The organism is Ruegeria faecimaris (genome assembly GCF_900182615.1).
GTDB classification, from domain to species: domain Bacteria; phylum Pseudomonadota; class Alphaproteobacteria; order Rhodobacterales; family Rhodobacteraceae; genus Ruegeria; species Ruegeria faecimaris.
The window spans coordinates 1-56,398 of sequence record NZ_FXTE01000016.1; the positions used below are offsets into that span (position 1 = coordinate 1).

Genomic DNA, 56,398 nt, shown 5'->3' on the forward strand with positions numbered 1-56,398 from the left:
TTTGGCAGGCTCAAGGATTGGCGCCGTGTGGCAACCCGTTACGACAGGTGCCCGAAGGTCTTCCTCTCAGCAATCGCCATCGCAGCTCTCGTCATCTATTGGCTATGAGTCCTGACCCTAGAACCGCGCCTCTAATTGTCGAAGCTAATGCTCAGTTTATCTGAGGTAGCGATACTCTGGCAGGTTAATATATCTCCTCGGGTGACATCGCTGTCTTCAAGGGCCATTCGAGCATGCATATGGACCTGACCTTTTGTTAGACGCGCTTTGCAGGCGCCGCATACTCCGGACTGGCAACTGAAAGGTGGTGTTAAGCCCGCCGACAATATTGCATTCAGTAGCGTTTGATCTGCGGCAACAGGAACCTCGTGTGTCGCCCCGCCCAGTTCAACTTGTGCATTGGCGGCGATACCCGTCACACTGGAGGCTGTGACTGTAGCCCCGCCGAAGCTTTCCATATGAATTCGGCTCGCAGGTACGTCCAGTGCCATCAGCGCGTTGCTCACGTCCGCATTCATAGCTCCGGGTCCGCAAATCCAGTAGTGGACATCTTGCGCCACAGGTGGGGTTTCCTTCACGGCGGCTTTTGTGGCATCTGCATCCACGCGACCTTTTCGCCACGAGCTGGACCAACTCCACAGCGAGGGTGCAGACAGGACATGGCGCAATGTGAACCGGACGACGTGATCAGTTTTCAATATGTCCAATTCTTCGCCAAAGATGATGCTTTCGCAATCGGCGTTGCCATAAATCAGATGAGCAACTGAATGAGGTTCTTTTTCGAGGACAGCGTTGATCATTGCAAAGAGCGGCGTGATGCCACTGCCTGCGCCAAAGAAATAGTGGGTGCGGCGCTTCAACGGGTCCGGCGTCAGAGAAAATTGACCGAACGGCGGCATGACATCGACCGTATCGCCGGGCTTTAGATGGTCTCCGATATGATTGGACACCAGCCCACCGGCCACCCGTTTTACCGTGATGCGCAAAAGGGCACCCGGCGGGTTGGAAATGGTGTAGCTGCGGCGTTGCTCTTTCTCGTTGAGGTGGAATCGAAGAGTGACATGCTGACCGGCTTGCCAGCAAAAGGTTTCTGCCAGACTGGTCGGTAGATCAAAGGTCACGCTTGTGGCTTTGCCGTTGATCTCAGGCCGGATTTCAGAAATTTTCAGGGAAAAGAAATCTGGGTTCATGGTTTCCTCAACGATAATCAAACGTGGTGTCGAGAGCTCGGATTGCCAGCTGACCAGCTTGCGGGGCGATGAAAAACCTATCCGTCTGGTTCATCGTTCCAGTTGTGTCGTCCCAGATGTAATCAACACGGGTCTTGGCGGTGACACGCGTGCCGCCGTCGGTGAATTCCGAGGAAAACGTGGGCGCACCGCGCCTTGTTTCCCTGTATCCCTGCATCGCGTCGGCCAATGTGGTATCCTGATGCCAATCAGGAAGTGTTTCCCAATCGGCCACCGGATAGGAAAACGTCTCATCTGGCTGCCCAAGCCCGAATTTGATTGTGACAGTATGTACTGCCTTCGGGTGCCAGTCTTTCCACGTTGCGGCGATCGCTGCCTCATCTGTTGCATTGAGATAGCGCGCCGTCAGGTCCTTGGGTTCGTCTGACGGGTTGGCCAAGACCAGTCCGGTTGCCAGGATCGTACCGATCAAGGTTGCAAGAATGCGTTTCATTTACTTTCCAAATTTGGCGGAGTGGATGGAAGTGTACGACCGGGCAATTGAAGGAGTGATCCGATATTGACCCAAGGCATCTGGCTAAGTTTCGGCTTCTTGTGTCTCAAGGAAGTCCAGGATTTCTTGTTGGTGCCTGACCACGGGGCTTTCCCCGTTGGCGGCAGGGCCGACCTCAAAAAACGGGCTGGTCAGTGATTTCTGCTGTTGCTCACAGGCGTAAATATCTTCGGCTGTGAAATCACCCGACGCCATTGGATCATCTTCGCCGATTGCGTCGCTGTCAGGATATTTTGGGCCGCCGAAATCCTTCCAGAAACTCCAACTGCTCCATTCCTGTTTCTGAAATTCCCACCCTGAGGCATTCGCCAGTTTGGTGCGGTTTTCCACGCGCGTCAGATCAGGACCCAAGGGCGTGATAATGAAAATGTTCCAGCTATCCTCGCCCGCGCCAAGCCCGATACCGGGAAACAGCATTGGCACCCAGGCCCCAATATGGGGTTCTGGTATTGCCCGTGGTGTAGGCAGGTTTTTCTCCAAATCCTTGGCATAATCTGGCGCTGGCGGTTCCCAGAAGTGATAGTGCGGACCTTTCCAGCCGTATTCCGCCCGCGCATGATCATACATGTGCAGCGTATTCGAATGAAGATGGCTCAGGTGATAGACGTCGATATAGTTTTCAACCACGATCTTCCAGTTGGCCTTGATCTCATAGCTTTGCCGCGCATCGGAATATTCCATCAGGTCTTCCGGCGTGTGTGGCCCCAACAGCGGATCAACCGCACCAAACCATTCAGCAAGGCTTGGCGGATTCGGATCAGGATGCACAAAGAGCATACCGCGCCAGATATCCACACTGGCGGGTTTGAGGCTGAGGCAGGATTTGTCGACACCATTAGGGTATTCCTTTGCCTCATCCGGAACAGAAATCAAGTTGCCCTCCAGGTCGTATGTCCAGTCATGATAGGGGCACGTCAGCGCCTTTTGTGTTTTCCCAACGGCCCGGATCAATTGCGTGCCACGGTGACGGCAGATGTTATGAAACGCCCGCAAACGGTGATCGCGCCCCATCACGATAAAGATGTTGTTAAGCCCCGCCTGAACCGACACAAAATGACCGGGCCCTGGCACGTCTTCGGCCAACCCGGCATAGCGCCAAGTGCGCGAGAAGATCTGCCTTTGCTCGCGGTCGAACCAGTCTTGCGACGTATAGGCGTCAACGGGAAGGCGGTGGTACATTTGGGTCATGGCAACCTCTTAAACAAGCCAGATGGCGTAGGTCGGAAATAGGCTGGCCGCGATCATCATCAGGCCGAACACAGCCCAAAGGATCGCAACTGCCCAGAAAAGGATCGGATCGTGTTCGCGCGAGATATCAAAGACAAGTGCGGTCTGACCCGTCATAATCGATGGCACCAACCACCACAGAAACAGCAGGCCCCAAACCCAGTAGAGCCCCAGCACAGCCGCAACCAAAAGAACTGGTAATGCCATATGATTGACAAGGCGTCGGGTGCTCATACGTTCGGCTCCAAACTGGCGGCAAGGATCGTTGCAGCCTGTTTCAGCTCTTCGCGCCAGACCTCGGGCGGATTTAGCGGGGTCAGCGAATCCAGGTTCACATATGTTGCGGAAATCCCCTGCGAAACGGCACGGATCTGGGCAGGAGGGGCGTTCGGAAAGGCGCGTTTCAACACGGCTTCGATCACCTCAAAGAACTGCTCCAAGCTGTCGACAAGGGGTTGTCGCATTGACGGATGATTGGCGACGGATGTGACAAGCGACTGGTAGGCCAGCATTACGCGCGGATCATTAGGGACAGATTTATCAAACAGCAGATCGATCAGATCAGCTGTTGTGCCCGTTGGTTCCAACGCGTCCCGAAGGGCGGTTGTCGCCTGCGCAAACCTGTCTACGACATGGCTTATAAGGGCCCCGGTCATCTCGTCCTTGTTGCCCAAATAATGACGCAGGATGGGTCGTTTGACACCAGCCTCAGTCGCGACGCGCTCTTGGGTGGCCCCCTCCAATCCGAAACGGGACACACATGTGAGATATGCATCAAGAATCTGTTCTGATCGCTGGTCTTTAAGACTGGGACGGGGCATCGCTTATCTCGTTTATTGTCACATCTGACAAATAACTATTCAAAGTATATTGTCAATAATGACAATTAATAAATCTCTGCAAGAGCCGGTGCGCCCAAAGCCCCGAGAGGTCATTTCAATGTATTAAGGTTTCAGTGTTTGTTGCCGCCACAGGTAGCTTTCGCCGCATTGAATCCGTGTCGACCTCAAGTTTGCCAAAAAGTTTGTCGACCCAATGGACGGCCCCGGATGTCAAAAGAAAAACCTCCGGCACCACAATCCACTCGCCAATCCACACACCGCCGGAACGCTCATGCTGGTGTAAAGTCAATTCGCCAATCTGCTCGGCGCGTTGACGTCCCAGTCTTCCGACAGCCTCGCCAAACTCTGATGCCCGTTGGTTCTGCTTATGCGCCATCGCAGATGAGGCGCCCCGACCCGTTTCGTGAGTTTCCGCGATTTCGGCAATGTCGGTTGAGGACAACAAATTCACGTTATGTGAGATTTTGCAGATGGTTGCACACAGCGCACCAAGCGCTGTCACGATGTCCGCTATTCCATCCCTTGCATTTTGCCAGTGTGGGTCTACGACCCTCAGCCCCAACGCCTGTGCAACAGCCCGTTTGATCTGTAACCCATCATCATTATCATAGGCTCTCAGATCCCCAACTGGTCCTCCGATTTGAACATTCAACCCTCGCAGCGCGGCGTCATCAATTGCGTTCTGTCGACGCACCAGCTCAGATTTCCAGACCTGCAGTTTGGTGGCGAAGCACATCGGAACGGCGTGCTGGCCGTTGGTGCGGCCCATCATCATCGTGCCCCCATGATGATCGATCTGCTGATCCAGCAATGTAAGGAGCCGCTGCACGTCCAGACCGATCTCTGTGAGTCCAGCCTTCATTTGCATTGCAAGAGCTGTGTCCATGATGTCTTGCGTCGTTGCACGGAAATGAAAGTACTTCGCATGATCGCCAAGCGCTTCGCGCATCTGCTGAATAAGCCCAACAATAGGTCGACCCACAATCAACAAGTCCGCCTGCATTTGGTCCTTGTCGAGCATCTGAGGCGACAAAGCCTCAATCGCACGGGCTGCATCATTAGGAATAAGCCCCGCCTCGGCCTGACATCGAGCCAGGGTTTGCTCAACCTTCAACCAGGCTGAGATCGTGCTGTGTTCTGACCAAATGACGCGCATGTCGAGGGTCGAGAAACAGTCGCGGTAAAGGCCAAAATCAAGCATCACCCAGCCCTCCCTGCGTCAGCTTTCGGTCTTTCAGGATACCCCGGATGCGGAATGCTATCGCGCCTGCACCGATGATTATGAAAGCCAGCGCGATTGGGCGCTCGACAAAAATCAGTGCGCCCCCATCCGACATCAAAAGCGATTGGCGAAAGGTCTCTTCGGCGCCTTTTGCCAGTACAAATGAGATGACAAAGGCGGCGATGTTAAAGTCGTGCTTTCGCATCAGCCAACCAACAAACCCTGCCACGGTCATCACGGTCACGTCGAACATCGACCCGCGTGCCGAATAGGCGGCGACAAAGGCGGTCATGAAGATCATCGGATAGAGGACGTTGGTCGGGATCTTCAGGATCAACCGGGCCACTTGCGTCGCCCCGAAATAGCCGATCACGCCATACGCAATGACCCCCAGCATACCGCACGCGAACAGCTTATAGACCAATTCCTTGTCGGTCAGGAAAAGTGTTGGTCCAACCTGAATGCCATGGATCAGGAAGACACCCAGAAGAATGGCGCCAATGGTCGACCCCGGTATTCCCAACGTCAACAGGGGAGCCATAGATGGGCCGGAAACCGCATTGTTTGCTGCTTCGGGTGCTGCGACACCTTCCAATGCGCCCTTGCCCCATCGCTCGGGGTTCTTCGCCCGGCGCTTCCCTTCACCGTAGGATATGAAAGCGGCAATCGCTGAGCCCAGCCCCGGCAGGACGCCGATACCTGCCCCGATAAAGCCACCACGCAAGGCGTGCGGCAGGCAGGGTTTGTATTCCTCCCAGGTCAGATCATTGCCGTCTTGCGTGCTGTCGTTCTCTTTAGTCTCACCATGGGTTTTCCGACGCTCTTCCAATTGGGCAATTACTTCGCCTAGAACAAAGACACCGATCATCAGGGGAACCAGTCCAATGCCATTGGACAAGTCGAAGGAGCCAAAGGTGTAGCGTTCCTCGCTCGAAATCGGATCAAGCCCAACCATGGCGACCAGAATTCCCATCAGGGCCGACGCCAGTCCTTTGACTACGGATTTGCCGATTACCGATCCAATCACAACAAAAGCGGCAAAATAGATTGCAAAGGTTTCCGGCGGTCCCAGTTTCAATGCGATGGACGCGATGAACCCTACACCGATGACCAACATGATATCCCCCATCAGATCGCCAATGACTGACGAGATGGTGGCAACCTTCATCGCCTTTCCTGCCTTTCCCGCGCGCGCCAGCGGATAGCCGTCGATCTGGGTGGCAGCACTGGCAGCTGTGCCCGGCGTATTGAACAGAATGGCCGCGATTGATCCACCATAGCGTCCGGATTTGCCAATCACGTAAAGAAACGCCAAGGCGAAAAGGGGCGACATATAGAAAGTGATCGGCAACAGCATTGCGATGGCGGCTGATGCGGTCAGTCCGGGGGTCGCACCCACGATCATGCCAACAAACGCCGCCAATACGATGGCGAAAAGCAGCATCGGATCTGTAATCACCGAAAGAAGAGCGGGAAAGATTTCCATATTTTGTTACCCCTGAATCCAGTTCAGCAGATCAAAGACCTCGCCATAGGGTGGGAATACGCCGAGCAGCACAAAGAAAATGATGTGAAAGACCAGCGGGCACAGAATGACTGATAGCGCCAATCCGGTCCGACTACGGACGCCAAAAATGTAGAGAACCAGTGGAGCAACAATCGCAGTCGGAACAAGGTATCCGAACCATCGGAAAGATTGCTGATAGATCAGCGCAATGATGAAAAGGCCGATGATCTCAAGCGTGGCCCCATTGTCGGGTTCGCCTTGTGCTCCACCTGCGTTCTGACGTGTGACCCCGATGATCAGGAATCCGGACAGAGCAAGCAGCGCAACAGCTGCAGCAAAAGGCACAATGCCAGCCCATGTATCACCGGGCGAGGCCGCTGGCACTTGCCAGGCACTCCAGATGGCAACACATGAAATGGCTGCCAGAACAAGCCCTTCGGCATAAGCACGCATAATTCCCTCCGTCACACATTGGTCGTTGAGAGAGATCGGGTGGCGATATCGCCACCTGATCCTGTCAGTCTCAGTTCGTCAGGCTATCCACCAAAGGCGCGGCGTCTTCTTTCATCGCCGAAAGTGTTGCCTTGGCATCTGCGCCGTTTTGATAGACCGGTCCGGTTCCGCGTGAGGCCAGGAGTTCGGCAAACTCAGGTTTCGCTGCGATCTGTTCCAGTGCGTCTTCCATGGCCGCAACCACCTCGGGCGGCGTGTCTTTTGGTGCGAATACAATCACCGGGGACGATACGGCAGCGAAGGGTATCCCTAGTTCACCAAATGATGGCACATCCGACATAATCCCGTCGCGGTCCTGACTGTTGACCGCCAGCGCGCAGCTGATCCTCAAAACCGGCCAATTGCTGCACGCCAAGGAAACCGAAATCAGCTTGTTCGCCAATTAGTGCTGCACGGGTCGGACCACCACCTTTGAATGGTACATCCTGTGCCTCGATGCCGTTGTTGGCCAGAAAGCCCAGGCCGCCAACATGGTGAAACCCGCCGCGTCCCGAATGCGCCCAACGAAGCGATCCTGGATCAGCCTTTGCCGCGTCGATCACGTCTTGCACGCTTTGGAATGGGCTGTCCTTTGGCACCATCAGCGATGTCTGCAACTGACCGACCTGAGCGACAAAATTGAAACTTTCCAATGCGTCAATGTCGGTGTCCCGCGCCATGGTCGACAAAAGGAACGACCCACCCGACGTCATCATCATCGTGTATCCATCCGGACGCGCACCGACGACCGAGTTGGCGCCGTTCAGACCGCCCGAACCGGGCTTGTTCACGACTACAACTGGTACCTCCAATATGCCCTCGGCTGCCGCCGAGATGGCACGTGCATAAGCATCTGTACCACCACCGGCCTTGTACGGCACGATGAGGTTGATGGGGCGCTTGGGCCAGTCGGCAGCAAAGCTGGCTGTGGCTGTTGTCGCTACGGCAACGGCGGCAATGGCCGCGTTAAGTAGTGTTCTGCGTTTCATCGGGTCCTCCCATAAGCTCGACCCTAAACTATCTAAGTTTGGGTGTTGATAAAAATGCAAAGATAACATCTACTCTTGCAAAAAACGAAAGACTGGGTGAATGAACATCAAAGCTTTGCGCGCATTCAGTATCACGTTGTCCGAAGGCTCTCTGATTGCCGCCTCGGAAATATTGCACCTGAGCCAACCCGCTGTCAGCCGATTGATATCGGGATTGGAAGCAGAACTAAGGCTTACATTATTTGATCGAAGCGGCCGCAACCTTACACCTACTCCAGAAGGGTTCGCATTCTACCGCGAGGCAGGTCGAATTCTGGAAAATCTGGATGAAGTGCCCAGGATCGCGGCGGAAATTCGTGCTGGGCGAACGGAATCACTGCGCATTGTCACTATGCCCCGAATTGCGCAAACCCTATCGGCCCGCGCAGTGGCAAGGTTTTTCAAAGAACACCCTGACATCAACATCAGCCTGGATGTCCGAGCACGGCGCGAAGCCGGAAAGTGGTTAGCAGGGCGCGAATACGACATCGGTATTGGAGCATTGCCCGTTGAACATCCGGGAATTCGCACACAACCGTTATTGAGAGTTCGGGCACAGGCGATCCTGCCTGCAGATCACAAACTTGCCAAACGACAGGAACTCTCAGCGACTGAGCTTGTGAATGAACCTATCATCCGTTTGATGCAGGGGTTGCTACTGCGAGATCAACTGGATGACATCTTTCATTCTGCTGGCGTTTCTCCTGGCCAGTCTTGCGAAGTTGCGTCTTCCCAACTGGCGTGTTCACTTGTTGCAGAAGGGGCAGGTATAACTATCGCAGATGAATTGGTCTCAGCTCAGATTGGTCTCGAAAACTTGATTCTGGTGCCGGTTGTTCCCGAAAAATGGATGACATTCGGGCTGTTGTACCCCGTCTCGCAGGACAGAACTGAAGCTCTTTGCCGCTTTGAAACAGTTTTGCGCGATGTGGTTAGGGAACTGGCGGGTCAAAGCCCAACGTTGGAAGTGGCCATGGATTAGGACCATTCGATGATCAGATGCTCGGGGTTCAATCGCCCTTGAATGCGTCAGGCTCTACGTTGACGCAGTTGCAGAAATGATCCACATCGCAGTGTCGAGAAGGGCGACCAAGGTTTGTTCGTTTGATTGACAATGGGAGCTTAGTGAACTTATCCCCCATTTGTGGCGCGCGCAGCATTGGTAGGTGTGGGCTCTTTCAAGACCTTGGGTGCAGCGCAGCATTTCGGTTCAAGAACCACTCGCCATCAATTTGAACGGCCCATAGCCGACATCCATCAGCCCTTTGAAATACTGCGTTAGCAGCCCGCATTTCAGACATTCGCTGCGATTGCGAAAGCTAGTCTAGGTGAATTCTCACTCCGCGTTCGACAGTGGAATCGCTACCTCAGACTTGTCTCATTCATTGCTAGATTTCTATGGCTACAACAAACTCCAGCCAGCTATCGATGCCGGGGGTCAAGATCTGGGGCCAGGCACGAAAACAAATCTGAGGGCACATGCGAATTTGATTCTCTAAAACTTTTTACAATTGAATCGCGCCAATCAAACGACGTTCGTAACATCACAACCTTGTCTCGGGTTCGCCAACAAAGAATTTTAGAACCGATAAGTCGCGCCTAGCACAGGCCCCGACTGATCAAATGTAAAATCGTTGCCGTTGATTTCATGATCGAATGAGATATAGCGATAGCCACCGCGGATCAGCCACCTGTCGTTGATTGCGTAATCTGCCGTCAGCAGAATCTGCCAGGTTTCACTGTCACTGCGGAAGCCTCCGTAGTCGACAAAACCGGAGCCCGACCACTTATCCGAGAACTGTACCCGTGCTCTGGCGCCGATGACAGGGTCGGTCCAGCTATCATCTGCCGTTGTTGTGCGCCCCGGTGCCGCGCCGGGTAGAAGGGTAAATTCCGTTTCAGTGCTGAACCACCGGAAACCCCCGGCGACGTCAACGGTGATAGTTGGCGCTTCATACACTCTGTAGCCAACATAGCCACTTAGGTATTGTGTGGTAAATGATGTCTCCAGACCCGAGCCGACAGGTCCAGGAGCGCTGTTACTGAAAGATAAGTCTGTGTAGTTGTAATCTGCAAGTATCAGCCAACGTCCGTTGGTGGCCGAGAACGCACTCATAAAGGCAAAATCGAGGTTTTCCAACGCATCCGAAAAGCTGAGAGTACCGTCCAGAGTGCCCAAAGGTGTGTCCAATGTAGTCTCTGTTTCCGGCATGAACAGGTAGATTGTGGCCTCATATGACCAATCGGATTGTTGAGCCGAAGCCACTGTGGCCACAGATGCAAAAAAAGCTACTCCGCAAGCGCAGCTTTTCACCCAAATTGACGAAGTCATTCTGTCCCTCCCGTCAAACAATCAAGTTTGAATAAATGGTCTTTGGTTTGTAGTTGTTTAGCCATGGGCCTCATTCTACAGCTCCTTCGGTTGCCATGGAACCGCTGCCGACACGATTAATATCTGTGTTCGGGAAGAACTCGGACCAGACATGCCAGAATGCGCCTGCGCGCAGGGTTTCGACACGTTTTAGCTGACCCTGATCTGAATGGCCCCAAAAATCGCAATGGCTCACAGGTTGACCAAAGTCGTTGTACCAAACGCCTAGGCTTTCATACTTTGGATCCAAGCTGACCACGACATCTCGTCCGCCGACATTGGAATTCACGATCCACTCGTTCTCGACGATGAAATCATCAGTCCAGCAAACCGCATCCTTACCGATCGTAATTCCCCAAACGTAGGTTTTATTTGGTAACCGATCGTCCGAACGATCCATGTTGTCCATCACGGGCGCGTCTTCCTGATGCTGGCGTCCGATGCCCCAGCCAAACGTGATCTCGGTCATCATATCCAGCAGGCGCAAAAATGGGTTCGGGGATGGCTTGTTCAGAAATACCTCACCGTCAGGATAGGCCTTCTGAAACCCGCGGAACGTCATTCGAAAGGTTGGCCAGGGCTCCATTTGCGCTTCGGGTCGAAGGGGGCAGGCAGGACCGTCGGAGTTAGGGTCGCGGTCCGCCTCGCGGAAACCATAGATGTGCTGGATCGGCTCGCCCGTGTCGTTATCGCGCAGGATTAGGTTATTGCCATGCTGGGCCAAAACCTCGAGATTCAACCGTCGTCCTTCTATTCGCGGAATGTAACCCTGACCCAGATTGGCCATAGCGCAATAGGTCATGACCACGTCTTCACCACCCAAGCCATCTACATTCCCGGCCAGATGAGGGCGCATAATCTGCGCATCCGGGTGCGCGCGGGCTTGGCCGTTGTTTTCGATGACTATGACGGGCGCAGTTGGTCCGACATATTTGCGGGCTTCTTCAATTGGAAAGTACTGTGCGTCATTGAGCTGGTTCCTTAGACCCAAATGCACCCAAACGTAGGGAAACCCATAAAGAAGAAGAGTAAGCACAGCCGCTATGAGCCAAAGCCAGAAAGGGCCACCGCCCAAAAGGAAATGCGCAAGTGTTGCCGCTGCAAACCCGCCAAGTCCGATACCGATCAGGCGATATTCATTGCGGATAAAGCGCACCATATTCTCGCGCTTTACTTTCAGCAGCATTTGAGAGACGTCGCCCAGATCGCGAAAATAGACAAACCCGATGCCGAGAGACACAATCAATCCCAGTGCGAATATTATGCTACCAAACATGCTGTGACCCTCGACCTTGATTAACACAGTCCTTCACAGGTTTATTGCGAAGGATTAGGCTTACTTCTGTGGTGACGCGCGCTTGATCATGAAAGCCTCAACTGCCTGTTGGGTTTCGGGGCGGATGTTCTCGATCCCTTCATAGGGCACGCCATAGGCGGGCGCGGTATCGGGGAATTTTTCTTTGCGGGCCATGTGGCGGCCCAAAATCCGTGCGAATTCCTGCCCTCCCCAGGCGCCAACCTCGGTCGAGACCGAGTATTCTTCGCGCGTGTCCCGATAGAGATCAAAGAACTTTGCAAGAATGGCGCTTTCGCCTGGTCCCGGCAGTTTCAGCTTTAGCTGGTCTTTCACGACCGCCTCGGGCTTGTTCACCGAATAGACGATGACGTGATCGCGGCGAGATTTGGATTCATCGGTGAACAACAAGGCGGCCGACTGGTCCACCCCATCCACAAGGCGATCCCGCGGAATATACTGATCTGCTCCGGCAAAGCGCGACAAAGTGGTATAGAGGTCCGAGACATGGATGATGCTGTTAAGCAACCCGTCAGCCTCGATCATACCGGGCCAGCGGATGAAGGCGTCAACTCGTATACCGCCTTCAGTCGTGTCACCTTTGCCGCCAGCATAGATCAGCGGGGTGAACCCGGATTGCGGCGCGTATTTGGTGAAATGGCCATTGTCACCCATGACCACAACCACAGTGTTTTCCGTCAAGCCCAACTCTTCCAGCCGCGCGAACAAGTCGCCCAACCACTGATCGAGCAACTGCATTTTGTCCACATACAGGCCACCATTAACGCTCTCTGGCCCCGACCGCCCGGCACGGGTGTTGTCCAGCGGGATCATCGGCCAGTATTGTAAGAAAAACGGGTCTTCACCACTTGCTAGGCGATCCAATTCTTCCATCGTCTTGTCCTGAAACCCCTGGTTCATCTCATCGTACTTCGCAGCGTTCCAGCGTTCGCCGGTTTCCATGCGAATTTCGCGGATGGGCCCGCCGGTTTCCCCTTCGATGACTGTCATCATCGCGGCAGAGTCCGGCCGGAACCAGCCGTCCAGCGTATATTTGTCGTCATAGTCACGGATCGCGACCGAGACCTGTTCTTTGATCGCATCATCATTGAAGATCGTCAGCTGGCCCTGTTGGTGGATGGCGTGCTGGGCATAGTCAAAACCCTGATTCATCGCCCAGCTTTCGGCGATATCGCCCATGTGCCATTTGCCGACATGGCTGGTCGCATAACCCGCCTGTTTCAGAATTTCGGCCAAGGTGACCTCGTTTTCCGGTAAGCCAAACCCGGCAATGTCCACCGTTGTGTCGCCCATACCCATGCGTACGGGCAACCGCCCGGTCATTTGTGCCACGCGGGTCGGCGTGCACGAAGGTTCAGTATACATGCGCACCATTCGCATCGCCTGATCGGAAAAGTCGTTGATATTCGGCGTTTCATAACCTCGCACAGCGTTTAGCTCGGGGATGCCCATGTCGCCGAAGCCCATATCGTCGATCAGAACGCTGACTATGTTTGGGGGCTGCCCATTGTTACCGTCACGAAAAGCGGCCAGAGCATCATCAACAGCGGTATCATCCTGTGCCCATTGTTCTGCATGTTGTGCCTGCAGAATATAGAATTCGGCATCGTGTTGAATTGGGTCTTCCTGCGCTTGCAAAGGTGGTGCCGTAACGCCTGCACAAAAAACCAGAAGCCATTGTAGTTTCATTCCGTCTCCCCCAGGTTTGAAGCCGAGCTTCGGTGTTTGATCTTTGATGCGTTAACCAATTGTAACATCGTTATATTCAGATATTTACTTAAATTTGCGACGTCACTGCCAGCTCATGAATACATCACGGGTCAGTTCAGTTTCCGGACGCAGGTTTTCGATGCCCTCATAGGGGGTACCTTTGCCGATCTCTGAATGTGGATATTTGGCGATCATCTTCTGGTGGCGCTTTATCATATCCTGAAAAGATGCACCGGCCCAAAGCGAGTAGCCAACCAACGGGTGTTCCTCACGAGGGTCCCGATAGATGTTATAGGTTGGAGCAGCCGCGCCGGGTTGACCAGGGGCAGGAAGGTGCATCTTGAATTCTTGTTTAACGACCGAGCGCAAGACAGGGCCTTCGTAGACATAGACATAGTCGCGCCGACCGTTCCCCTCGCCGTTCAACAGTAACGCCGTCTGGTCAATGCCGTCTATCACACGGTCCCTTGGGATAAAGGCGGTGGCTCCGGCAATTCGCGCCATTGTGGTGAAGATATCTGAAACATGAACGATGTCGCCAGCTGCAGTGTTGGGTTCGATCACACCGGGCCAGCGAATGAACGCATCGGTTCTTACTCCGCCTTCAAGATGCTGAGTTTTGCCTCCGCGATAGATTAGTTGGTTCAGGCCGGATGAGCCTTCATAGTGATACATCAGACCATTATCTGCCATCAGAACAACAATTGTGTTGTCTGCCGTGCCGGTTTCTTCAAGCTTGGCCAAGAGATCTCCAATCCATCCATCAAGCAGTTGCAGCTTGTCGGCATGAAACCCGCCATTTCGTGAAATTGCCTGATCCGGGTAGACGAAGTTCAACGGGTACAGCGGCCAGTATTGCAAGAAGAACGGCGCATCCTCGGAGGCTACACGTTCGAGTTGCTCCAGCGCCTGCCGTTGATATCGTTCGTTCATCTCTTCATATTTGGCCTGCGTCCAAACCTCACCGGCTGACATGTCTACTTCCAGGGCGGGCCCACCGGCTTCGGCCTCGACACCGGTGACAAGACCATATGGCTTGAAGCGCTCATCCAGCAGGAACTGATTGTTCTGCCCCTCGGGCACGTAGCCGAGCATGGCGTTGGACCTCATTGCCTCGGGGATCATGAGGCTCAGCTGCACTTGCTGGTGTAGTGGAAATGCGGCCCAGTCGAATCCCTGATTGTGTGGGTATGATTGCTCAATGTCACCTTGGTGCCATTTGCCGATATGCGCCGTATTGTAGCCGACTTGTTTCAGTATCTCCGGCAGTGTCACCTCGCTGGTCGGAAGACCTTCTCCGACCAAAGCCACTTTCACCTCTTCGACACCGGCGCGTATTGGGTGGCGCCCTGTCAGCATGGCGGTACGTGTGGGAGTACAAGAGGGTTCGGTATACATGCGCATCAGCGACATGCCTTCGGTAGCCAACTGATTGATGCTGGGTGTCTCGATCCCCATGACGTAATTCATCTTGCGGTCACCCATCTGACCAAAGCTTACATCATCGATCAAGATGTAGAGGAAATTAGGAGGCTTGCCGCCATTGGCCGCACGAATTTCGGTCAGCTTGGCGTCGACTTCAACGTCTTGCGCATCCCATGCCTCACCAAACTGCGCGCGAAGGAATTCGAACTCGCCGTCATGAACAATCGGGGTTTCCTGAGCAAGCGCGGAGCCGGCACCAATCAACAACGCAGGCAAAATGTATCTAAGTCTCATGTCAAACCTCCAAATCTTTGTTCCGTACCGATTCCGAATCAAGGCCATGCGCCTGCAACCGTCCGTCAATACTGCTGCGCAGGTCCGAAAGGCTTTCTGCCAGATCGGCGAGATAGCGCATCTGAAGAACAGACTGCGACCTTGGCGGCACCGCCAGTTCGGCGAAGACCTCTTTGTAGTCGCGGCAAATTCGATCAAACTCTTGGTCTTTTGCCCGCAGGTCCTGCAGCAGGCGACCCGCTTCGGGAAATTGGGATTCAAAGAACTCATCATCCGTCATTGGCAGCGCCCTTCAGGCATTCGTTTGCCAAGCATGCATCCAACAGAATATGTATTGAACGTATAAAGCCGCATGCTACCGTAGCACCATGGCGACAAACCCTTATTGCGAAAGGATAGTTCTTTGACCGTCAGCATGGACGATCAGGAACAGAATGACACTCAACAGTTCTCGGCCGAGCAGGTGCGCGATGCGTTGGATAGGGTTCAGAAGTCAGATGAATTCAAAGGGTCCGCCCGCATGCGATCTTTTCTGTCTTATGTTGTGATGGAATCGCTCGAGGGTCGTTCCAACGAGATACGCGCCAAAACCATTGCGATGGATGTTTATGGATACGACGCGGATGAGCTATTGAAACGCGAAGGCGTCGTACGCGTGGATGCGGGACGTGTTCGGCGAAAACTCCAAGCTTATTATGAAAGTAATGGGATCGCTGACGAATTGGTAATCTCATTGCCTGTCGGAAGTTACGCACCCGAGTTTTTGCCGGGCTCCAATCGAAGCAGACAACCATTACGCGGAAGGCGACAGGCTTACGCAGCCGTTATCTCGCTTTCACTTCTAGTAGCCGGTATTCTAGTCGGTGTTCTGATCGGCCGCGGTTCGCAATCTGTTGCTCCAATAACTGGCAAAACTGCGATCTACGACGTGTCGCCAGCCCGCGTCGAAGCAATGAACCTAAGCAACGCTGGCCGGGATCTGATTTTTCCGGTTACAGATTTGGCACGCCTTCAACCTGCGTTGTTGATATTCCAAACAGCAATTGAACGAGATCCGTTTTATTACGGGGGGTATGCTGGCGCTTCTCAGGTCGAAACCATGTTCGCCATCATGAAATCTGGCGATCCCGGTTCTGATGAGTTTTTGCACGCGGCCGACAAGAATAGTGCTTATGCTTTGGAATTGGCTCCGGATGCAGCATGGCCGCTTTCAGCGCGAGCCTGGTTTGAATTTGGGGTGGGCAATTACGATAGCGCAGTTCGATTATCCCAACGGGCCGTAGGTTTGGCACCCGATGATTCACATGTTGCTGAATTCGATGCCTTGATTTCCCTTTATACATCTGATTTTGAACGAGTTTTGTCTCAATCAGCGCGATATAGAGTCCTGGCCTCACAAGGAGGGGGACTTGTATTTGACAATGCATTGGGTGCGGCTCAGTTCCATACGGGAGACTATGCTGCCGCAATCAGGACGTTTGATGAAACAATATCGCGTGGTGGGCCGTTCGGACCAATTTCCGCAGCTTACCTTATGGCAGCCCACTGGAGGAACGGAGAACAAGCAGAGGCACAGCGGCTTGCAAAAGTATTTTCGGACACTTGGCCAAGCTTCCCTCTCGAAGCACTGAAGGCTCGAGTGTTTGTAGACCCGCAGCCAGTTCAAGAGCTGATCAGTGCAATGAAGGCTGCGGGTTGGTCAGGAACCGTCAGGCCCTGATTCTACGCAGTAGGATGTGTCACAATCAATTTGCTTAGATTGGAATGACATAAAGACCAGCGTAAAAATGCCAGCGCCATGCCGCGAAGTAGAGTTTGTTTGCGCCGCCCTCGGACAGCGCAGGTGTATCGGTAATAGTCATCTAGTGGCCTCCAAGCACAATCGCGCCGCATCCAGCGGGATACGGGCATCTTTGATTTCAATAGAAGGTAATGAAATCAGGCGTGAGGCAGGTCGCGGGTCAAACGCGCGGGATCGAGATCATTGCGCTCGGCAACGCGCTTGGCGATAAATTCGAAAGTTTGCGTTGCTGTGGTCTGTACGAAGCGTGGACAACTGTCTTGAATCAGAACGGACGTGTTGCTGATGCGGCAAGCTTCGCAATCAACGGTCACTGGTGCGCTGTCGCCATCTATATTTCCGCAGATGCCGCTCAACTGCCCGCCTGCCGCAATATAGGCGGTGAGTTCCGGGGTCGTAGACATGGGAGCTGTCCGATGCGCAAAGCTCAGCATTCGTGACTTTGGGCTCAGAGCCGACCTCAGATGCGGCGCGGCATCTGCCAGTTTCGCAGAACCAGCATCGTGGCAGAACGGCCCATAAGAGACATTCTACAACCGAGCGGATTACTGAAATACAGCGTTGCAAACCGGCGTTTGCTGCCAGTGCATACCCATTCGCAGCAATATCTACACTATCCGGGAAAGACCGGAATTGGTCACGACAGCGGTCGTTCTAACATTTTGGCTGCAGACAAGCTGTCAGGCGGTACAAAAATCTCGCAGTATCGAATTAAAGAGCCCCGGCTTCTCTAAATGCGTCGCGTGAGCACATCCAGGTATCACGGCGAGGTTGGCGTCGGGAATTGATTGCCACAATTGTTCGGTTTGGCTCCATGGATAGGTCCGATCCCGGTCACCCCAAATCACCAACGTACGGGTCATGATATCCGCCAAATGTTTGGCGCCGCTCCAACTTTCCATTGCGTCGAGCCCAATTAGCATGGTTTGCAGGCTGCATTGTTCTGCAATCATAGCACAGTCCTCATAGGCCGCAGCTTTTCCCCGATCAAGAAACCAGGTTGCCGCAATACGTCTGGCCGTGGCTCTTGGTCCTTCTGTATTGGCCCGATGCTTTGAGGTGTCGATTGTCTCAAACCGGCCGGGTAAAATGCCGATTGTTCCGGTTCCGTACAGCACCAACTGGTCGATGCGGTCGGGTGCACGGGCAACCATTTCCTGAACGATCATCCCGCCCATTGAATGGCCGATCAGGATAAACCGCTCAATCCCACGCGCGCTTAATTCTCTCAGCGCCCACTCGGCAAAGCCCGCAATACTGGCGGGGGCCTCGAGATGTGCGTTTTCACCAAATCCTGGTAGATCCAGGGCCACGACATTGAAACCGGCCAGAGCATCGACTTGCCCCAACCAATGCTGACTGCCGCCCAAAAATCCATGGACGAATACGACAGGTGTCATTTGCGCCCACCCTGTACAATGCGATCAAGGATCATGGCGCAGAAAAGGATCGCAAACCCGGCGAGGATGCCTTGGCCCACATTGGCATATTGCAACGCTTCCAGCACGTCCTCACCCAGCCCCTTGGCGCCAATCAGCGAGGCCACGACGACCATCGCCAGCGACAACATAATCGTCTGGTTGATCCCCGCGCGGATCGATGGGCTTGCTAATGGAAGATCTACTTTAGTGAGCAAGTACCACTTATTGGCACCGAAACTAATAGCTGCTTCGCGCACGCTTTCTGGTACACCACGCAGACCAAGAACGGTCAATCGTACCACCGGTGTGCCGCCAAAAATCATCGTGACCACAACCGCCGCTGGCTTTCCAACGCCGAAGAACGCAATCACAGGCACCATGAACACGAAGGCTGGCATGGTTTGCATGAAATCCATGATCGGCTGGATAAACGCATAGAACCGTGGGCGACGGGCAGCAAACATGCCGAGCGGAATTCCGATAACAATCGACAGACACGCCGCTGTCCCCAACAAGGCCAGCGTCGTCATGGCACCTTCCCAGAAACCCAGCAGACCCATATAGGCCAGAAATGCGCCCGAATAGATCGCCGTGCTGATGCCCGCTGTCAGCCAGGTCAGCAGAATAATCAAGCTCGCAATCACGATCCATGGCGTCTGAACCAGTATGACTTCTAGCGCATCCAACAGAGTGCGGATGCCGAATGTCAGCCCATCAAAGAAGGTCTCGCTGTTGCGTACGCACCAGGCGATGAAATCTTCTACCCAAGTGATACTGGTCAGGCGGATGTTTGGGTCTGTCGGAAAATGGCTAAGCAGTGAAAAGCGCCCTGGGAAGCTGTAATGCAACATTGCCGCGGCGACGATTAACGCCATGAAGATTGCGCTGAACACGATCTGCGACACCGGCATGGCCGAACGGATCGAACGATCCGATAGCCACTCCGAGAAACGCGCCTCAAGCGCCCAGTTCGCCACCTGTGACTGTATGAATTTGATGATGATCAGTATGATCAGGCCGGTTAGAATGATGTAAGGACCTTCAGCTGCCATCGCCTCGGCCTCGGCACGGATACCCCCTATGTTTTCTTCAAGCGAGTCCACCGTTCGCTGATAGACATCGATCTTGTCCGAATTGTTTTCGATAGCCGCCGCCAATTGCTGACGGCGCAGTTCAAGCGTCCCTTCAATCGATGCAATACGCTCCATTGCCTCGGCTGCCAGATCGCCGAACAACCCTCGCGCAATCTGCACAAAGGCTATTGTTTCGAGGATCAGAAATGGTAACGCCCATGACCACAGACCTCGCGCACCGAACCAGACCGGACCAAACAATCCGGCCATCAGATTGAAAGTTGGTGTAAAGCGGGACGATGCACCAATCTTGTCGAAATTACGGATGTAGTAGTCAGGGCTGGTGCGCACAAATGTGCGAATGTTTTCACGCCGCTCTTCGGCATAGGCAAGGGCCGCTTCGCTTTCGGTATCTTCCAGCGGGTTCACATCAGAAATGCTCATGACACTTCGGTCCCTTCGATCACGGTGCGCAACAGATCGGCACGGGTTATGACGCCAACATCCACGCCGCCGTCCTCCACAAGGATTGCGCTACTGTTGTCGATCGCCAGATTGATCAGCGTGCTCAGATTTTCGTCTTCATTCACGCGCGGGGCATCCGACGGTAGCGGTCCATGGGCCGCAATATGTTCTGGAATTGGCCGCATGACCGCATGGGCGCGCACAACTTTGAGGCGTGAAATACCCGCAACGAAATCAGCCACATAGTCATCAGCGGGGTTCATCACGATGTCTTCGGCTGTCCCGATCTGCACCACCTTGCCGTCCCGCATGATGGCGATCCGATTGCCGATGCGGACGGCTTCATCAAGGTCATGGGTAATGAAGATCGTAGTCTTCTTGAGAATCTTGCTCAGCCGGATGAATTCATCCTGTAATTGTCGCCGGATCAGCGGATCAAGGGCCGAAAACGGTTCATCCATCAAAAGCACGTCGGGGTTGGCGGCCAAGGCGCGGGCCAGACCCACACGTTGTTGCATGCCACCGGACAGCTCGTGTGCGAACTTTGACCCCCAGGCGCCCAGTTCGACAATATCGAGAATAGCAGCAGCCTGACGCATGCGTTCATTCTTGCTGACCTGTCGGATTTCCAGTGGCATTGCCACGTTATCCAACACCGACCGATGCGGCATCAGCGCAAAGTTCTGAAACACCATACCGATTTTGTTGTTGCGAAACTGCTGAAGCTCTTTTGGCCCCAAGGCCATGACATCAGTGCCTTCGATTTCGATCTTACCAGCTGTCGGCTCCAGCAGTCGGTTGAAATGGCGAACCAGGGTGGATTTACCGCTGCCTGACAGACCCATGATGCAAAAAATCTCACCCCGGTTTACCGACAGGCTGACATCAGCGACGCCGACAACACAGTTGTATTCGGCCAGCACTTGGGACTTGTCCAACCCGCGGTCGCGGATCGCCTGCAGCGCCACCTCGGGTCTGCCTCCGAAAATTTTCCAGACATTCGAAATTTCGATAACGGTGTCGTCGCTCATAGGTCCTCCAGAGATCTGCTTTTGGGTGGCGCCAACAGATGCCGCCACCCTGTTTCTGGAAGTGGGATCAGAGACCCAGCCAAGCGTCGACGCGATCCGGGTTCGCTTCGACCCATTCGCGGGCAACCTCTGCCGGATCGCGACCTTTGCCGCTGATCTCATAGGCGAAACCGCTGACATCATCCGCAGTCAATGCGAAATTCGCGAAGAAATCAGCAATCGCAGGTGAGCGGTCTGGCAACGTATTAGACCATGCGATCTGGACGTTCTTCAGGGCGTCTTTGGTGGCTACACTGGATTTGCTATACCAATCCGGATCGTCCGATGGCTGCACCATCACGTATTTTGCCGGGTCGAACGTCGGCTCGCTCAGCATTTGAACGTCGAACATGTACCAGACCGCGTGTGGCTTGTAGCAATAGAAGGCATAGCCCTCGCCTTTGGCGATGCTGTCTTTGATACGCGCGGTCTTCACACTTTCTTCTGCACGCACGGGCTCGATGAAATCAAGCAGACCGTAGTCGCGCGTTTTCACCTCGTTCACATTGGCCGAAGCCCAGCCGGGGGCGCCAATCCACATCTCACCCTTGCCGTTGCCATCGCTGTCCATCAGGGCGGCGACATCAGGGCGGCCCAGATCAGCTATGTCGGTGATATTGTTGGCCTCACCAAAGTCCTTGCTGACGCAAAAACCCTGATTGCCTTCGTAGGGGTTCGAGGACAATGTTACCGTACCGGCCTCGTCGACATACTTCTTGGTAAAGCTCTCCTGATTGGGCAGCCACACATCTGGATGCACGTCGATGTCACCTTTGCCCTGATCCATGGCTTGAAAGATGGTTGCATTGTTACCGGGCACATATTCAACCGTCCCGCCGATGCGCGTTTCAACAACGGCACCCAGAAGATGAGCGATTGCCTGCGCCCCGGTCCAAGACGGCACACCGATTTTAACCTCTTCCGCCGCGAATGCGGGCATCGCATAGATACCTACCGCCGCTGCCATACCAAATGCCTTTAGCTTGTTTCTCATGATAGTCTCCTCTGTTGAATTGCGCCGTATTTTGGCGTCGTTTTTTTAGTCAATCTCATTCCCATCGCTCGGCGGTGTCGTACAAAGTCGTCTCGGGCTGCGACTTCGGACGGAAGGGGAAAAGGGGGACAAACCGCCAGGCCCTAGCTTAAAGTCTAGAGCATGAGGTTTTCTGAGGGCCAATTCGAACATTTCATCAAACTATTCCCGCAATGCATAGTTTTGAGTATGCTCGACCAATGCTTCCTTGGAAATGCAGGTACACACATTGGATTTGAACTGGCTGCGCGACTTTGAATGCCTCGCCCGGACACTGAACTTCACCCGAGCCTCCGATGAACGCAACATCACACAATCCGCATTCAGTCGTAGAATCAAAGCGTTGGAGAGCTGGGTCGGGCTGCCTCTGGTCAATCGCGCCACCTATCCTGTTCAATTGACAGAAGCAGGTCAACAATTCTTGCCGGTCGCTTTAGCGGCGATCTCACAACTGTCAGAATCCCGTCAATCGCTGCGGGATGCCGATCGTGGGGATAGCCGTTTCATCCGGTTTTCGGTCCTCCACACGATCGCGGTTAATTTTTTGGCAAGTCGCATCGAAGAGTTGCAGATGCAAATTCCCGATCTGCGCACTCGAGTATTGTCCGATTCCCTAAGCACCTGCTGTGACCTGTTGGTCGAGGGCGCAGTGGACATTCTCTTGTGTTACAATCACCACTCGGTTTCACCGATGATTGATGAAACCGCATTTGAGCGAAAAGACCTGTTAAAGGATCGTCTGGTGCCAGTGGCTACAGCTGATTCAGCGCGTGCCATGGGTTGGAGTCTCGCAGAGCAGGATGGCCCACCCATCCCCTATCTGGCATATGATCGTTCTTCGTTTTTAGGCATGGTTGTAGAAAATACCATAGACCGCAAACCCCTGAACGCCGAGACGATTTATGTTGATAGTCTGGTTGAGACAATCAAGAGACGCCTGATTACCGGAAGCGGCTTTGCCTGGATGCCCGAAACTGCGATTTCGCCAGAGCTGGACGCGGGATTGCTGGTGCCAATCGGCGATGACGCGTGGTGTGCCACCTTGACGATTTCCGCATTTGCCAATCCGGCGACCTTTGATCAGACAGCGCAACAGCTTTGGGACCAATTATGAACAAAGGTATCTGTTGACTTACAGATTGCCTCCGAACGCTGTGGCGCACTTATTCAATCGCCTAAACTTGCCCTGCGTGGGAAAATTCGACAATCGCCTGGACAAGCAGGTCAATCGTATCAATGGCATTGACCTCGGCCGCAACACTATCAGCGATGAGCGAGAATTCTGAGCAAGCCACAAGCTGCAGGTCTGCTCCTGCGGCAACAAGTTCTTTCGAGGCAACTCTTAGTGTTTCACGCCCTTCATTGCACGGGCCGTCCGTCTTAATTTTTCGGATCGCTGCAAGCATTTTTTCATCGTCTGCCGGCCAAACAACCGAAAGCCCACGCGTTTGCAGCGTTGTCTCGAATAGATAAGTACGTTGTACGGCTGGCGAGGCAAGCATTCCGATACATCCCCCTGACCCAAGCGTCCGAGCTGCATATTCAGCTGCCAGTTCGATCAAGTTCAGCAAGGGGATGTCCACGGAATCCGTAATCGCCTTGGCATAGTGATGGGCGGTGTTGCACGGCATCGCCAGCGCTAAGGCTCCAGCATCTTCTAGCCGACGCGCCATAGCGGCAAGCGTCGGCCCCGGATCCTCGCCGACGCCGTCGAGCAGATGACGAACCCGCGACGGCACCTGCGGGTTCATGTCGATCAACAAAGGTATGTGGTCTTGGTCATCAGTTGCGGGTACTGCCGCCACCAGCTTGCGCTGGAGGAGGATCGTCGCTTCGGGCCCCATACCGCCAAGAATTCCAACCGGGCGCAGTGTCATGGCTCAGACAGTCACCCAGCGGTTTTGATGATCAAAGGCAAAATCATACCCCCCAAGGGCTGCGGCACCCCCGGTGTGCAGGAACACAATCCGTTCGCCATTGAACTCACCCTTGCGCGCAAGATCAATCAGACCGGCTGCGCCCTTGGCCGAATAGCACGGGTCGAGAAGGATACCTTCGAGCTCTGCAAACATCCGGATCGCCTCAATGCCGCTTTTGGTCGGCAGGCCATAGCCCTCGCCGACATAGTCAGTATTGGCCTTCACGTCTTCGCGCTTGACTACACCAGCACAGCCCAGTTTCTCGGCTGTTTTACAGGCCAGGTCATATACCATCTGTTCCTGCTTGGGCTGCGGTGCCCTTGTGCCGATGCCCAGCACGGGCACCTGCGCATTCATGGCACACATGCCCGTCACCAATCCGGCTTGCGTTCCCGAAGAGCCGGTTGCATGCACCAATCTGTCAATTTGCAAACCACTGTTATTTGCTTGTGACAACAGCTCAAAGGCCGCGTTCACATAGCCGAGTGCGCCGATCGGGTTCGATCCACCGCCGGGAATGACATAGACATTGTGCCCTTCCGCGCGCTTCTTTTCGGCTGCTTTTTCCATCTCACCCGGCATGTCGTGGCCGCCGGGAAATTTCTCAGTCGTGGCCCCATGCAAATGGTCCAGCAGGACGTTGCCGTTGGTGTTGTAGTTTCCATCCTGGTAACCGGTGCGATCCTCCAAAAGGATGTGACAGGCAAGCCCCAGCTTGGCGGCAAATGCAGCCGTCTGCCGACCGTGGTTGGTTTGCGTGGCCCCTTGGGTCATCACCATGTCGGCACCCTGCGCCTCGGCCTCAGCCATTAGAAATTCAAGCTTGCGGGTCTTGTTGCCGCCGGTCGACATACCGGTGCAATCATCGCGTTTGATCCATATTTCGACCCCCAGCTCTTTTGACAATCGCGTCATGGGTTCAAGCGGTGTTGGAAGATGGGCAAGATGCAGACGGGGAAAACGGGCAAGGTGCATGTCATGGTTCCTAATATTTGCTTTTGTCAACTTACTACGCGCTGAGGCGCATTCCTAATTCGAACTTCGGTACATAAATTGCAGGAATTGCATGTTGTCACGAACTGCACTATCGATCCGCCATGCGTCTTGAGTGGATCGATGATATATTGGCCGTGCTTGATAGCGGCTCTCTCGCCCGCGCCGCTGAAAAGCGATTGCTGACGCAATCTGCGTTTACTCGACGGGTGCGGCTTATCGAAGACAACATCGGCGCAACGCTGTTTGATCGCCGCCGCAAGCCAGTCTCTTTGATGCCAGGCGTGCGGGAACTGGAATTTGAATTACGTGAACTCAGCACCCGGCTGCATGGGCTTCGGCACAGCCTAAAAACCGCGAGTGATCAGGCCGGCAAGTCGCTGTCTTTCGTTTGCCAACACGCCCTCACAACGACGGTTTCCCCCGAAATTGTGCGTGTTTTGACTGAAGATGGCGAAACCTCGGTTCGCGTGCGGTCAGGAAATCAAGACGAGTGCCTACTGCATCTGATTTCGAAGGAGGTCGATTTTGCCATCATGTACGCGGTGCCTGATGACAAGATGCAAGAACCCGTCAACGTATTTGAAACCAAAACGCTGGGGATGGATACGTTAATTCCCGTCTGCGCGCCTGCTGTGCGTCCGCAAGTGACGGAAGCCGCAATTCCAACAATCAGCTACCCGCCCGAGGTTTTTCTCGGGCAGGTCTATTCCCGGATGATCGCCCCGCGTTTGCCTGAAGGTAAAACCGCAATACCCAAGGCCGAAACCGCGCTTACATTGGCCATTCTAGAATACGCCCTGAATGAAATCGGAATTGCCTGGCTGCCCCACTCGCTGGTCGCGACCCACCTTTCTGACGGCAGGCTTATGTGCATCGAAGATGTGCTGCCCACTCAAATTCTGGCAATCAGGATGGTCCGCTTGGCAAAAGCGCAGCCAGATCATGCGGAGCAAATATGGAAACAACTTGAAGACATTTTAAGTTTCTAGTTTTCCCGCTGCACTCTCTATCCCAAATGGCAAGCCGCCCCTAAACAGAAGGGCTTGATTTTCCCTTACACACCCTTCGCCAGACCGAAAAAAAACGAAGCCCACACGCAAAACGCTTCGTTATCGCAAAAACTGCTACATCCTAAGCACCTGATCTTGGCAGCAGTCGTCTCTCGAACATGCCCAGCTGCCAAAGAAACGATACAAGCGAGTGGCCACTTTGACCGTTGTGGTTTTTGAAATTCGAATACGCGGCGAACTTCCGCATTCCGCCCATTTTTTCGAAAAACAACGTGTTCTGGCGCAAAGAGTTACGGCGCAGCCCACACCGTCGCACTTGTTTTGGGGCCAGCCGGATTTGGACTAGCCAAACGCCCCTGGCCATCAGGGGAAAGACGCTGCCTTCCCGCTCGGGCAACCCTATTAGACAAAACCGTGTCCTCGACCGTGCCTGCGGGCCGCGCCACCTCCGTCGAATAGCATTGCCTCGCACCCTCCCGCGTTCGCCACGTGGCAGATTAGCAGGAACAGGCAGCTTCGCTGTCAGACCTACAAATCAGCTCTGATTTTCCAAGAGGGGCGATCAGATCAAACCAAACTGTCTGCGGGAGTATGAAATGGGGGCGGCGTGCTATTTGATGACGCAAAGGTCAAATTCAACCGATGTCCAACGTTGGGGGCGCCTTCTGATGTCGAACGTTCACTGCTTTTCTGGTCCAACTATGACGGTTGGGTCAGGTTCGTGTGACGTTCAACAGGAAACCAGTGGCGGACCGAGGAGGATTCGAACCCCCGACCCCTTGATTCGTAGTCAAGTACTCTATCCAGCTGAGCTATCGGTCCGCGTTGGTGAGGCGCTATGTAGACCCGGTATTCGGGACGTGCAAGTTGATTCTGTAAAAATAATTCAAAAAGCCCCATCGCCCCGCGGGAGGCGAATTTCAAAGGTGGTACCTGTTGACCCTGTCTCGGTCAGAACAAGGTCACCCCCATGGCCCCGCAACAGTTCCTGTGAGATCGCCAAACCCAGACCCGACCCGCCTTTGCGGACGCCACCCTGAAAGGGTGTGAACAGATTTTCACGCGCTTTGGCCGGCAGGCCCGGCCCTGTGTCGCTGATCTGAATACACCAGTTGGCGTCCTGCTCTTGCCCGGACAGGGTGATCCGACCGGGCTTTCCTGATGCAACCAGCGCCTGACGGGCATTTCGAACGAGATTCATCATGACACGGAAAATCTGTTCAGGATCAGCTCGTACGACCAACTCTTCCGGCACATCATTGATGATCTCGACACAGGCATCGGCAACGGCAAGTTTCTCGCTCGCAACCACATCCTCGGCCACAGTGCGGAGCGGAACCAGTGTAAGCGACGGTGCAGGTTCTTCAGCGCGGCCAAATGCCAATGTGCTTTCGCACAGGGTTACCGCTCGGGTGATCGAGTTCACCAGCTTAGGGGCCATGCGACGCACCAACGGGTCTTCGCTGGATTCGATCCGGTCGGTAAACAGCTGGGCCGAGGTCAGGATGTTGCGCAGATCGTGGCTCACCTTGGCCACAGCCCCGCCCAGCTGCGCCAGACGCTCGCGCTGTTTCAGGGCCTGGGTCAGTTCGGTTTGCAACTGTTTCAGCGCCTCTTCGGCCTCGCGCAGCTCGGTCACTTTGGAATCCGGTGAGATGATTCCACGGGCATCTTCGGGGGCGCTGGCATAGCGCTGCATATATCCGACAACGCTTTTGATGGGCTTTACCAGAACCACCCGAACCGCAAGAAACAGGAAAAAAGCCGTGATGATCGAAATCACAAATGACAGGCCCAGAATGCGTAACCCATAATCCGTCATCGCCATACGCAAAGGCATGCTGTCAGTCGTCACCTCAATCAGCAGACCTGCGCCTTTCACAGGCTCGCCAATTACACGGATGACTTCATTTTCCGGCGTGAACAACCGCACGACAGCATCCCGGATCAAAACCCATGGTCGCGCGTCACGCAGGTCATAGGTCTTGCTGATCTGCCCTGGAATAGGAGAGGACAGCATCAACTGGCGCATCTCGTCTCGCCGTAGAACCACGTTATAGACGCCCGCATTGGCCAGCAGTTCAGCCTCAAGGTCCTCGGCCAGCATATCATCGGCCAACAAAGCGAGCGATGCGATCTGAGCGCGCTCCAGCCGGTTCAGCAGGAAATCTTCGCGGAATCGCGCAATCGAAGGGACAAAAATCAGAACCTCGGCCAACATCACGAAGACCGTCGTCAGGATCAGAAATCGGCCTGACAGCGAGTTCACATTGCTCTCCCTTCCAGGTCAGGGCATCCAGCGCTGGACGAACCTGACTACGCGTTTAACCGTTTGATTCTCAAACAGCCTTGGAGAGAAATAAGCGCCCGCCACCCGTTTGTTAAGCTCTCCAATCGTCGGATAGGGCGAAACCATCGCGGCGACCTGCCCCATCTTCAGATTATTGGCCAAGGCCAGCGACCACAAGTTGATCAGTTCGCCCGCCTGATGACCAACGATTGTGGCCCCCACCGGACGGCCTTTGACGACCATGACCTTGATGAAACCATTCGTTTTACGCTCGGAAATGGCGCGGTCGTTGTGGTGATAGTCAAACCGCGCAATTTCCATCTTATCGCCATGCTCGGCGCGCGCCTGCACCTCGGTCAGGCCAACCTGCGCCAGCTCGGGGTCGGTGTAGGTCGCCCAGGGGATATGTGCGGTTTTCGCCTTGGAGGGCAGCCCAAACAGCGCCGAACGAATGATAATCCCCGCGTGATAGCCCGCCACATGAGTGAATTGCAGCCCACCCGCGACATCTCCGATCGCATAGACCCTGCGGTTCGTGGTGCGCAGGGTGTCGTCGACCTTGATGCCGGTTCGGATGGGCTCGATCCCGGCAGCGGCAAGGTTGAGGCGGTCGGTATTGGCCTTTCGCCCCGCAGCCAGCAGCAGATGCGTGCCCGAGAAGATCTCGCCGTTCTCGGTCACCACCTCAACCGCGCCATCGGAGCCGCGAATCTGTGCCACCATCGCCTGTTCATGGATCGCAACGCCCTCGGCGCGCAGGCTGTCCAGCACGACCTCTGCCGCCTCGGGGTCATCCTTTCCCAGCGCCTTTTGCCCTTCGATGACTGTGACCTTGCAACCGAGCCGAATATGCGCCTGCGCCATCTCCATCCCGAGGGGGCCACCGCCGATGATCAGCAGATGATCGGGCTTGTCGCGCAGATCAAAGATAGTCTCGTTGGTATAATACGGCACCTTGTCCAAACCGGGGATCGACGGAATCAGTGGTGAAGAGCCTGTTGCAATCACAACCCGCCTCGCGGTGATCAGATGATCCCCCGCCTGAACCTGTGTCGGAGAGACAAAGCTGCCATATTCCCGGATCACCTTGACACCGAAGCTTTCGAACCGCTCTTGGCTGTCCATCGGCTCGATCTGCGCAATCACATCATGCACGTGGTCCTTGGCGGCGGCGTAATCCACCTGTGGCACCACATCCGCCACACCCAGCGCCGAGGCATGCGCTTGCCCATAGGCGGCCTTGCCGCTGGCAATCAGGGCCTTGGACGGGACGCAGCCGAAATTCAGACAATCCCCGCCCATCTTGTGACCTTCCAGCAGGATCACATCCGCACCCATCTGGCTCGCCCCCGCGGCGACCGACAGCCCACCTGACCCGGCCCCGATCACCAGGATATCGGATTTCAGTTCTTGCATGATCAGCTGTCCTTTTGGCCGCGCAGCGTTTTGATCAGAATGGGCAGAGCCGCCAGCACGCACAAGCCAACAATCGGGCCGATAACGAAGGGCTCCCACAGCAGTGAGACGTCCGGCGTCTCACCCCGGTCGAACACTCCGCCCAGCCCGACGCCAATCCAAGTATAGACGATACCGCCGGGAATGATGCCCAGCGCCGTGGTGAACAGAAAGTTGCGGAACTTCACCCCCACCAGCGCCGGCACCAGATTGGCCATAAAAAACGGAACCACCGGGACAAGGCGCAGCAAGAACAGGACCGAGATCTCATTCTCGCGCAGGCCGTCCTTCAGCTTTTTGATCGTGCCTTCCGAGGCTTCAAGCCGTGCTGTCAACGACGCCCCCAACCCCCAGCGCGCCGCCAGAAAAATCGCAGAAGCCCCAATGGTCGCTGAAAAGATGTTGAAGACCGTGCCTGCGAAAAGGCCAAACAGGAACCCTCCGGTCATCGAGGCCACCGCAGCGCCGGGCAGCGAGAACGCAACGATGGCAATGTAAATCGCTATGAACGCTCCTGCCATTGCCCAGTAATTGGCATCACGCCAACCCAAAAGGGCCTCTCGGTTGTCGCGCAGGGTTTCAAAAGTCAGGTATTCACCCAGTGTAAAGTAACCCACAGCGGCTACGGCAAGAATCACCAGCAAAGGAATATGTCGCGCAAGCCCGCTGCGCGGGGCCTGAGTTGTATCGCTCATAATGGTGTCCGGTTTTGTGCGTCTCATTCTGGCCTCAACATGCGACGTCACGCGCCCGGGCAACAGGGGCCTCACGCTGCCTTGATCTTTTCGACAGTGAATGTGAGGGTTTTGTGCCTAAAATCCGTATTTTTGAAATCTTTTAACGCGCGGGATTATAGAATTGTTGCAAAAGGCTGCAAAACCCCCACCAAGGGGTTTGACTTACCCCCCGCTTGGCAGTAGAGGACGGGCTTCGAACACCACGGGCAGGCGAATCCGCGCTGCACCCGACCGAATAGATTGGAGACGGAGCGATGAAACGCACCTATCAGCCTTCGAACCTGGTTCGCAAACGCCGCCACGGTTTCCGCGCGCGCATGGCCACCAAGGCCGGCCGCAAGATCCTGAACTCGCGCCGCGCACGTGGCCGCAAGTCGCTGAGCGCATAAACCGCTCACCGATCAGGTTATGAACATGACGCCGCCGGAGGCCCCTGAGGATGGTAAGAACCAACCTGGGGATACGCCCCCGGCGGCGTCCGTTTGCGCATCCGAAACTTTGACCATTCTCAGGAAACGATCCGAATTCCTGAACGCTGCGCGTGCGCGTCGGCAGGGCACATCATCAATGATGGTGCAGGCGCGCAAACGCGCCGAGGGCGAGGCGGACGGGATTCGCGTCGGCTTCACCTGTTCCAAAAAGGTCGGCAATGCCGTGGCTCGCAACCGGGCCAAGCGACGCCTGCGCGAAGCTGCGCGCGCGGTACTGCCTGAGAAGGGGCAGGACGGCTGGGATTACGTGCTGATCGGTCGCGCCGATGTCACAGCCGGACGCCCCTATGCGGCGCTGCTGGATGATTTGCGCTATGCTCTGCGTAAAGTCCATGCTGCGCGGAAATGACATTGCTCTCGCATATCCTTGCCTTACCCATTCGGGCGTACCGGTTGATGTTCAGCCCTTGGGTCGGGTTCAACTGCCGCTATCAGCCTACATGCTCGGCCTATGCGTTGGAGGCACTGGAAAAACACGGTGCCATCAAGGGCACATGGCTGGCCGCGCGACGGATTGGGCGTTGCCACCCTTTGGGTGGTGACGGGTATGATCCGGTTCCGGACCGTGAAGATCCCTCCTGACCCGTCGTCGGACTTGACCGGAGCGCACCTTCGCTGAACAGTTGTGCTGTTCAATTCGAGGGCCAGATGACATCTGACGCGCGCCATTCCCTACCCACGCATGACGTTCTGAATCAGCCGCCTGTGCGAGCAGATTTAGACCTTTGGGCCTCTGACCCAGTACTGCAAAATGTGGCAGGCGCGCGAAGCTCTATTCTTCGCAACTATGGTGCAGACCTTGGGCGTGCTGCAGTCAGAGACATGGCGCGCGAGGCCAATTTCCACTCCCCAGAACTTGTGCTGTTTGACCAAGGTGGACGCCGCCTGGATGAAGTGCGTTTCACTCATTCATACCATCACCTGATGCAACTCAGTCAATCATCCGGATACGCAGCCGTTGCCTGGTCTGACCTCCCGAATGGTCACGCCACCCACGCCGCCATGGTCTACCTTGCCAGTCAGGTCGAACCCGGACATTGCTGCCCGCTGACGATGACTTACGCAGCCGTTCCAGCACTTGCGGCGAATGAAGAGATTGCCTCGATCTGGGTTCCCAGATTGACGGAATGGAACCACGATTCCTCTATCGCTCCTATCGCCTCCAAAAAAAGCGCCACGCTGGGTATGGCGATGACTGAGAAACAGGGCGGCTCGGACATTCGCACCAATACCACGACGGCCACACGCGACGGAGATCACTGGCGGTTGCGCGGGCATAAATGGTTCTGCTCGGCCCCGATGTCCGACGGTTTCCTGACACTTGCCCAGACCCCCGGCGGTCTGACCTGTTTCCTTGTGCCCCGCTGGCTGGACGGCGAACGCAATGCAATCCACCTGATGCGGCTGAAGAACAAGCTGGGCAATCGGTCCAACGCCTCGGCCGAGATTGAATACCATGATGCGCTGGCCTATCAGCTTGGCGATGAGGGCGCGGGTGTGCGCACAATCCTGGAGATGGTGCATCACACACGGCTCGACACTGCAATGGCCCCGGCAGGTCTGATGCGGGCGGCCCTCAGCGAAGCGCATTACTGGGTCAGCCATCGCAGCGCCTTTCAGCGCCGGTTGATTGACCACCCTCTGATGCGCATCGTTCTAGCCGATCTCGTGCTGGACTGGGAGGGGGCGCTGACACTGGGAATGCGTGTGGCGCAGGCTTTTGACGGTCATACACCCGAGGATAAAGCCTTTTCCCGCATCGCTGTTGCACTCGCCAAATTCCTCAACAATAAACGCTGTCCAGTCGTCGTGGTCGAAGCCATGGAGGTGTTGGGCGGCATGGGCTATGTCGAGGACACCCCCCTGCCCCTGCTCTACCGTGAAGCCCCTTTAAACGGCATCTGGGAAGGTTCGGGCAATGTGATCTGTCTGGATATCCTGCGCACCCTGACCCGCGACCCCTTGGCCGCCCAGGTCCTGCAGGCCGAGCTTGAGGCGGCAACCGGAGTGAACCGCCACTATGATGCGGCGCTGAGGGACCACCGCGCCCGCTGGACCAATATCCCACCCGAAGCCGAGGCGCGCTGGTTTGCGGAGCGCACTGCTTTGCTGCTGACGGCCTCTCAACTGATACGCCAAGCGCCCGGGCCGGTCGCTGATGGATTTGTGGCGTCTCGGTTGACAGGTAACAATGGCCGCATCCCCGGTTCGGTGTCCGGGCTGGACACTGGTGCCCTGCTTGCGCGGTTGGGCTGACCCGCACACTTGCCCGGATACGCCATCTGCTGTAGGGGCAGCGCATGTTTGACGAAGCTGACGATATCCATCCGCTGTTTGCCGGCGCGCCTTCGACCACCGAGTTCAAGAAGCTGCGCAAACGCATCGTTCGCCACACCCGCGAAGCCATCGAACACTATGGCATGGTGGACCCGTCCGCGCATGAGAAAGACGGCAAGCCACCCCGCTGGTTGGTCTGCCTGTCAGGCGGTAAGGACAGCTATACCTTGCTAGCGGTTCTGTACGAGCTGAAATGGCGCGGCCTACTACCGGTCGATCTGCTGGCTTGCAATCTGGATCAGGGCCAGCCGGGTTTTCCCGCTACCGTCCTACCCGAGTTTCTGGAACGCATGGGTGTACCGCACCGCATCGAATATCAGGACACTTACTCGGTCGTCATGGACAAGGTTCCCCAAGGCCGCACCTTTTGCGCGCTATGTTCGCGCCTGCGCCGGGGCAACCTGTACCGCATCGCGCGGGAAGAGGGCTGCTCGGCCGTGGTGCTGGGTCATCACCGTGACGACATCCTTGAGACGTTTTTCATGAACCTGTTCCACGGCGGCCGTCTAGCAACGATGCCGCCAAAGCTGGTGAACGAAGAAGGCGACCTGTTCGTCTTTCGCCCCCTTGCCCATGTCGCCGAGGCGGATTGCGAGAAATTCGCCAATGCGATGAACTACCCGATCATTCCTTGTGACCTGTGCGGCAGCCAGGACGGGTTACAACGCCAGCAGGTCAAACAGATTCTCGATCAGTGGGAAAAAAACAGCCCCGGACGGCGGCAAGTGATGTTCCGCGCCTTAACCAATGCGCGCCCTTCGCACCTTTTGGACCCGAAATTGTTTGATTTTGTTAATCTTTCCATCAATTCGAGCGAAAAAACTGAAAAAACGGATGATATTCCACAGCTGCGTTAACGAGTGACTCAGACTGATTTTCTACGGTTTGACCTGAGCGCAAGATGCTCAGGGTAAAGGCGAAGACGAACCGATGAGGAAATCTGTTTCCGTTGATCAATTTCTCGATACTCTCACCACGTATCTGAGTGGCCCGCCGGTGCTGGCCTTTGCTCCCGCCATTTCGCTTGCGGCTTTCTGGATCGGTGGAGAACGTGCGCTTGTCGTTGTGGCACTAAGCCTTCCGTTGCTGATCGTCGCCTTCGCCTCAGTCAGACGCACGCAAACTGCACGCATCTCTCCACTGCACCAACACGGAAGACTGGCGCCAACGGATAAGTTTGCCGCCGAACTTGAAAACTTCTTTGACCGTACCGATCACAATAACATGGGATCGGCTTGTATGATTATAGCCTTAGACGGGTTCACTGAATTTGTTGACCTGCACGGAAATGCGGCCGCGACCCATCTGTCCAGCCAATTTTGTGACCGCATCTTCTCGGTCATTCGAACCGGCGATATTGCAACACGATTAGACGAGTGCAAAATAGCCATCGGCCTGCGCCCGTCACAGCATCTCAATCTCGAAGCCTGTATTCAGATGTCGGGCCGCATCCAATCCGCCGTTGAAGAGCCGATCACCCTAAACGGCACCACTGCCTATGTCTCGTGTTCAATCGGTTTTTGCCTGCAATCCGCAGTTCGCGGATCCGGGTTTGAAAATTGGATTGATGCCGCATCTGCTGCGCTATGCGAAGCTCAGCGTAATGGGCCCTCAACGATCCGCGCCTTTTCAAACGAAACCCGCCGTAGATCCAATATCAGGGCCAACCTTCGCAAAGAGTTCGAGGCTGCGCTGGACAACGGACAAATCCGCCCCTGGTTTCAGCCTCAGGTTTCCACAGATACAGGGCGGGTTACGGGGTTTGAAGCCCTGGCCCGCTGGGAGCACCCGGAAAAAGGCATCTTGAACCCACAGATATTTCTGCCTTTTGCCGAACAGGCCGAGCTGATGGAGAGGCTTGGCCAAACGATGCGGCATCATGCATTTTCCGCGATGTGCTGCTGGGACCGGAACGGGATTCACGTCCCACGAATCGGAATCAATTTTTCTTCGGATGAGCTACGAGACCCCGCTCTGCTGGACCGATTGAAATGGGAACTGGACCAAAACGACCTGACGCCCGACCGACTGGCTGTCGAAATTCTGGAAACGGTGTTTTCGCGACGTCCGGACGATGTGATTACCCGCAACGTGACCAGCCTTGCAGCACTTGGCTGTTGTATTGATCTGGATGATTTCGGCACTGGACATGCCTCGATAGCCTCGATCAAACGGTTTGATGTGACGCGGATCAAGATAGACCGAACTTTTGTGGCCAAGGCAGACAGTGATGCATCGCAACAACAATTGGTCAGCGCAATTCTGACTATGGCCGAAAGGTTGAATGTGGAAACACTCGCCGAGGGTGTTGAAACCACCGGTGAGCACGCGTTGATGGCACAGCTTGGTTGTGACCACGTTCAAGGCTTTGGCATTGGCAAGCCCATGCCGTTCGAAAAGACCATGGATTGGATCTCGGCCCATCAGAACAAAGTCAAAGGCATTCCCAAAATTGGACGGCAAGCGGGTTCCTGATCGCAGGTTTTCACCACAAAAGCCCAATCTGGAACCATAAGGCGGGCGAATCCGCTTGACCTTTGGGGCTGCACTCTGTTGAACCCACCGGGTGTGTTTCACTGCTTAAGGTGGCTGTCCCAGATGGACGATCAGAACAAGAATCTCATCCTCGCAACCGCGCTCAGCTTTGTCGTGATCCTGGTTTGGTTCGTGCTGTTTCCACCGCCCGAGCAAACCACCATTACTGATCAGGCTGAAATCAGCGCCATCGAAAGCGATGAGGTTCAGACCCCCAGCGCCTCTAGCGCGGGCACCGTAGGCGAAGCCACGGCGAGCGCAGAAGAAACGCTGCCCGGGTCCGAGGCCGCGCGGATCAAGATCGACACGCCCCGCCTTGAGGGCAGCCTGTCGTTGTCCGGTGGCCGCATCGATGAATTGTACCTGAAGGATTATAAAGTCTCGATCCAGGACGACGCACCGATTGTCGAGCTGTTCTCTCCGGTCGGATCTGAATCTGCATATTATGCGCTCTACGGATGGGCGCCTGGCGCTGGTGTCACCGGCACGGACGTACCCGGGCCGAACACGGTCTGGATCGTCGAAAATGGTGAAACACTTGGGGTGAACGCTCCAGTTACGTTGAAGTGGGAGAATGGCAATGGCCTGACCTTCCGCCGTACCATCTCGGTGGACGAGAACTATATGTTCGAAGTCACACAAGCGGTGGAAAACAACACACAAGCCGAGGTCGGCATGGCGCCATATGGCATCCTCGCCCGCCATGGCATCGGCGAAGATGGCGACCTGCCCGGACTTAAGAATTTCTTCATCCTGCATGAAGGCGTGATGGTCATGGCCGACGGTGTTCTGGATGAAATCGACTACGGCGATGTGCGCGACTTTGACATTGATCCGAACGAACGGGCGCAAGCCGAGGTCTTTCAGGTCAAAGACGGTGGCTGGGTCGGCTTTACTGATCACTATTGGATGACCACCCTGATCCCGGCTGAGGGCACGACCTTCAAGGCAGCAGCCAAATACGATGCCCGTCGCAAGATCTATCAGACGGAAACTGTACTGCCGACATTGCTTATCGCACCTGGGGCTACTGAAGAGGTCACAACCCAGCTGTTTGCCGGTGCCAAGGAATGGGAAACCATTCGTGAATATCAGGCCGAAGGCGTTCAAAAGTTCATCGACAGCATCGACTGGGGCTGGTTCTATTTCCTGACCAAGCCGATCTTCTGGCTGCTGCACAACATTAACGCCCAGATCGGCAACATGGGCTGGTCGATCATCGGCCTGACCCTGATCATCAAGGCGATCTTGTTCCCGCTGGCGTTCAAGTCCTATGTCTCGATGGCGAAGATGAAGGAACTGCAGCCGCAGATGGAGGCCCTGAAAGAGGCCGCTGGTGACGATCGTCAGAAAATGCAGCAAGGTATGATGGAACTGTACAAGAAGGAAAAGGTTAACCCCGCCGCGGGCTGTTTGCCGATCCTGATGCAGATCCCGATCTTCTTCTCGCTGTATAAGGTGATCTTTGTCACCATCGAACTGCGTCAAGCACCGTGGTTTGGCCCGTTTCAGGATCTCAGCGCACCGGATCCAACGTCAATCATGAACTTCTTCGGCTGGCTGCCTTGGGCCGGGCCGCAACCTGACACCCTTATGGCGCTGATCTTCATCGGCATCCTGCCACTGTTGCTGGGGATTTCGATGTGGCTGCAGCAAAAGCTGAACCCGGCACCAACAGACGCGACACAGGCAATGATCTTTGCCTGGATGCCCTGGGTCTTCATGTTCATGCTCGGTGGGTTTGCCAGCGGCCTTGTGGTGTACTGGATCGCGAACAACACGATCACCTTTACCCAACAGTATCTGATCATGCGCAGCCAGGGTTATAAACCGGATGTATTTGGCAACATCAAATCCGGTTTCAAGCGCGCCGCTAAGACGGATGACAAATGACGGCTGAAGTCACCCATATTTGGCGGCATCCTATGAAAAGCCATGGGCGCGAAGCCGTGCAGACCGTGACAGTGACCCCCGGGCAGACCATGCCCGGGGATCGCGTTTGGGCGGTTGCGCACGAAGCGTCCAAGGCGGATGGCACGAAATGGGTGCCCTGCGTCAATTTCAGTCGCGGATCAAAAGCCCCAGACCTGATGGCCATTTCCGCCAAGCTGGACGGGGATATGCTGACCCTGACCCATCCCAATCGCCCCGATCTAACCTTTGACCCAGATCGGGAACAGGACGTGTTTCTGGATTGGGTGCGCCCGCTGATGCCCGCGGACAGGGCGGCATCTGCCCGGATCGTTCGGATAACAGGGCGTGGGATGACAGACAGCGATTTCCCGTCAATCAGCCTGTGCAACATGGCCTCTCACCGGGCGGTTGAACAAAAACTGGGGCAAGACCTGTCAATCAAACGCTGGCGTGGTAACATCTGGTTCGATGGCCTGCCCCTGTGGGAAGAATTCGACTGGCTCGACCGCGAGTTGCAAATCGGTGAGGCCGTATTCCGCGTCCGCGAGCGGATTGTGCGCTGTTTGGCGACCACTGCGAACCCCGATACCGGCGACCGCGATGCCGACACTTTGGGCGCGCTGAACAGCTGGGGCCATCAGGATTTCGGCATCTATACCGAAGTGGTTCGCGGCGGGGTAATCTCGGTCGGTGACAAGGTGATACCGTTATGAGCACCCTACCCTTCCCTCTGGCCCAAGATCCCGATGAATTCTCGTTGGAGCGCGGACGCAAGCTGTTTGCGGGGCCTTCCGAGTTCGTCAAAGGCGTTGTCGCCATGAGCGGGCTGCCCGACCCCGACCGGCTTGAGGTCTGTTTCGCAGGCCGTTCAAATGTTGGCAAGTCCAGTTTGATCAATGCGCTGACCGGAACCAAGGGGTTGGCGCGCGCGTCGAACACGCCGGGTCGGACGCAGGAGATCAACTTTTTCACCCAGGGCCCTGAGCTATATCTGGTCGACCTTCCCGGCTATGGCTATGCCAATGCGCCGGTTAAGGTGGTGGAAAAGTGGCAGCGGTTGCTGAAACAATATCTCAGTGGCCGACAGACCCTGCGCCGGGCCTTTGTCCTGGTTGACGCGCGCCATGGGGTAAAGCCTGTTGATGCCGAGATTATGAAGCTGCTGGACACCAGTGCCGTAACCTTTCAATGCGTGCTGACCAAGGCAGACAAGGTCAAGGCCAATGAACGCGAAAAGGTTCTGAACCAGGTCCGCTCGGCCCTGTCAAAACACCCCGCCGCTTTTCCCGAAATCGTGCTGACGTCGTCCGAAAAAGGGGATGGTATCCCAACGTTGCGCTCGATCATCACGCATCTGGAATAGCTTGGCCCTTGGCAGCACCTTTCAAAGGCCCTAACACGGTGGGCCAGAGGGACCTTAGCCATGAAGACAAGAGATATGAACCGGGATTGGATCGCCACCGCCGCCACATTGAACAGCGCACTGCCCTATCTGCAGCGCTATGACGGGGCCATTGTCGTCATCAAGCTGGGCGGGCACGCCATGGGCAGCGATGAAGCGATGGAAAGCTTTGCCCGTGACGTGGTTCTGATGCGCCAGGTGGGCATCAACCCGGTTGTGGTACATGGCGGCGGTCCCATGATCAACGCGATGCTGGACAAGCTCGATATCCAATCCGATTTCGTGAACGGTAAGCGTGTGACGGACAAGGCGACTGTCGAAGTGGTCGAGATGGTGCTCTCGGGCCTCGTGAACAAACGCATTGTTCAGGCCATCAACGGACAGGGAGGGACTGCGGTTGGCCTGTCGGGCAAGGACGCCAACTTGATGATCTGTGATCAAACCGATGCCTCGCTGGGGTTTGTTGGCTCTCCTTCCGAGATGAAACCCGAAATCCTGCACGATCTGTTTACGCATGACGTGATCCCGGTAATTGCGCCTCTGGGCGCCGGGCGCGAAGGTGAGACGTTCAACGTCAACGGTGACACCGCCGCCGGTGCCATCGCCTCGGCCTTGAAGGCAGACCGTCTTCTGTTGCTGACCGACGTATCAGGCGTCAAGAACGCTGCCGGAGAGGTCGTGACCGAGCTAAAAGCCGGTCAGATCCGCGAGATGACCCTGGACGGGACCATCGCAGGCGGAATGATCCCCAAGACCGAAACGGCGCTGGACGCACTGCATAGTGGGGTGCGGGCCGTAGTCATTCTGGATGGGCGCGCGCCCAATGCGGTGCTACTGGAACTGTTCACCGAACACGGAGCTGGGTCGCTGATCCGACCCGATTGATCGACTGCGACGGAGGTGACATGACAGTTCAAACCGCACCTTCCCCGAACATTTATCAACGTGTCGACAGCGCGGCTGCTGAGGTTGGGCTTATCGTGATGGGTGCGTTACATCCTGGGCGCGCTAATGCCAAGCAATTGGACAGCGGCACCCTGATCCTGCTAGGTGCAGGGCCCACGTTCTGGCCTGTTTTGAAATCAGCCCCTGAATGGCAAGGTCCCGACCCTGTTGACCGGTGGTCGTACCGCGTCGTCAATCAGATGGCGCAGGATTTGGGGGGTCAAGCCTATTTCCCATTCGGTGGCCCACCCTATGTGCCGTTTATCGACTGGGCGCTGAAATCGGGGCGTACATTCAGCAGCCCGGTTGGCACCTTGGTGCATGACACGGTCGGTATGATGATCTCGTATCGCGGCGCGCTGCATTTTGATCAGGAATTCGAGATTCCCGGTGCCCATAATTCATCGCCCTGTGTTACATGCGATGCCCCTTGCGCTCAGACCTGCCCAGTCGGAGCCCTGAACACCCACAGCTTCTATGACGTTGAGGCCTGCCACGGGCATCTGAACACAGAGCAGGGCCAAACCTGCATGACCGGTGGCTGCCTTGCGCGCCTGGCCTGCCCTCTCAGCCCCGGGGCCGGGCGGGACCCAGAACAGTCCGCCCACCACATGAGGTCTTTTCACCCGTCATGACTCGCACTCTGATCCTGACCCGCCATGCCAAATCCAGTTGGGATGAGCCGACGCTCAGCGATCATGATCGGCCACTGAACAAACGTGGACGCTGCTCGGCACCTGCTGTGTCCGGCTGGCTACACAGGAATGGCTGGCTACCGAATGAGGTGCTCAGCTCTACCGCCCTCAGAACCCGCGAGACGTGGGATCGAATGGGGCTGCAGGCCGATCTGATCCAGTTCGAACGCTCGCTGTATCTGGCCGGTCCCGATCTCATGATGCGGGCCCTGTCGCAGGCTTCTGGCCAAACCGTGCTGATGCTGGGCCACAACCCCGGGATCGCTGAATTCGCCAGACAGCTTGTGCGGCAGGCGCCAGATCACGGCCGTTTCGATGACTACCCGACCTGCGCAACAACAGTCATACAGTTCGAGATCAACTCCTGGGCCGCGCTTCGGTGGCACAGTGGGGATGTCTTGGGGTTCGTCATTCCACGCGAGTTGCCGGAGTAAAAAAGGCGGGGCAAAAACCCCGCCTTTCATGGTTCTTCCGATCGGGATCAGTGACCCAAAATCTGGCTCAGGAACAGCTTGGTCCGCTCGCTTTGCGGATTGTTGAAGAACTCTTCTGGTTCGTTCTGTTCCACAATCTGACCGGCATCCATAAAGATCACGCGGTTGGCGACCTGACGGGCAAAACCCATCTCGTGGGTCACACAAAGCATGGTCATGCCTTCTTCGGCCAGCTCGATCATAGTGTCGAGCACCTCTTTGATCATCTCAGGGTCCAGCGCCGATGTAGGTTCGTCGAACAACATGATCCGCGGCATCATGCAGAGCGAACGGGCAATCGCAACACGCTGCTGCTGACCACCCGAAAGCTGGCCAGGATACTTGTCGGCCTGTTCTGGGATTTTCACCTTCTCTAGGAAGTGCATCGCACGCTCTTCAGCCTCTTTCCTGGGCGTCTTGCGCACCCAGATCGGGGCCAGCGTACAGTTTTCCAGAATGGTCAGATGCGGGAACAGGTTGAAGTGCTGGAACACCATCCCGACCTCGGACCGGATCTTGTCGATGTTTTTCAGGTCATTCGACAGTTCCGTCCCATCCACCATGATCGTGCCTTGCTGGTGTTCCTCCAGCGCGTTCAGACAGCGGATCAGGGTGGACTTACCCGACCCTGACGGCCCCGCGATAACAATCCTCTCGCCCTGATTGACGGTCAAATTGATGTCGCGCAGCACATGGAAAGACCCATACCACTTGTTCATGTTGTTGATTTCGATGGCGACCTCGTCGCTCACCTGCATCTTGGATCGGTCGATTTCGCGGTCTATTGCAAGTTCAGACATGTGTTGAACTCCTTAACGATGGCCAGTCTGAAGCTTGCGCTCCAGATACATGGAATAACGGGACATGGAGAAGCAGACGACGAAGAACAGCGCGCCGATAAAAGCAAACAGTTCCCAGTAGATGCCGTTCCAAGCGGTATCAGCGCGGATCGCGTTGGCAAGGCCAAGCACGTCGAACAGTCCGATGATCGACACCAGAACCGTATCCTTGAAGATCCCGATGAATGTGCTCACGATGCCCGGAATTGAGATTTTCAGGGCTTGCGGCATGATGATCAGTCGCTGTGCCTGCCAGTAGTTCAGGCCCAAACTGTCGGCGCCCTCGTACTGACCTCGTGGCAATGCAGCCAGGCCACCCCGGATCACTTCGGCCATATAGGCGGCTGAGAACAGGGTCATCATGATCATCACCCGCAGGATGATGTCAAAATTGGTGCCTGGTGGCAGGAACAGGTTCAACAGCAGCGAGGCCACGAACAGTAGCGTGATCAGCGGCACGCCGCGAATGAACTCGATAAAGCCCACACACATGTATTTGACGATAAGAAGGTCCGACTGACGGCCCAGCGCCAACACGATACCGATCGGCAGCGAGACACCGATGGCGACAACACCCAGCAGGATCGCCAGCATGAAACCACCGAACTGACGACTTTGCACGGCTTCGATACCGATCGGCAGGATCGAATCCATGGCACCAACGAAGTAGCTCGATAGAAACAGCCACCAGATCAACGCAGCCACTGCACCACCGATCATCCCGAGCAATTCGCTTTGTTGCTTGCTGACGACGGTGTAGACAGCCCAGCCGGCAACAAATCCAAGTGCCGCCGACAATGGCCCCCAGATGGTACCACCCCACATCAACCAAGGCATCAGGAAGGGGTAGATCGCGCTAAAGATCAGCAACTTGCTCGGAACACGGTCCGAATACAGCACTGGTGCCAGCGCAACCAGCAACAGAACAAGCGCCAGAATCGGCCGCCAGTACAGATGGCTCGGGTAGAATCCGAACAACAGCTGCAGCCAGCGATCATTGATGACAGCCCAGCAAGCATGACCATGGGTGTCTCCCCAGGTTGCCATCATGATCTCACGGCACTCTGTCAGTGAATTGGCATTCCAGACGGATTGGAACGTCCATGGCAGAACGCCCGACAACACATAGTAGATCGCATAGAGCGAAACCAAAGTCAGGATCGAATTGAACCAACCAGAAAACAGATTGTGCTTAACCCAACCTACTATTCCCACTTCGGACGCTGGTGGCGCTTTCTCCGGCAACATTTCCGCGCGGACAAATGAAACATCACTCATATTACCGCTCCACCAATTTGACACTATTGTTGTACCAGTTCATCACTGCCGAGATGCTCAGCGAGATGCACAGATAGACCAGCATCAGCAGTAGAACGCATTCCAGCTCGCGGCCGGTTTGGTTCATGGTGATGCCACCCAGGGTACCTGTGATATCCATATATCCCACCGCAATCGCCAGAGACGAGTTCTTGGTCAGGTTCAGGTAGTTCGAGATCATTGGCGGGATGATCACGCGCAACGCTTGCGGCAGGATCACCAGACGCATAATCCGGCTCGGGCGTATACCCAGCGCGGCGGCGGCCTCGGTCTGCCCCTTGGAAATGGCGAGAATTCCGGCCCGCACGATCTCAGCGATGAAAGCTGCAGTGTAAAGGGACAGGGCCAACCACAATGCGATAAGCGAGTTCCGCAAATGGGTGCCGCCTTTGAAGTTGAACCCTTTCAGTTCCGGGTATCCCAAATGGAATCCCAACGCAGTTAGCAGGATCAACATCGGCACAAACAGTATACCCAACTGAATGTGCCAGATGGTTGGGCGATCACCAGTTGCTTCCTGTTTTGCAGCGGCATTAGCGGATACTTTGCGCATCACAAAAATGCTGCCCGCCAAAACGACCAGAAAGGCGACCAGATCCAATGAAATGTCGAAGCGTAAGCTGGACGCACCAAACAAGTGGATATCGCCAAGACTGCGTGAAAACAGGAGCTCTGGGATATAGACACCGCGATTGGTGACGGCGACAGAGTTGAAAAAATCCATCGTGGCCGTCGGGGTTTCGCCTCGGAATGCATTGGGTGCCGGTAAACCTTCGATCAGAATGGCCATAGCCAGAACGATCCAAAGCAGCACAGGCACGTTACGGAACATCTCGACATAAACAGTCATGATCCGCGCGATCAACCAGTTGTTGGAAAGTCGTAATACACCAACGAAAACACCGATAATTGTCGCCGTGATACAGCCGAGAACTGCAACAACAAGTGTGTTAAGCAATCCGATAAACCCAGCACGCAAGTGGCTGTCTCGAGAATCGTATTCCAGCAGGCGTTGGTTGATATCGTAACTTGCAGGTTCGCCGAAGAACCCGAATTCTACGGGTTTACCAAGTGCTTCGAGGTTCTGAATGGTGTTGGAAATGATCCAGGCTGCCAAAAGCATGAAACCGATCATTGCAATGACCTGGATGGTCGCAGATCGGTACCGCGTATCGTAAAGGAGCATGGACAGCCGGAACTGCTCCTTTGGCGGGTCAGTGAGAGTCGACATGACCTATGTATATCCCCGTGTCATCCCGTTATTCGCAGACAGAGTTGATCTCTGTTCAATCTAACCGGGACTGTTTCTTATGGATTGAAAAAGGGCGCAGGATGAACTGCGCCCTCTTCAATGGATATTAGCGGAACGGCGGCGAGTACAGCAGGCCGCCATCGGTCCACTGACCGTTCAGGCCGCGTGCCAGACCGATTGGGGTTTCTTCACCGATGTTCTTGGCAAAGACCTCACCATAGTTACCACCCGCCTTGATAGCGCGCATTGCCCACTGTGCGTCCAGACCCAGCATCTCACCCAGAGTGCCTTCGCTGCCCAGCAGACGGTTCACTTCGGGGTTGTCGGTGCCAGCAGACATCTCGTCGATGTTCGCCGAGGTCACACCCAGCTCTTCAGCCGAAACCAGTGCGTTCAGTGTCCAGCGAACAACGTCGCCCCACTCGTGGTCGCCATGACGGACCAGAGGGCCCAGCGGCTCTTTCGAGATGATTTCGGGCAGCAGGATGTGATCACCGGGGTTTTCGAACGTGGCGCGCGTTGCGGCCAGGCCCGATGCGTCGGTGGTGTAGACGTCACATGCGCCAGCCAGATACTGCTGCTGCGCTTCTGCGTTGGTTTCGATCGGAACCGGCTCGTAGCTGATGTTGTTCGAGCGGAAGAAATCCGCCAGGTTCAGCTCGGTGGTGGTGCCGGTCTGGATGCAGACAGTCGCGCCGTCCAGTTCCTTGGCCGAGCTTACGCCCAGCGCTTTGGGAACCATAAAGCCCTGACCGTCGTAATAGTTTACACCGACGAATTCGAACTTCAGGTCTACGTCGCGGCTGAAGGTCCAGGTGGTGTTCCGGGCCAGCATGTCGATTTCGCCCGAAGCCAGCGCGGTAAAGCGTGTCTTACCTGTGGTCGGAACGAATTCAACGGCGCTTGCGTCACCCAGAACCGCAGCGGCAACGGCGCGGCACAACGAAACGTCAAAGCCCTGCCATTCACCATTTGCGTCGGGCGCGGCAAAGCCGACCAGACCGGTGGTCACACCGCAGTTCAGCTTACCGCGCGCCTTGACGTCGTCCACGGTTCCCGCCATGGCTGCGCCTGCGGCCAGACCGGCAACTGTGGCCGCGCCCAAGATTACGGATTTTTTCATTTTTACCTCTTCCTGATTGTCCATCCCGTTCAGGGACGGTTCTATCCGGCACCTCAGGTACCAGAAAGGTTTCCCCAAAGGTGTCTCCCCTTTAGTGCGCACGAGTTTGGTCGCATTCATAAACAAACGTCAAGGGTCGGATCAGGGAAAACGATGGATCAACTCACAGATGTCCATCAGAGCGGTAAAAATTCAGAAATCTAAGATCAATCAGAGACGTCGTAGAAGCGTTTAGCGTGTAAAAAGGCAGAACGTTTGACTTCGGCTGCTTCATGCGCCTCGTCGTCATGGCCCCATTGTTCGATTTGCCACTGCTCGTCCAACCGCGAAATCCGCCAGATCTCTTGCGCATCACACCAATCGGAAGTGGCCGCAAACCCAAGGATCAACGAGCCCGAAAGGCTGACCAGATCGTGGAAGGCAGCCAGTTGGAAGTTGTTGAAATCATGCACTCGCCGGCGCAACTGATCCAGCGCCGCCACGTCTTGCGGCTGATGCAGGATACCTGTGACGGGCTGCAGGCGAACCGACATGGCTTCCGCGGCCCAGTCCAACACCGGGTCCCACTGCTCAGCTTGCCGCTGCTGCAACTCTTGCGGGTGAGCGGCGCGATAGCACAGCAAATCCGAATCGCCATAATCGGCCAGCATGTCTGCAACTTCGGCGTGCTGAATCAGTACCTTGTCGATGGCTGCATTGGCCGAACGCGTGTAGGGCATCGTCCCTGGGTCAACCTGTTCTTCCTGCGCGTCCCATTCGGCCGCAATGGCCTGAGCCATCGGCAAGGTCGGCAGGATAAGTCCGGCCCGCGCAGGTGTTTTGACCCTACGACCGTCCAATTCGACCGTAAATCCGCCATCGGCCTCGACCACCTGACATGCAGTCCAAAATCGTTTCGGTTTCCAGTCACTCATGTCTTCAGGTCCAGATATCGTCCAGTGCGCCCGGCAACTGGTCAAACGTTTCGATAATACGAGAGGCAGCGGCCAAGGCAGGCTGTTCGTGATACCCCCAGGTGACGCCAATTCCCGTGACACCGGCGGCGGCGGCCATATCCATGTCGAATCGGGTATCCCCGATCATGACCGTATCAACCGCATCGACGCAGGTTTCGGCCCTTGCCGTGTCGATCATCGAAGGATGCGGTTTTGACGGGTGGTGATCTGCGACCTGCCGGGTCACGAAATAGCCTTGCAGACCGTGACCTTCGATCAAAGCATCCAGACCACGTTGCGATTTGCCTGTCGCCACGCCCAGCAACATCTCGGGGATTGCATGCAGTGCCTCGATAACCTCACGGGCTCCGGGGTAGAGCGGCGAACTGGCCATTCCCTGTTCCAGCCGATGTGCGTGATAGGCCTGTTTATAGCCGTCTACCAACCGCGCCTGATCCACAGCAGAACACTCGGGCACCAACTGTGCCATGGCTTGTGGTAGAGATAATCCGACTATGGACAAGATCCCCGCCCTATCCGGTACCGGAAGAGACAAGGCATCAAAGCTGGCGGTCATGGCCGCTATAATGCTGCCCTGGCTATCGACCAGGGTACCGTCCACATCAAATAGTACCAGACGCAAGGGTCTGCTCATTGCAGAGACTCGAACGGATCATCCGCAGCCAGGTCTTCGGCCCATCCGAATGTGTCCCAGCTGTGTTTCATATGATCAGGCAAGGGTGCGGTAACAGTGATCTTCTTACGCGTCACCGGGTGCTGAAACGAAGCCTGCCGTGCATGCAGGTGCAGCTTTTTGCTGATCACACCGCCCAACTGCGCACCCCAGCCATCGCCAAGGTTCTCTTGACCCGAACCGCCGTATTTTCCATCCCCGATGATTGGGTGCCCAATCGCTGCCATATGCGCACGCAACTGATGGGTGCGGCCGGTGATCGGCTCCATCGCGACCCAGGCGGCGCGTCCGGCCACGCGGTATAGCGTAGCGTAAAGTGTATGGGCCCGCTTCGCGCCTGGCGTGTCGTTGATTTCGTTCAGATGAACGGGGATCATCTTTTCGCCCTCGCCCTGGCTGCCATGGCCCGGGGCCTTGACCAAACCGGTCTTGATCTCGCCCAGATAAGGGGTCGGCACCCCAGCGACCAGGGCCCAATATATCTTGCGCGTGTCCCGGTGACGGAAAGCGGCGGTCAGTGCTTTGGCGGCCTCGCGTGTGCGGGCCAGCAACAGCACGCCCGAGGTATCCTTGTCCAGTCGGTGCACCAATCGGGGGTTTTCGTCATATCCAAAGCGCAGCGCCTCGGACAGGCCGTCCACATGCCGGGTCTGGCCGCTGCCGCCTTGCACCGGCAAGCCTTGCGGTTTGTTCAGCGCGATCACGTGATCATCACGATAAATCACGCAAGCCTGCATCATCTTGGCATCCGCATCTGTGATCCGCGGTTTCACCTCGACCGGTTTGTGGTCCGCATCCGGCAGAGGTGGCACGCGTACAACCTGGCCGACCTCAAGCCGGGTCGAGGCCTTGGCCCGTCCGCCATCCACACGCAGTTCGCCCTTGCGGCACATTTTCTCGATGCGCCCCTGGCTGACATGCGGAAACAGACGCCGCAGCCAGCGGTCCACCCGCTGATCGCCATCCCCATCCGCAACCGTTATCATCTGCACGCCACTCATGCCATTGCCCCTTGCGCCGCGCGGCAGACCCGCCCGGACCACGCTGTAAACATTGTCCCAGAAAACATGCGCGTCTGTCGCGCGCATCGGCCAAAGAGTCAAGACGGTGCTAGTCTGGTTTCCGTTGCGAACGCAGCTTGGCAAAGTAGTCCAGCCGTTTCTTCAGCTCACGTTCAAACCCACGCTCGACAGGTTGATACAGAACAGGGCGCGATATGGACTCGGGAAAGTAGTTCTGCCCAGAAAACCCATCCTCGGCATCGTGATCATAAGCATAGCCCGAACCATAGCCCTGATCTTTCATCAAAGAGGTCGGTGCATTCAGAATATGTTTGGGCGGCGGCTCACTACCTGATTGCTTGGCCAGACGCATCGCGGCCTTGTAGCCCACATAGGCTCCGTTCGATTTCGGAGCCAGAGCCAGATAGACCAGCGCCTGCGCCAAAGCCAACTCGCCTTCGGGACTGCCCAGCCGCTCATAGGTTTCCCAGGACTGCAGACAGATCGCCTGAGCCTGCGGATCGGCCAGACCAATGTCCTCGACCGCCATTCGCGTGATCCGGCGTGCAAGATACCTTGGGTCCTCGCCTCCCGTCAGCATTCGCGCGAACCAGTACAGGGCTGCATCGGGGTCGGATCCTCGCACCGATTTGTGCAAGGCCGAGATCAGGTTGTAATGCTCATCCCCCGACTTGTCGTATTTCGCAGCACGGCGCATGAGCCGGGTCGACAAAGCGTCAGTGTCTAGCGGGCCATCCACTTTCCACGCGGCCACCTGTTCGATCAGGTTTAACAGCGCGCGCCCGTCGCCATCGGCCATTTCCTGCAGCGCACCTCGGGCCGCAGAGTCCAGTGGCAACCCACGGTCCAGTTCCTGCTCAGCGCGTTGCGTCAGGCGTTCTAGATCGGCAGGGCTGAGCCTTTCCAACACCAACACCTGCGCCCGGCTGAGCACAGCAGCGTTCAGCTCGAACGATGGATTTTCCGTGGTCGCCCCGACCAGGAGGATCGTACCATCCTCCATATGCGGCAGAAACCCGTCCTGCTGCGCCTTGTTGAAGCGATGGATTTCGTCAACAAACAGCAACGTCCCCTGCCCGTTCTGACGCCGGATCTTCGCAGCTTCGAACACTTTCTTCAGGTCGGGAACACCAGTAAAGATGGCACTGATCTGCACAAAATGCAGGTCCGTCTCTTGCGCTAGAAGCCGCGCGATCGTGGTCTTGCCGACGCCGGGCGGCCCCCAGAATATCAGGCTCGACAGACTGCCCGAGGCCAGCATCACGCCCAAAGGCGCATCCGGGCCCAACACCTGTTCCTGCCCGATCACCTCGGCCAGCGTTTGCGGGCGCAATCTGTCGGCCAGCGGGCGATGTACAGGTGGCGCAGGGTCAGGTGACCCGGTATCGAAAAGGTCACTCATCCGGTCACAGCCTGAACCGCAAGGAAACCGGCCGGCCGCCCCTGAGGATATCCAGATTGATCCGACGCCCCGGATCGGTCAGCGCCTTCACGACATCAGCAGGTCGCTCGACCCGCGCGCCGTTTATCCCATCGACCACATCGCCCGGACGCAGCCCGGACCGACCGCCATAGCGGCCCGCGTCGACCACAACCACCCCCGTCTGCGACAGCAAAAGCCCCAGCCGCGCGATAACAGCAGGGTTGATCCGCGACACGGTCAGGCCTGGCATCACGGTTTCATCGTTCAGCGTCGTCACTTCCGCTGCCGGAACCTCGGGCGCTTTGACCAAAGCGACCTCAAGTTCAGCTCGGTCCTCGCCGCGCAGTCGCGTCACCACCGACGTGCCGCCCACACCGGCCACTGACATGCGGAATTTCATCTCTGCCGGCGAGTTCACCTCATCCCCGTCGACATGGGTCACGACGTCCCCAACCTGCAACCCTGCCTCGGCCAACGGGCTGAGCGCATGGAGATCCGAAATCACCACACCCTGCGGGATGACCAAGCCCAGAGACTCAGCGATATCCGCGCTCATGTGCTGCCCGGCCATTCCGGCCCAGGGGCTGACAAAACTGTCATTGCCGGCCTGCGCTTGCCGCAGGAATTCGGCAACCAGATTGGCAGGGATGGCAAAACCGATCCCGTTCGATCCGCCAGAACGTGTCAGGATCGAGGTGTTGATGCCAATCAGATCACCGTTCACATCGATCAGCGCCCCGCCCGAATTGCCGGGATTGATCGCCGCATCCGTCTGAATGAAATAGCCCCGCGCATTGCCCGTGGCCGTACCGGTCCGCGCCAACCCCGAGATAATGCCCGATGATACCGTCTGCCCGACGCCGAACGGGTTGCCGATGGCCAGAGCCAGTTCACCCACCTCAACCAAATCGGAATCCCGCATGTCGATCGAAGGCAACGCCTCGGCATCTTTCAGACGTAGAATGGCGATGTCGCTTTCCTGATCGCCCAGAACCACCTCAGCCGAAAACTCGCGCCGGTCCGTCGTGACGACCCGTATTTCGGTCGCCGAACCCACGACATGGTAGTTTGAGACCACATAACCGTCATCCGTCAGGATCACACCCGACCCCAGCGAATTCTGAACGCGCGGTCGCGGTTCGCCAAAGCCGCCGCCAAAGAAATCCTGAAAGAACGGGTCAGAGAACAGTGAATTCGAGCGCCCTTCGCGCACGATCTTGGCGTAGATATTCACCACAGCCGGCGCGGCTTGCTTCACCACGGGCGCAAATCCAAGGCTGATTTCGACCTGCGTTTGAGGTACTTTTGTTTCGGCCTTGGCTGAAACCGCAGCAACAGTCAGCAAGAGTGAACACAAGACTTTCCGCATGATCCATCCGTCTATTGGGCGCCCTTCGGATATGCGAGGCCCGCGCAGGGATTGCAAGCATCTTAAGGCACTGGGCGCGTTGACTTGGGGCGGAATGGCTGGGAATGTCCGACGAACAGAAAGTGCATTTGAAGGAAATATTGTTTTGAGGTCATTCACTCTGAAATGCCTGTCGCGCGGGCGGCTTTTCTCGCTCGCGTTGATCACAACCCTTGGGATAGTCGCCCCGGCGGTACAGGCGGATACCAAACTGGCCATGGGAACCGGAGCGAAAACTGGGTACTATTTCAGCGTCGGCAATCTGCTGTGCAAGTCATTTGTCAAAGCGATGAGCGGTAATAAATGCAGAGCTCGAACCACGGACGGCGCGCTGGAAAACCTAGCAAAGCTGCGCCGCGGTAAATATGACATCGTCGTTGTTCGGTCTGACTGGGCGCTAAATGCACGGGATGGATCGGGTTTTTTCGAGAACAAGAAGCCGGACGCTGCCTTACGCTCGCTTTTCTCAACTCACAGCGTACCCTTGACCGTTATTGCGCGCACGGGGTCAGGGATTACGTCCCTCAAAGACCTGAATGGCAAACGTGTACGTTTGGGCGGGTCGGCATCCCGCTTGGCCAGAAAGCTCCCCTATGCCGAAAGCTGGGATATCTCGGGATTTCGCACAATCAGTTTCGGAGAGATGGACGACCAGCGCAAGGCGTTGTGTAAGGGCGAGATTGACCCCGTCGCCAGTGTCGTCGGCTATCCGTCAAGTCTGATTCAAAAAACAGCCCAGACATGTGCGATTCAACTGGTTGAACTTTCCGGGCGCGATATCGACCGTCTGGTTTCCGGCTCCGACGCGCTCAGCGAAGTGACCATTCCTGCCAATACGTATAAAGGGGTGACGTCACCAACCAAAACTTTTGGCTATAAGGCCATTCTTCTAAGCAGTGCCAACGTGCCCGATGACGATGTCTATGCCTTTGTGAAATCCACCTTTGAAAACCTGCCGCAACTGACGGCCGGCCACCCGGCGCTGAAAGGTTTGCAACCAGCTGATATGATCCGCGATGGCTTGCCAGCGCCACTGCATCCAGGGGCGGCCCGATATTATCGAGAGCGCGGCTGGATCAACTAGGCCAGAGATAGAGTTGTGAAAAAGAAAAACCCCCGCGTCCGAGACACGGGGGTTTTCACATGAAAGCCAGGCTTTCTTATTCTTCGTCTGCGGCCTCTTCGGCGGCGGTACGCGCTTTGTCTGCAGCGCCTTTGGCGTCCAGATCGCGGTCAACGAATTCGATGATCGCCATCGGGGCCATGTCGCCATAGCGGAAGCCTGCTTTCAGGATCCGGACATAACCGCCCTGACGCTCGGCGTAACGGGGGCCCAGGATTTCGAACAGTTTTGCGACGTCTTTGTCTTCTTTCAGCTGCGATGCGGCCTGACGACGGGCGTGCAGGTCCCCACGCTTGCCTAGAGTGATCAGTTTTTCAACGATCGGGCGCAGTTCTTTTGCCTTGGGCAGAGTTGTTTTGATCTGCTCATGTTCGATGAGCGAGCCAGCCATGTTCGCAAACAGAGCCTTGCGGTGCTCATGAGTACGGTTCAGGCGGCGGTAACCACGTGCGTGACGCATTTTCTAGTTCCTTCTTCAGCGTTTTGCTTTGTCTGGCCGGCGATGCGTGTCACCGGCTCTCCTTGGGGCATGATTGCCCGTGCATTCCCCGCAAGCGCGGGCATTGGGAAGACGCGCTTAAAACGCGTCTTCGAATTTCTTCGCCAGATCTTCGATGTTGTCAGGTGGCCAATCCTCGACATCCATGCCAAGGTGCAGACCCATGCCGGACAGCACTTCTTTGATCTCGTTCAGCGACTTGCGGCCGAAGTTCGGGGTGCGCAGCATCTCGGCTTCGGTCTTCTGGATCAGGTCGCCAATGTAGACGATATTGTCGTTCTTCAGACAGTTTGCCGAACGGACAGACAGTTCCAACTCATCTACCTTCTTCAGCAGCAGCGGGTTGAACTCCAGACCATCATCTTCGTCCTGACGACCAGCCGATTCCGGCTCATCGAAGTTGACGAAGATCGACAGCTGATCCTGCAGGATGCGTGCGGCATAGGCCAACGCGTCCTCGGGGGTGATCGAACCGTCAGTCTCAATCTTCAGGGTCAGCTTGTCATAGTCAAGAACCTGACCTTCACGCGTCGGCTGAACATCATAGGCGACCTTTTTAACCGGCGAATAGATCGCGTCGATCGGGATCAGGCCGATAGGTGCGTCTTCTGGTTTGTTCTTTTCAGCCGAGACATAGCCCTTACCGGTGTTGACGGTCAGTTCCATGAACAGGTCGGCACCATCATCCAGGTGACAGATGACGTGATCGCGGTTCAGAACCTCGATGCCAGCGCTTTCGCTGATGTCGCCTGCGGTGACGATTGCCGGGCCTTTAGCATTGATCGACAGACGCTTGGGGCCTTCGACCTCCATGCGCAGGGCGACTTGCTTAAGGTTCAAAATGATGTCGGTGACGTCTTCACGCACGCCTGCAACCGAACTGAATTCGTGCAGGACGTTGTCGATCTGAACGCTGGTGATGGCCGCACCTTGCAGCGAGCTCATCAGAACGCGGCGCAGGGCGTTGCCCAGAGTCAGACCAAAGCCACGCTCCAGCGGTTCTGCAACCAGCGTTGCCTGGCGCGCAGGGTCGTTGCCCGGCTTGCTTTCCAGCTGGGTTGGCTTGATCAATTCTGCCCAATTCTTGTGGATCATGTAATCCCTCCATTCCTGTCCGCGCCCCATGACCAACAAGGTGCAGACGCCCGAGGTTCAAAATGACGTGCTGGGGCCGTGCGAAAATGCGGGCCCCAGCTCAATTCTAATTCGCTTAGACGCGGCGGCGTTTCGGCGGGCGACAGCCATTGTGAGCGATCGGCGTCACGTCGCGGATCGACGTGATGTTGAAGCCCACTGCAGCCAGTGCGCGCAGAGCCGATTCACGACCCGAACCGGGGCCCTGAACTTCGACTTCCAGCGTCTTGACGCCGTGATCCTGCGCCTTTTTACCTGCGTCTTCCGCAGCCATCTGAGCAGCATACGGTGTAGATTTACGCGACCCTTTGAACCCCATGGTCCCGGCCGACGACCATGCAATGGCGTTGCCTTGCACGTCCGAGATCAGGATCTTGGTGTTGTTGAAGGTCGAATTCACATGGGCCACGCCCGATGCGATATTCTTGCGCTCTTTTTTCTTGGTACGAGTCTTTTCGCGTGCCATCGGTCAGACCCTCCTTATTTCTTCTTGCCAGCAATGGCCTTTGCGGGGCCTTTGCGGGTACGAGCGTTGGTATGGGTACGCTGACCGCGAACGGGCAGGTTACGACGATGACGCAGACCGCGGTAGCAGCCCAAATCCATCAGGCGCTTGACGTTCATCTGAACTTCGCGACGCAGGTCACCTTCGACGGTGAAGTTTGCGTCGATATGTTCGCGGATGGCCAGAACTTCGGAATCCGACAGCTCATTGACGCGACGGTGCGCTTCAATGCCTACGGCTTCGCAGATGGCCTGCGCCGAGGTGTTGCCGATACCGGTGATATATGTGAGGGCGATAGGTACCCGCTTTGCAGTCGGGATGTTTACGCCGGCAATACGTGCCACGTGTCACTTTCCTTTTTGTTGCGGTTCCGTAGCTCCGGAACCTTTTTTCACAACACTTGACCGTGGCAGTGACGCCAGAGGGCCCAGTATTATTCGAGGTGGTCGGGGCAGTTAGGACGAATCCCGCCTGCGATCTTGATTCCCTTTAGGGATGGGGGTCGATATGGGCTTTTGCGCTTGGCGTCAAGGCCATATTGGAGCTAGCCGAGTACGGCCTCGATCGACGCAGTCACTTCCTTGATATCGGCCAACCCATTGACCGGGCGAAGATCGCCTTTGGCGTAGTAATAACCAATCAGCGGCGACGTCTTTTTGTAGTACTCCATCAACCGCGTGCGCAGGCTGTCTTCGTTGTCGTCAGCGCGACGCGTGAACTCTTTTTGCTCACCACAGTTGGTGCAGCGACCATCTGCCGGAATCGGCTTGGTCTTGTCATTGTAGACCTCGCCACAGCCCGAACAGGTCGAACGTGCGGTGATCCGATCCACTAGGGCATCGTCATCCACCCGCATCTCGATCACAGTGTGCAGTGACTGGCCCAGCTTGGTCAGCAAAGCCGCCAATGCGTCGGCTTGTGCCAATGTGCGCGGAAAACCGTCAAAGATGAAACCGGCACCGGTTTCGGTGGTCAGCTTCTCTTCGATCAGGCCGATGACAATCTCATCGGTGACCAGCTTGCCGGCATCCATGATGGCTGCAACCTTCAGGCCCATCTCGGTGCCCGAGGTTTTGGCTTCGCGCAGCATGTCTCCGGTGCTCAGCTGCACCATGCCGCGTGTTTCAACAAGATGACGCGCTTGCGTTCCTTTACCCGCCCCCGGGGGGCCCAGAAGAATGATATTCATCGACGAGCGGGTCCCTTCCTGCCGCGTTTCTTACCCTTCCCGCGCAGTTGGGACTTTTCGATAAGCCCTTCGTATTGATGCGCCAGCAGGTGGCTCTGAACCTGTTGGATCGTATCCATGGTCACAGAGACGATAATCAGAACCGAAGTACCACCGAAATAGAACGGAATGGCAAACTGGCCCCGCAGGATTTCAGGCAGCAGACAAACCGCCGCCAGATAAGCCGAACCCAGAACCAGAACGCGGTTGACCACGTATTCCAGATACTCGGCGGTTTTCTTGCCCGGACGGATACCCGGCACAAAACCGTTCTGCTTTTTCAGGTTATCCGCCACGTCATCCGGCTTGAACGACACGTTGAACGTGTAGAAATAGGCAAAGAACACGATCATCGACGCAAAGAACAGCAGGTACAGCGGCTGACCCGGACCAAAGTTGGCCAGCAGCCAGGACATGACCGGACCGTTGGTGGCGCCCGACGAGAAGGTCGAGATCGTGACCGGCAGCAACAGCAAAGAGCTGGCGAAGATCGCCGGGATAACGCCGGCCGGGTTCACTTTGACCGGCAGGTGGCTCGAGCCGCCCTCATAGATCTTCATACCGGCCTGACGGCGCGGGTATTGAATGTGGATCTTGCGCAAAGCGCGCTCCATGAACACCACAAAGGTGATCACGGCGATGACCATGACAATCACTC

The 56,398-nt window shown here is 56.0% G+C and carries 57 protein-coding genes, 1 tRNA gene and 1 pseudogene (1 of these 59 cut by a window edge); 18 read left to right on the forward strand and 41 right to left on the reverse strand.

What is annotated here, in order from left to right; genetic code table 11:
• Window positions 1-108 (forward strand): annotated as a pseudogene (locus FN806_RS17885) (IS5/IS1182 family transposase); the annotation flags it as partial.
• Window positions 109-131: 23 nt separating this feature from the next.
• Here FN806_RS17885 and FN806_RS17890 read toward each other — a convergent pair.
• The 10 genes from FN806_RS17890 to FN806_RS17930 form a co-directional block, all read right to left on the reverse strand.
• Window positions 132-1,190 (reverse strand): ferredoxin--NADP reductase, encoded by a 1,059-nt coding sequence (locus tag FN806_RS17890; RefSeq protein ID WP_142639670.1) that lies wholly within the window; start codon window positions 1,188-1,190, stop codon window positions 132-134.
• A 7-nt stretch (window positions 1,191-1,197) separates the two neighbouring features.
• Entirely contained in the window at window positions 1,198-1,683 is a 486-nt protein-coding gene (locus FN806_RS17895; RefSeq protein ID WP_142639672.1) for a hypothetical protein, read from the reverse strand.
• Between the two features lie 84 nt (window positions 1,684-1,767).
• Window positions 1,768-2,931, reverse strand: coding sequence for an aromatic ring-hydroxylating oxygenase subunit alpha (locus FN806_RS17900; RefSeq protein ID WP_142639674.1), 1,164 nt, complete (start codon window positions 2,929-2,931; stop codon window positions 1,768-1,770).
• A 9-nt stretch (window positions 2,932-2,940) separates the two neighbouring features.
• A complete protein-coding gene (locus FN806_RS17905; protein WP_142639675.1) occupies window positions 2,941-3,204 on the reverse strand; it encodes a hypothetical protein in 264 nt (87 codons plus the stop codon).
• Complete coding sequence (locus FN806_RS17910; protein ID WP_142639677.1) at window positions 3,201-3,791, reverse strand: TetR/AcrR family transcriptional regulator; 591 nt, start codon at window positions 3,789-3,791, stop codon at window positions 3,201-3,203. Before FN806_RS17910 ends, FN806_RS17905 begins: the two co-directional genes overlap by 4 nt.
• Window positions 3,792-3,906: 115 nt before the next feature.
• Window positions 3,907-5,013: a lyase family protein gene (locus FN806_RS17915; RefSeq protein ID WP_142639679.1), complete on the reverse strand. Its 1,107-nt coding sequence runs from the start codon at window positions 5,011-5,013 to the stop codon at window positions 3,907-3,909.
• Window positions 5,006-6,520, reverse strand: coding sequence for a tripartite tricarboxylate transporter permease (locus tag FN806_RS17920; protein ID WP_142639681.1), 1,515 nt, complete (start codon window positions 6,518-6,520; stop codon window positions 5,006-5,008). Before FN806_RS17920 ends, FN806_RS17915 begins: the two co-directional genes overlap by 8 nt.
• A 6-nt stretch (window positions 6,521-6,526) precedes the next feature.
• Complete coding sequence (locus tag FN806_RS17925) at window positions 6,527-6,994, reverse strand: tripartite tricarboxylate transporter TctB family protein (protein ID WP_142639683.1); 468 nt, start codon at window positions 6,992-6,994, stop codon at window positions 6,527-6,529.
• A 70-nt stretch (window positions 6,995-7,064) separates the two neighbouring features.
• Complete coding sequence (locus tag FN806_RS20745; protein ID WP_281286298.1) at window positions 7,065-7,334, reverse strand: tripartite tricarboxylate transporter substrate-binding protein; 270 nt, start codon at window positions 7,332-7,334, stop codon at window positions 7,065-7,067.
• Complete coding sequence (locus FN806_RS17930; protein WP_281286299.1) at window positions 7,309-8,022, reverse strand: tripartite tricarboxylate transporter substrate binding protein; 714 nt, start codon at window positions 8,020-8,022, stop codon at window positions 7,309-7,311. Before FN806_RS17930 ends, FN806_RS20745 begins: the two co-directional genes overlap by 26 nt.
• Before the next feature lie 100 nt (window positions 8,023-8,122).
• Here FN806_RS17930 and FN806_RS17935 point away from each other — a divergent pair, with 100 nt between their 5' ends.
• Window positions 8,123-9,043 carry a LysR family transcriptional regulator gene (locus tag FN806_RS17935; RefSeq protein WP_142639685.1) on the forward strand — a complete coding sequence of 307 codons (921 nt, stop codon included), beginning with the start codon at window positions 8,123-8,125 and terminating at the stop codon, window positions 9,041-9,043.
• Between the two features lie 597 nt (window positions 9,044-9,640).
• Here FN806_RS17935 and FN806_RS17940 read toward each other — a convergent pair.
• From FN806_RS17940 to FN806_RS17960, 5 genes are all read right to left on the reverse strand, one after another.
• Window positions 9,641-10,393, reverse strand: coding sequence for an outer membrane protein (locus FN806_RS17940; RefSeq protein ID WP_142639687.1), 753 nt, complete (start codon window positions 10,391-10,393; stop codon window positions 9,641-9,643).
• A 70-nt stretch (window positions 10,394-10,463) separates the two neighbouring features.
• Window positions 10,464-11,708 carry a DUF3179 domain-containing (seleno)protein gene (locus tag FN806_RS17945; protein ID WP_142639689.1) on the reverse strand — a complete coding sequence of 415 codons (1,245 nt, stop codon included), beginning with the start codon at window positions 11,706-11,708 and terminating at the stop codon, window positions 10,464-10,466.
• Window positions 11,709-11,768: 60 nt separating this feature from the next.
• Window positions 11,769-13,436, reverse strand: a complete 1,668-nt coding sequence (locus FN806_RS17950; RefSeq protein WP_142639690.1) for a sulfatase-like hydrolase/transferase — start codon at window positions 13,434-13,436, stop codon at window positions 11,769-11,771.
• 102 nt (window positions 13,437-13,538) lie between these two features.
• Window positions 13,539-15,176 carry a sulfatase-like hydrolase/transferase gene (locus FN806_RS17955; protein WP_142639693.1) on the reverse strand — a complete coding sequence of 546 codons (1,638 nt, stop codon included), beginning with the start codon at window positions 15,174-15,176 and terminating at the stop codon, window positions 13,539-13,541.
• 1 nt (window position 15,177) lies between these two features.
• Window positions 15,178-15,456, reverse strand: a complete 279-nt coding sequence (locus tag FN806_RS17960) for a hypothetical protein (RefSeq protein WP_142639695.1) — start codon at window positions 15,454-15,456, stop codon at window positions 15,178-15,180.
• Between the two features lie 135 nt (window positions 15,457-15,591).
• Here FN806_RS17960 and FN806_RS17965 point away from each other — a divergent pair, with 135 nt between their 5' ends.
• Entirely contained in the window at window positions 15,592-16,896 is a 1,305-nt protein-coding gene (locus tag FN806_RS17965) for a tetratricopeptide repeat protein (protein WP_142639697.1), read from the forward strand.
• Between the two features lie 218 nt (window positions 16,897-17,114).
• Here FN806_RS17965 and FN806_RS17970 read toward each other — a convergent pair whose 3' ends face one another.
• From FN806_RS17970 to FN806_RS17990, 5 genes are all read right to left on the reverse strand, one after another.
• Window positions 17,115-17,381 (reverse strand): hypothetical protein, encoded by a 267-nt coding sequence (locus tag FN806_RS17970; RefSeq protein WP_142639699.1) that lies wholly within the window; start codon window positions 17,379-17,381, stop codon window positions 17,115-17,117.
• Between the two features lie 276 nt (window positions 17,382-17,657).
• The gene (locus FN806_RS17975; RefSeq protein ID WP_142639701.1) at window positions 17,658-18,377 is read right to left on the reverse strand and encodes an alpha/beta fold hydrolase; all 720 of its coding nucleotides are present in this window, start codon (window positions 18,375-18,377) and stop codon (window positions 17,658-17,660) included.
• Window positions 18,374-19,915 (reverse strand): ABC transporter permease, encoded by a 1,542-nt coding sequence (locus FN806_RS17980; RefSeq protein ID WP_142639703.1) that lies wholly within the window; start codon window positions 19,913-19,915, stop codon window positions 18,374-18,376. Before FN806_RS17980 ends, FN806_RS17975 begins: the two co-directional genes overlap by 4 nt.
• A complete protein-coding gene (locus tag FN806_RS17985; RefSeq protein ID WP_142639705.1) occupies window positions 19,912-20,967 on the reverse strand; it encodes a quaternary amine ABC transporter ATP-binding protein in 1,056 nt (351 codons plus the stop codon). Before FN806_RS17985 ends, FN806_RS17980 begins: the two co-directional genes overlap by 4 nt.
• 67 nt (window positions 20,968-21,034) lie before the next feature.
• Complete coding sequence (locus FN806_RS17990; protein WP_142639707.1) at window positions 21,035-22,000, reverse strand: ABC transporter substrate-binding protein; 966 nt, start codon at window positions 21,998-22,000, stop codon at window positions 21,035-21,037.
• A 274-nt stretch (window positions 22,001-22,274) separates the two neighbouring features.
• Here FN806_RS17990 and FN806_RS17995 point away from each other — a divergent pair, with 274 nt between their 5' ends.
• Complete coding sequence (locus FN806_RS17995; RefSeq protein ID WP_246097333.1) at window positions 22,275-23,153, forward strand: LysR family transcriptional regulator; 879 nt, start codon at window positions 22,275-22,277, stop codon at window positions 23,151-23,153.
• Between the two features lie 61 nt (window positions 23,154-23,214).
• On the opposite strand, the gene cuyB is transcribed toward FN806_RS17995, so the two are convergent.
• Both cuyB and cuyA read right to left on the reverse strand, forming a co-directional pair.
• Complete coding sequence (cuyB, locus tag FN806_RS18000) at window positions 23,215-23,916, reverse strand: cysteate racemase (protein WP_142639709.1); 702 nt, start codon at window positions 23,914-23,916, stop codon at window positions 23,215-23,217.
• Window positions 23,917-23,919: 3 nt separating this feature from the next.
• Window positions 23,920-24,933, reverse strand: coding sequence for a D-cysteate sulfo-lyase (gene cuyA / locus FN806_RS18005; RefSeq protein WP_142639711.1), 1,014 nt, complete (start codon window positions 24,931-24,933; stop codon window positions 23,920-23,922).
• Between the two features lie 122 nt (window positions 24,934-25,055).
• Here cuyA and FN806_RS18010 point away from each other — a divergent pair, with 122 nt between their 5' ends.
• Window positions 25,056-25,943 (forward strand): LysR family transcriptional regulator, encoded by an 888-nt coding sequence (locus FN806_RS18010; RefSeq protein WP_142639713.1) that lies wholly within the window; start codon window positions 25,056-25,058, stop codon window positions 25,941-25,943.
• Window positions 25,944-26,709: 766 nt separating this feature from the next.
• On the opposite strand, the gene FN806_RS18015 is transcribed toward FN806_RS18010, so the two are convergent.
• The 4 genes from FN806_RS18015 to FN806_RS18030 form a co-directional block, all read right to left on the reverse strand.
• Window positions 26,710-26,786: transfer RNA gene (locus FN806_RS18015), tRNA-Arg, on the reverse strand.
• Window positions 26,787-26,850: 64 nt separating this feature from the next.
• Window positions 26,851-28,233: an ATP-binding protein gene (locus FN806_RS18020; protein ID WP_142639715.1), complete on the reverse strand. Its 1,383-nt coding sequence runs from the start codon at window positions 28,231-28,233 to the stop codon at window positions 26,851-26,853.
• A gap of 18 nt (window positions 28,234-28,251) precedes the next feature.
• The gene (locus FN806_RS18025) at window positions 28,252-29,670 is read right to left on the reverse strand and encodes a dihydrolipoyl dehydrogenase family protein (RefSeq protein ID WP_142639717.1); all 1,419 of its coding nucleotides are present in this window, start codon (window positions 29,668-29,670) and stop codon (window positions 28,252-28,254) included.
• A gap of 2 nt (window positions 29,671-29,672) precedes the next feature.
• On the reverse strand, window positions 29,673-30,404 hold the full coding sequence (locus tag FN806_RS18030) for a TVP38/TMEM64 family protein (protein WP_142639719.1): 732 nt from the start codon (window positions 30,402-30,404) through the stop codon (window positions 29,673-29,675).
• A gap of 296 nt (window positions 30,405-30,700) precedes the next feature.
• Between FN806_RS18030 and rpmH the strand changes: the two genes are divergently transcribed.
• The 12 genes from rpmH (at window position 30,701) to FN806_RS18090 (ending at window position 41,199) form a co-directional block, all read left to right on the forward strand.
• On the forward strand, window positions 30,701-30,835 hold the full coding sequence (rpmH, locus tag FN806_RS18035) for a 50S ribosomal protein L34 (RefSeq protein ID WP_005632162.1): 135 nt from the start codon (window positions 30,701-30,703) through the stop codon (window positions 30,833-30,835).
• Between the two features lie 25 nt (window positions 30,836-30,860).
• Window positions 30,861-31,286: a ribonuclease P protein component gene (gene rnpA, locus FN806_RS18040; RefSeq protein WP_142639721.1), complete on the forward strand. Its 426-nt coding sequence runs from the start codon at window positions 30,861-30,863 to the stop codon at window positions 31,284-31,286.
• The gene (gene yidD / locus FN806_RS18045) at window positions 31,283-31,519 is read left to right on the forward strand and encodes a membrane protein insertion efficiency factor YidD (RefSeq protein WP_142639723.1); all 237 of its coding nucleotides are present in this window, start codon (window positions 31,283-31,285) and stop codon (window positions 31,517-31,519) included. Before rnpA ends, yidD begins: the two co-directional genes overlap by 4 nt.
• Before the next feature lie 66 nt (window positions 31,520-31,585).
• Window positions 31,586-33,193 carry an acyl-CoA dehydrogenase family protein gene (locus FN806_RS18050; protein WP_142639725.1) on the forward strand — a complete coding sequence of 536 codons (1,608 nt, stop codon included), beginning with the start codon at window positions 31,586-31,588 and terminating at the stop codon, window positions 33,191-33,193.
• Window positions 33,194-33,237: 44 nt separating this feature from the next.
• Complete coding sequence (ttcA, locus tag FN806_RS18055; protein ID WP_142639727.1) at window positions 33,238-34,131, forward strand: tRNA 2-thiocytidine(32) synthetase TtcA; 894 nt, start codon at window positions 33,238-33,240, stop codon at window positions 34,129-34,131.
• A gap of 73 nt (window positions 34,132-34,204) precedes the next feature.
• Window positions 34,205-35,749 (forward strand): putative bifunctional diguanylate cyclase/phosphodiesterase, encoded by a 1,545-nt coding sequence (locus FN806_RS18060; RefSeq protein WP_142639729.1) that lies wholly within the window; start codon window positions 34,205-34,207, stop codon window positions 35,747-35,749.
• Between the two features lie 123 nt (window positions 35,750-35,872).
• A complete protein-coding gene (yidC, locus tag FN806_RS18065; protein ID WP_142639731.1) occupies window positions 35,873-37,702 on the forward strand; it encodes a membrane protein insertase YidC in 1,830 nt (609 codons plus the stop codon).
• Window positions 37,699-38,436, forward strand: coding sequence for an MOSC domain-containing protein (locus FN806_RS18070; RefSeq protein WP_142639733.1), 738 nt, complete (start codon window positions 37,699-37,701; stop codon window positions 38,434-38,436). The genes yidC and FN806_RS18070 overlap by 4 nt, the downstream gene beginning before the upstream one ends.
• Entirely contained in the window at window positions 38,433-39,086 is a 654-nt protein-coding gene (yihA, locus tag FN806_RS18075) for a ribosome biogenesis GTP-binding protein YihA/YsxC (RefSeq protein ID WP_142639735.1), read from the forward strand. Before FN806_RS18070 ends, yihA begins: the two co-directional genes overlap by 4 nt.
• A gap of 60 nt (window positions 39,087-39,146) precedes the next feature.
• Window positions 39,147-40,010: an acetylglutamate kinase gene (gene argB, locus FN806_RS18080; RefSeq protein WP_142639737.1), complete on the forward strand. Its 864-nt coding sequence runs from the start codon at window positions 39,147-39,149 to the stop codon at window positions 40,008-40,010.
• Between the two features lie 20 nt (window positions 40,011-40,030).
• Window positions 40,031-40,705 carry a ferredoxin gene (locus FN806_RS18085; protein ID WP_142639739.1) on the forward strand — a complete coding sequence of 225 codons (675 nt, stop codon included), beginning with the start codon at window positions 40,031-40,033 and terminating at the stop codon, window positions 40,703-40,705.
• Window positions 40,702-41,199: a SixA phosphatase family protein gene (locus FN806_RS18090; protein ID WP_142639741.1), complete on the forward strand. Its 498-nt coding sequence runs from the start codon at window positions 40,702-40,704 to the stop codon at window positions 41,197-41,199. The genes FN806_RS18085 and FN806_RS18090 overlap by 4 nt, the downstream gene beginning before the upstream one ends.
• Before the next feature lie 47 nt (window positions 41,200-41,246).
• Here FN806_RS18090 and FN806_RS18095 read toward each other — a convergent pair whose 3' ends face one another.
• The 9 genes from FN806_RS18095 to FN806_RS18135 all read right to left on the reverse strand — a co-directional run bounded on the left by FN806_RS18095 (window position 41,247) and on the right by FN806_RS18135 (window position 51,212).
• Entirely contained in the window at window positions 41,247-42,038 is a 792-nt protein-coding gene (locus tag FN806_RS18095) for an amino acid ABC transporter ATP-binding protein (RefSeq protein WP_142639743.1), read from the reverse strand.
• Between the two features lie 12 nt (window positions 42,039-42,050).
• The gene (locus FN806_RS18100; protein WP_142639745.1) at window positions 42,051-43,355 is read right to left on the reverse strand and encodes an amino acid ABC transporter permease; all 1,305 of its coding nucleotides are present in this window, start codon (window positions 43,353-43,355) and stop codon (window positions 42,051-42,053) included.
• A gap of 1 nt (window position 43,356) precedes the next feature.
• On the reverse strand, window positions 43,357-44,625 hold the full coding sequence (locus FN806_RS18105) for an amino acid ABC transporter permease (protein ID WP_142639747.1): 1,269 nt from the start codon (window positions 44,623-44,625) through the stop codon (window positions 43,357-43,359).
• A gap of 127 nt (window positions 44,626-44,752) precedes the next feature.
• Window positions 44,753-45,769, reverse strand: a complete 1,017-nt coding sequence (locus tag FN806_RS18110; protein ID WP_142639749.1) for an amino acid ABC transporter substrate-binding protein — start codon at window positions 45,767-45,769, stop codon at window positions 44,753-44,755.
• 206 nt (window positions 45,770-45,975) lie between these two features.
• A complete protein-coding gene (locus FN806_RS18115; protein ID WP_142639751.1) occupies window positions 45,976-46,683 on the reverse strand; it encodes an ATP12 family chaperone protein in 708 nt (235 codons plus the stop codon).
• Between the two features lie 4 nt (window positions 46,684-46,687).
• On the reverse strand, window positions 46,688-47,359 hold the full coding sequence (locus FN806_RS18120) for an HAD-IA family hydrolase (protein ID WP_142639753.1): 672 nt from the start codon (window positions 47,357-47,359) through the stop codon (window positions 46,688-46,690).
• Window positions 47,356-48,399, reverse strand: a complete 1,044-nt coding sequence (locus tag FN806_RS18125) for an RluA family pseudouridine synthase (protein ID WP_142639807.1) — start codon at window positions 48,397-48,399, stop codon at window positions 47,356-47,358. The genes FN806_RS18120 and FN806_RS18125 overlap by 4 nt, the downstream gene beginning before the upstream one ends.
• A 109-nt stretch (window positions 48,400-48,508) precedes the next feature.
• Window positions 48,509-49,822, reverse strand: a complete 1,314-nt coding sequence (locus FN806_RS18130) for a replication-associated recombination protein A (RefSeq protein WP_142639755.1) — start codon at window positions 49,820-49,822, stop codon at window positions 48,509-48,511.
• Between the two features lie 4 nt (window positions 49,823-49,826).
• Window positions 49,827-51,212: a trypsin-like peptidase domain-containing protein gene (locus tag FN806_RS18135; RefSeq protein ID WP_142639757.1), complete on the reverse strand. Its 1,386-nt coding sequence runs from the start codon at window positions 51,210-51,212 to the stop codon at window positions 49,827-49,829.
• A 145-nt stretch (window positions 51,213-51,357) separates the two neighbouring features.
• Here FN806_RS18135 and FN806_RS18140 point away from each other — a divergent pair, with 145 nt between their 5' ends.
• Window positions 51,358-52,335 (forward strand): TAXI family TRAP transporter solute-binding subunit, encoded by a 978-nt coding sequence (locus FN806_RS18140; protein WP_185956742.1) that lies wholly within the window; start codon window positions 51,358-51,360, stop codon window positions 52,333-52,335.
• Window positions 52,336-52,411: 76 nt separating this feature from the next.
• On the opposite strand, the gene rplQ is transcribed toward FN806_RS18140, so the two are convergent.
• The 6 genes from rplQ to secY form a co-directional block, all read right to left on the reverse strand.
• Entirely contained in the window at window positions 52,412-52,834 is a 423-nt protein-coding gene (gene rplQ / locus FN806_RS18145; RefSeq protein ID WP_142639761.1) for a 50S ribosomal protein L17, read from the reverse strand.
• Window positions 52,835-52,951: 117 nt separating this feature from the next.
• Window positions 52,952-53,968, reverse strand: a complete 1,017-nt coding sequence (locus tag FN806_RS18150) for a DNA-directed RNA polymerase subunit alpha (protein WP_142639763.1) — start codon at window positions 53,966-53,968, stop codon at window positions 52,952-52,954.
• Between the two features lie 115 nt (window positions 53,969-54,083).
• Window positions 54,084-54,473 (reverse strand): 30S ribosomal protein S11, encoded by a 390-nt coding sequence (gene rpsK, locus FN806_RS18155; RefSeq protein WP_037311698.1) that lies wholly within the window; start codon window positions 54,471-54,473, stop codon window positions 54,084-54,086.
• A gap of 14 nt (window positions 54,474-54,487) precedes the next feature.
• Window positions 54,488-54,856, reverse strand: a complete 369-nt coding sequence (gene rpsM, locus FN806_RS18160; RefSeq protein ID WP_142639766.1) for a 30S ribosomal protein S13 — start codon at window positions 54,854-54,856, stop codon at window positions 54,488-54,490.
• A gap of 200 nt (window positions 54,857-55,056) precedes the next feature.
• Complete coding sequence (locus tag FN806_RS18165) at window positions 55,057-55,701, reverse strand: adenylate kinase (protein ID WP_142639768.1); 645 nt, start codon at window positions 55,699-55,701, stop codon at window positions 55,057-55,059.
• On the reverse strand, window positions 55,698-56,398 hold the 3' portion of the coding sequence (gene secY, locus FN806_RS18170; RefSeq protein WP_142639770.1) for a preprotein translocase subunit SecY. It continues 664 nt past the right edge of the window; the window shows 701 of its 1,365 coding nt (coding positions 665-1,365); its start codon lies beyond the right edge, outside the window — the gene reads right to left on this strand; its stop codon occupies window positions 55,698-55,700. Before secY ends, FN806_RS18165 begins: the two co-directional genes overlap by 4 nt.

Bases quoted from the DNA above. Each gene is read 5' to 3' on its own strand.
- rplQ (WP_142639761.1), bottom strand. From the start codon at position 52,834: ATGCGTCACGCACGTGGTTACCGCCGCCTGAACCGTACTCATGAGCAC.
- FN806_RS17915 (WP_142639679.1), bottom strand. From the start codon at position 5,013: ATGCTTGATTTTGGCCTTTACCGCGACTGTTTCTCGACCCTCGACATG.
- FN806_RS18115 (WP_142639751.1), bottom strand. From the start codon at position 46,683: ATGAGTGACTGGAAACCGAAACGATTTTGGACTGCATGTCAGGTGGTC.
- FN806_RS18125 (WP_142639807.1), bottom strand. From the start codon at position 48,399: ATGAGTGGCGTGCAGATGATAACGGTTGCGGATGGGGATGGCGATCAG.
- FN806_RS17895 (WP_142639672.1), bottom strand. From the start codon at position 1,683: ATGAAACGCATTCTTGCAACCTTGATCGGTACGATCCTGGCAACCGGA.
- cuyB (WP_142639709.1), bottom strand. From the start codon at position 23,916: ATGACACTGCGCCCGGTTGGAATTCTTGGCGGTATGGGGCCCGAAGCG.
- rnpA (WP_142639721.1), top strand. From the start codon at position 30,861: ATGACGCCGCCGGAGGCCCCTGAGGATGGTAAGAACCAACCTGGGGAT.
- FN806_RS18165 (WP_142639768.1), bottom strand. From the start codon at position 55,701: ATGAATATCATTCTTCTGGGCCCCCCGGGGGCGGGTAAAGGAACGCAA.
- FN806_RS17955 (WP_142639693.1), bottom strand. From the start codon at position 15,176: ATGAGACTTAGATACATTTTGCCTGCGTTGTTGATTGGTGCCGGCTCC.
- FN806_RS17940 (WP_142639687.1), bottom strand. From the start codon at position 10,393: ATGACTTCGTCAATTTGGGTGAAAAGCTGCGCTTGCGGAGTAGCTTTT.
- FN806_RS18010 (WP_142639713.1), top strand. From the start codon at position 25,056: ATGCGTCTTGAGTGGATCGATGATATATTGGCCGTGCTTGATAGCGGC.
- FN806_RS17910 (WP_142639677.1), bottom strand. From the start codon at position 3,791: ATGCCCCGTCCCAGTCTTAAAGACCAGCGATCAGAACAGATTCTTGAT.
- FN806_RS18120 (WP_142639753.1), bottom strand. From the start codon at position 47,359: ATGAGCAGACCCTTGCGTCTGGTACTATTTGATGTGGACGGTACCCTG.
- yihA (WP_142639735.1), top strand. From the start codon at position 38,433: ATGAGCACCCTACCCTTCCCTCTGGCCCAAGATCCCGATGAATTCTCG.
- FN806_RS17980 (WP_142639703.1), bottom strand. From the start codon at position 19,915: ATGAGCATTTCTGATGTGAACCCGCTGGAAGATACCGAAAGCGAAGCG.
- FN806_RS17925 (WP_142639683.1), bottom strand. From the start codon at position 6,994: ATGCGTGCTTATGCCGAAGGGCTTGTTCTGGCAGCCATTTCATGTGTT.
- FN806_RS18090 (WP_142639741.1), top strand. From the start codon at position 40,702: ATGACTCGCACTCTGATCCTGACCCGCCATGCCAAATCCAGTTGGGAT.
- FN806_RS18130 (WP_142639755.1), bottom strand. From the start codon at position 49,822: ATGAGTGACCTTTTCGATACCGGGTCACCTGACCCTGCGCCACCTGTA.
- FN806_RS18085 (WP_142639739.1), top strand. From the start codon at position 40,031: ATGACAGTTCAAACCGCACCTTCCCCGAACATTTATCAACGTGTCGAC.
- FN806_RS18095 (WP_142639743.1), bottom strand. From the start codon at position 42,038: ATGTCTGAACTTGCAATAGACCGCGAAATCGACCGATCCAAGATGCAG.
- yidC (WP_142639731.1), top strand. From the start codon at position 35,873: ATGGACGATCAGAACAAGAATCTCATCCTCGCAACCGCGCTCAGCTTT.
- FN806_RS17950 (WP_142639690.1), bottom strand. From the start codon at position 13,436: ATGAAACTACAATGGCTTCTGGTTTTTTGTGCAGGCGTTACGGCACCA.
- FN806_RS17900 (WP_142639674.1), bottom strand. From the start codon at position 2,931: ATGACCCAAATGTACCACCGCCTTCCCGTTGACGCCTATACGTCGCAA.
- FN806_RS17990 (WP_142639707.1), bottom strand. From the start codon at position 22,000: ATGAGAAACAAGCTAAAGGCATTTGGTATGGCAGCGGCGGTAGGTATC.
- FN806_RS17935 (WP_142639685.1), top strand. From the start codon at position 8,123: ATGAACATCAAAGCTTTGCGCGCATTCAGTATCACGTTGTCCGAAGGC.
- FN806_RS18060 (WP_142639729.1), top strand. From the start codon at position 34,205: ATGAGGAAATCTGTTTCCGTTGATCAATTTCTCGATACTCTCACCACG.
- rpmH (WP_005632162.1), top strand. From the start codon at position 30,701: ATGAAACGCACCTATCAGCCTTCGAACCTGGTTCGCAAACGCCGCCAC.
- FN806_RS18150 (WP_142639763.1), bottom strand. From the start codon at position 53,968: ATGATCCACAAGAATTGGGCAGAATTGATCAAGCCAACCCAGCTGGAA.
- FN806_RS18110 (WP_142639749.1), bottom strand. From the start codon at position 45,769: ATGAAAAAATCCGTAATCTTGGGCGCGGCCACAGTTGCCGGTCTGGCC.
- FN806_RS17985 (WP_142639705.1), bottom strand. From the start codon at position 20,967: ATGAGCGACGACACCGTTATCGAAATTTCGAATGTCTGGAAAATTTTC.
- FN806_RS18030 (WP_142639719.1), bottom strand. From the start codon at position 30,404: ATGAGCGATACAACTCAGGCCCCGCGCAGCGGGCTTGCGCGACATATT.
- FN806_RS18100 (WP_142639745.1), bottom strand. From the start codon at position 43,355: ATGAGTGATGTTTCATTTGTCCGCGCGGAAATGTTGCCGGAGAAAGCG.
- argB (WP_142639737.1), top strand. From the start codon at position 39,147: ATGAAGACAAGAGATATGAACCGGGATTGGATCGCCACCGCCGCCACA.
- FN806_RS18070 (WP_142639733.1), top strand. From the start codon at position 37,699: ATGACGGCTGAAGTCACCCATATTTGGCGGCATCCTATGAAAAGCCAT.
- FN806_RS20745 (WP_281286298.1), bottom strand. From the start codon at position 7,334: ATGTCGGATGTGCCATCATTTGGTGAACTAGGGATACCCTTCGCTGCC.
- FN806_RS17965 (WP_142639697.1), top strand. From the start codon at position 15,592: ATGGACGATCAGGAACAGAATGACACTCAACAGTTCTCGGCCGAGCAG.
- cuyA (WP_142639711.1), bottom strand. From the start codon at position 24,933: ATGCACCTTGCCCGTTTTCCCCGTCTGCATCTTGCCCATCTTCCAACA.
- ttcA (WP_142639727.1), top strand. From the start codon at position 33,238: ATGTTTGACGAAGCTGACGATATCCATCCGCTGTTTGCCGGCGCGCCT.
- FN806_RS17890 (WP_142639670.1), bottom strand. From the start codon at position 1,190: ATGAACCCAGATTTCTTTTCCCTGAAAATTTCTGAAATCCGGCCTGAG.
- FN806_RS17975 (WP_142639701.1), bottom strand. From the start codon at position 18,377: ATGACACCTGTCGTATTCGTCCATGGATTTTTGGGCGGCAGTCAGCAT.
- yidD (WP_142639723.1), top strand. From the start codon at position 31,283: ATGACATTGCTCTCGCATATCCTTGCCTTACCCATTCGGGCGTACCGG.
- rpsK (WP_037311698.1), bottom strand. From the start codon at position 54,473: ATGGCACGCGAAAAGACTCGTACCAAGAAAAAAGAGCGCAAGAATATC.
- FN806_RS17960 (WP_142639695.1), bottom strand. From the start codon at position 15,456: ATGACGGATGATGAGTTCTTTGAATCCCAATTTCCCGAAGCGGGTCGC.
- FN806_RS18105 (WP_142639747.1), bottom strand. From the start codon at position 44,625: ATGTCGACTCTCACTGACCCGCCAAAGGAGCAGTTCCGGCTGTCCATG.
- FN806_RS18135 (WP_142639757.1), bottom strand. From the start codon at position 51,212: ATGCGGAAAGTCTTGTGTTCACTCTTGCTGACTGTTGCTGCGGTTTCA.
- FN806_RS17930 (WP_281286299.1), bottom strand. From the start codon at position 8,022: ATGAAACGCAGAACACTACTTAACGCGGCCATTGCCGCCGTTGCCGTA.
- FN806_RS18025 (WP_142639717.1), bottom strand. From the start codon at position 29,670: ATGCAAGAACTGAAATCCGATATCCTGGTGATCGGGGCCGGGTCAGGT.
- FN806_RS18050 (WP_142639725.1), top strand. From the start codon at position 31,586: ATGACATCTGACGCGCGCCATTCCCTACCCACGCATGACGTTCTGAAT.
- FN806_RS17970 (WP_142639699.1), bottom strand. From the start codon at position 17,381: ATGTCTACGACCCCGGAACTCACCGCCTATATTGCGGCAGGCGGGCAG.
- FN806_RS17920 (WP_142639681.1), bottom strand. From the start codon at position 6,520: ATGGAAATCTTTCCCGCTCTTCTTTCGGTGATTACAGATCCGATGCTG.
- FN806_RS17905 (WP_142639675.1), bottom strand. From the start codon at position 3,204: ATGAGCACCCGACGCCTTGTCAATCATATGGCATTACCAGTTCTTTTG.
- FN806_RS17945 (WP_142639689.1), bottom strand. From the start codon at position 11,708: ATGTTTGGTAGCATAATATTCGCACTGGGATTGATTGTGTCTCTCGGC.